Annotated in this window: 56 protein-coding genes (2 of these 56 only partly in view); 29 read left to right on the top strand and 27 right to left on the bottom strand. The window is 62.8% G+C overall.

Annotated elements, in window-relative coordinates; genetic code table 11:
* Both V6765_RS16965 and V6765_RS16960 read right to left on the bottom strand, forming a co-directional pair.
* Positions 1 to 298: the 5' portion of a GAF domain-containing protein gene (locus V6765_RS16965; RefSeq protein ID WP_448430870.1), read on the bottom strand. It extends 1,049 nt beyond the left edge of the window; only the first 298 of its 1,347 coding nucleotides appear in the window; the start codon lies at positions 296 to 298; its stop codon lies beyond the left edge, outside the window.
* Positions 292 to 765 carry a hypothetical protein gene (locus V6765_RS16960; RefSeq protein ID WP_448430868.1) on the bottom strand — a complete coding sequence of 158 codons (474 nt, stop codon included), beginning with the start codon at positions 763 to 765 and terminating at the stop codon, positions 292 to 294. The genes V6765_RS16965 and V6765_RS16960 overlap by 7 nt, the downstream gene beginning before the upstream one ends.
* A 205-nt stretch (positions 766 to 970) precedes the next feature.
* Here V6765_RS16960 and V6765_RS16955 point away from each other — a divergent pair, with 205 nt between their 5' ends.
* Positions 971 to 1,678 carry a hemerythrin domain-containing protein gene (locus V6765_RS16955; protein ID WP_448430866.1) on the top strand — a complete coding sequence of 236 codons (708 nt, stop codon included), beginning with the start codon at positions 971 to 973 and terminating at the stop codon, positions 1,676 to 1,678.
* 102 nt (positions 1,679 to 1,780) lie between these two features.
* Positions 1,781 to 2,383 carry a YceI family protein gene (locus V6765_RS16950; protein WP_448430864.1) on the top strand — a complete coding sequence of 201 codons (603 nt, stop codon included), beginning with the start codon at positions 1,781 to 1,783 and terminating at the stop codon, positions 2,381 to 2,383.
* A 16-nt stretch (positions 2,384 to 2,399) separates the two neighbouring features.
* Here the strand turns inward: V6765_RS16950 and der are convergent, their stop codons facing one another.
* From der to V6765_RS16920, 6 genes are all read right to left on the bottom strand, one after another.
* Entirely contained in the window at positions 2,400 to 3,827 is a 1,428-nt protein-coding gene (gene der / locus V6765_RS16945; RefSeq protein ID WP_448430862.1) for a ribosome biogenesis GTPase Der, read from the bottom strand.
* 24 nt (positions 3,828 to 3,851) lie between these two features.
* Positions 3,852 to 4,538: a tetratricopeptide repeat protein gene (locus tag V6765_RS16940; protein ID WP_448430860.1), complete on the bottom strand. Its 687-nt coding sequence runs from the start codon at positions 4,536 to 4,538 to the stop codon at positions 3,852 to 3,854.
* A 92-nt stretch (positions 4,539 to 4,630) separates the two neighbouring features.
* Positions 4,631 to 5,218, bottom strand: coding sequence for an NnrU family protein (locus V6765_RS16935; RefSeq protein WP_448430858.1), 588 nt, complete (start codon positions 5,216 to 5,218; stop codon positions 4,631 to 4,633).
* A gap of 136 nt (positions 5,219 to 5,354) precedes the next feature.
* Positions 5,355 to 6,629, bottom strand: a complete 1,275-nt coding sequence (gene sbmA, locus V6765_RS16930; protein WP_448430855.1) for a peptide antibiotic transporter SbmA — start codon at positions 6,627 to 6,629, stop codon at positions 5,355 to 5,357.
* Between the two features lie 118 nt (positions 6,630 to 6,747).
* Positions 6,748 to 7,509 carry a type I methionyl aminopeptidase gene (gene map, locus V6765_RS16925; RefSeq protein WP_448430853.1) on the bottom strand — a complete coding sequence of 254 codons (762 nt, stop codon included), beginning with the start codon at positions 7,507 to 7,509 and terminating at the stop codon, positions 6,748 to 6,750.
* Positions 7,510 to 7,522: 13 nt separating this feature from the next.
* Positions 7,523 to 8,569 (bottom strand): LLM class flavin-dependent oxidoreductase, encoded by a 1,047-nt coding sequence (locus V6765_RS16920; RefSeq protein WP_448430851.1) that lies wholly within the window; start codon positions 8,567 to 8,569, stop codon positions 7,523 to 7,525.
* A 207-nt stretch (positions 8,570 to 8,776) separates the two neighbouring features.
* On the opposite strand from V6765_RS16920, the gene V6765_RS16915 reads away from it, so the two are divergent.
* From V6765_RS16915 to V6765_RS16875, 9 genes are all read left to right on the top strand, one after another.
* Positions 8,777 to 9,295 carry a hypothetical protein gene (locus V6765_RS16915; RefSeq protein ID WP_448430849.1) on the top strand — a complete coding sequence of 173 codons (519 nt, stop codon included), beginning with the start codon at positions 8,777 to 8,779 and terminating at the stop codon, positions 9,293 to 9,295.
* A gap of 189 nt (positions 9,296 to 9,484) precedes the next feature.
* Positions 9,485 to 10,261 carry a 3-hydroxybutyrate dehydrogenase gene (locus V6765_RS16910; protein WP_448430847.1) on the top strand — a complete coding sequence of 259 codons (777 nt, stop codon included), beginning with the start codon at positions 9,485 to 9,487 and terminating at the stop codon, positions 10,259 to 10,261.
* A gap of 30 nt (positions 10,262 to 10,291) precedes the next feature.
* A complete protein-coding gene (gene xdhA / locus V6765_RS16905) occupies positions 10,292 to 11,755 on the top strand; it encodes a xanthine dehydrogenase small subunit (protein ID WP_448430845.1) in 1,464 nt (487 codons plus the stop codon).
* A 3-nt stretch (positions 11,756 to 11,758) separates the two neighbouring features.
* On the top strand, positions 11,759 to 14,104 hold the full coding sequence (xdhB, locus tag V6765_RS16900; protein WP_448430843.1) for a xanthine dehydrogenase molybdopterin binding subunit: 2,346 nt from the start codon (positions 11,759 to 11,761) through the stop codon (positions 14,102 to 14,104).
* Between the two features lie 3 nt (positions 14,105 to 14,107).
* Positions 14,108 to 14,947, top strand: a complete 840-nt coding sequence (xdhC, locus tag V6765_RS16895) for a xanthine dehydrogenase accessory protein XdhC (protein WP_448430841.1) — start codon at positions 14,108 to 14,110, stop codon at positions 14,945 to 14,947.
* Positions 14,948 to 15,044: 97 nt separating this feature from the next.
* A complete protein-coding gene (locus V6765_RS16890) occupies positions 15,045 to 16,283 on the top strand; it encodes a urate hydroxylase PuuD (protein ID WP_448430838.1) in 1,239 nt (412 codons plus the stop codon).
* Positions 16,280 to 17,578, top strand: coding sequence for a guanine deaminase (gene guaD / locus V6765_RS16885; protein WP_448430836.1), 1,299 nt, complete (start codon positions 16,280 to 16,282; stop codon positions 17,576 to 17,578). Before V6765_RS16890 ends, guaD begins: the two co-directional genes overlap by 4 nt.
* 98 nt (positions 17,579 to 17,676) lie before the next feature.
* Complete coding sequence (locus tag V6765_RS16880; protein WP_448430834.1) at positions 17,677 to 18,825, top strand: alpha-hydroxy acid oxidase; 1,149 nt, start codon at positions 17,677 to 17,679, stop codon at positions 18,823 to 18,825.
* A 31-nt stretch (positions 18,826 to 18,856) separates the two neighbouring features.
* The gene (locus tag V6765_RS16875; protein WP_448430832.1) at positions 18,857 to 19,249 is read left to right on the top strand and encodes a hypothetical protein; all 393 of its coding nucleotides are present in this window, start codon (positions 18,857 to 18,859) and stop codon (positions 19,247 to 19,249) included.
* Positions 19,250 to 19,262: 13 nt separating this feature from the next.
* On the opposite strand, the gene V6765_RS16870 is transcribed toward V6765_RS16875, so the two are convergent.
* From V6765_RS16870 to V6765_RS16840, 7 genes are all read right to left on the bottom strand, one after another.
* Positions 19,263 to 20,000 carry a metallophosphoesterase family protein gene (locus tag V6765_RS16870; RefSeq protein ID WP_448430830.1) on the bottom strand — a complete coding sequence of 246 codons (738 nt, stop codon included), beginning with the start codon at positions 19,998 to 20,000 and terminating at the stop codon, positions 19,263 to 19,265.
* Positions 20,000 to 20,356, bottom strand: a complete 357-nt coding sequence (uraH, locus tag V6765_RS16865) for a hydroxyisourate hydrolase (protein WP_448430827.1) — start codon at positions 20,354 to 20,356, stop codon at positions 20,000 to 20,002. Before uraH ends, V6765_RS16870 begins: the two co-directional genes overlap by 1 nt.
* Positions 20,353 to 20,850 carry an ureidoglycolate lyase gene (locus V6765_RS16860; protein ID WP_448430825.1) on the bottom strand — a complete coding sequence of 166 codons (498 nt, stop codon included), beginning with the start codon at positions 20,848 to 20,850 and terminating at the stop codon, positions 20,353 to 20,355. Before V6765_RS16860 ends, uraH begins: the two co-directional genes overlap by 4 nt.
* A complete protein-coding gene (alc, locus tag V6765_RS16855; protein ID WP_448430823.1) occupies positions 20,847 to 21,878 on the bottom strand; it encodes an allantoicase in 1,032 nt (343 codons plus the stop codon). The genes V6765_RS16860 and alc overlap by 4 nt, the downstream gene beginning before the upstream one ends.
* A 3-nt stretch (positions 21,879 to 21,881) precedes the next feature.
* Positions 21,882 to 22,376, bottom strand: coding sequence for a 2-oxo-4-hydroxy-4-carboxy-5-ureidoimidazoline decarboxylase (gene uraD, locus V6765_RS16850; protein WP_448430821.1), 495 nt, complete (start codon positions 22,374 to 22,376; stop codon positions 21,882 to 21,884).
* A complete protein-coding gene (gene puuE, locus V6765_RS16845) occupies positions 22,373 to 23,308 on the bottom strand; it encodes an allantoinase PuuE (RefSeq protein ID WP_448430819.1) in 936 nt (311 codons plus the stop codon). Before puuE ends, uraD begins: the two co-directional genes overlap by 4 nt.
* Before the next feature lie 125 nt (positions 23,309 to 23,433).
* Complete coding sequence (locus V6765_RS16840) at positions 23,434 to 24,150, bottom strand: DUF1045 domain-containing protein (RefSeq protein ID WP_448430816.1); 717 nt, start codon at positions 24,148 to 24,150, stop codon at positions 23,434 to 23,436.
* 448 nt (positions 24,151 to 24,598) lie between these two features.
* Between V6765_RS16840 and adhP the strand changes: the two genes are divergently transcribed.
* Entirely contained in the window at positions 24,599 to 25,624 is a 1,026-nt protein-coding gene (adhP, locus tag V6765_RS16835) for an alcohol dehydrogenase AdhP (RefSeq protein ID WP_448430814.1), read from the top strand.
* Positions 25,625 to 25,723: 99 nt separating this feature from the next.
* On the opposite strand, the gene V6765_RS16830 is transcribed toward adhP, so the two are convergent.
* Positions 25,724 to 26,896 carry an NAD(P)/FAD-dependent oxidoreductase gene (locus V6765_RS16830; RefSeq protein ID WP_448430812.1) on the bottom strand — a complete coding sequence of 391 codons (1,173 nt, stop codon included), beginning with the start codon at positions 26,894 to 26,896 and terminating at the stop codon, positions 25,724 to 25,726.
* Between the two features lie 29 nt (positions 26,897 to 26,925).
* On the opposite strand from V6765_RS16830, the gene mnmD reads away from it, so the two are divergent.
* The 5 genes from mnmD to V6765_RS16805 all read left to right on the top strand — a co-directional run bounded on the left by mnmD (position 26,926) and on the right by V6765_RS16805 (position 32,710).
* Positions 26,926 to 27,630, top strand: coding sequence for a tRNA (5-methylaminomethyl-2-thiouridine)(34)-methyltransferase MnmD (gene mnmD, locus V6765_RS16825; protein ID WP_448430810.1), 705 nt, complete (start codon positions 26,926 to 26,928; stop codon positions 27,628 to 27,630).
* Between the two features lie 276 nt (positions 27,631 to 27,906).
* Positions 27,907 to 29,271: a DEAD/DEAH box helicase gene (locus tag V6765_RS16820; protein ID WP_448430808.1), complete on the top strand. Its 1,365-nt coding sequence runs from the start codon at positions 27,907 to 27,909 to the stop codon at positions 29,269 to 29,271.
* A 237-nt stretch (positions 29,272 to 29,508) separates the two neighbouring features.
* On the top strand, positions 29,509 to 30,930 hold the full coding sequence (locus tag V6765_RS16815; RefSeq protein WP_448430806.1) for a circularly permuted type 2 ATP-grasp protein: 1,422 nt from the start codon (positions 29,509 to 29,511) through the stop codon (positions 30,928 to 30,930).
* A gap of 2 nt (positions 30,931 to 30,932) precedes the next feature.
* Complete coding sequence (locus V6765_RS16810) at positions 30,933 to 31,871, top strand: alpha-E domain-containing protein (RefSeq protein WP_448430804.1); 939 nt, start codon at positions 30,933 to 30,935, stop codon at positions 31,869 to 31,871.
* 20 nt (positions 31,872 to 31,891) lie between these two features.
* Entirely contained in the window at positions 31,892 to 32,710 is an 819-nt protein-coding gene (locus V6765_RS16805; RefSeq protein WP_448430802.1) for a transglutaminase family protein, read from the top strand.
* 5 nt (positions 32,711 to 32,715) lie between these two features.
* Here V6765_RS16805 and V6765_RS16800 read toward each other — a convergent pair whose 3' ends face one another.
* From V6765_RS16800 to V6765_RS16785, 4 genes are all read right to left on the bottom strand, one after another.
* A complete protein-coding gene (locus V6765_RS16800) occupies positions 32,716 to 33,036 on the bottom strand; it encodes an addiction module antidote protein (protein WP_448430800.1) in 321 nt (106 codons plus the stop codon).
* Positions 33,033 to 33,326, bottom strand: coding sequence for a type II toxin-antitoxin system RelE/ParE family toxin (locus tag V6765_RS16795; protein WP_448430798.1), 294 nt, complete (start codon positions 33,324 to 33,326; stop codon positions 33,033 to 33,035). The genes V6765_RS16800 and V6765_RS16795 overlap by 4 nt, the downstream gene beginning before the upstream one ends.
* 93 nt (positions 33,327 to 33,419) lie before the next feature.
* Positions 33,420 to 34,922 carry an IMP dehydrogenase gene (guaB, locus tag V6765_RS16790; protein ID WP_448430796.1) on the bottom strand — a complete coding sequence of 501 codons (1,503 nt, stop codon included), beginning with the start codon at positions 34,920 to 34,922 and terminating at the stop codon, positions 33,420 to 33,422.
* Positions 34,923 to 35,104: 182 nt separating this feature from the next.
* Entirely contained in the window at positions 35,105 to 36,094 is a 990-nt protein-coding gene (locus V6765_RS16785) for an MBL fold metallo-hydrolase (RefSeq protein WP_448430794.1), read from the bottom strand.
* Between the two features lie 188 nt (positions 36,095 to 36,282).
* Between V6765_RS16785 and V6765_RS16780 the strand changes: the two genes are divergently transcribed.
* The 3 genes from V6765_RS16780 (at position 36,283) to glpK (ending at position 40,804) form a co-directional block, all read left to right on the top strand.
* Positions 36,283 to 37,692, top strand: a complete 1,410-nt coding sequence (locus V6765_RS16780) for an MFS transporter (RefSeq protein WP_448430792.1) — start codon at positions 36,283 to 36,285, stop codon at positions 37,690 to 37,692.
* A 94-nt stretch (positions 37,693 to 37,786) separates the two neighbouring features.
* A complete protein-coding gene (gene glpD, locus V6765_RS16775) occupies positions 37,787 to 39,289 on the top strand; it encodes a glycerol-3-phosphate dehydrogenase (RefSeq protein WP_448430790.1) in 1,503 nt (500 codons plus the stop codon).
* A 24-nt stretch (positions 39,290 to 39,313) separates the two neighbouring features.
* On the top strand, positions 39,314 to 40,804 hold the full coding sequence (gene glpK / locus V6765_RS16770) for a glycerol kinase GlpK (RefSeq protein WP_448430788.1): 1,491 nt from the start codon (positions 39,314 to 39,316) through the stop codon (positions 40,802 to 40,804).
* Between the two features lie 358 nt (positions 40,805 to 41,162).
* Here the strand turns inward: glpK and V6765_RS16765 are convergent, their stop codons facing one another.
* Positions 41,163 to 41,657 carry an N-acetyltransferase family protein gene (locus tag V6765_RS16765; protein ID WP_448430785.1) on the bottom strand — a complete coding sequence of 165 codons (495 nt, stop codon included), beginning with the start codon at positions 41,655 to 41,657 and terminating at the stop codon, positions 41,163 to 41,165.
* A 332-nt stretch (positions 41,658 to 41,989) separates the two neighbouring features.
* Complete coding sequence (locus V6765_RS16760; RefSeq protein WP_448430783.1) at positions 41,990 to 42,502, bottom strand: lysozyme inhibitor LprI family protein; 513 nt, start codon at positions 42,500 to 42,502, stop codon at positions 41,990 to 41,992.
* Positions 42,503 to 42,725: 223 nt separating this feature from the next.
* Here V6765_RS16760 and V6765_RS16755 point away from each other — a divergent pair, with 223 nt between their 5' ends.
* A complete protein-coding gene (locus tag V6765_RS16755) occupies positions 42,726 to 43,622 on the top strand; it encodes a hypothetical protein (protein ID WP_448430781.1) in 897 nt (298 codons plus the stop codon).
* A 13-nt stretch (positions 43,623 to 43,635) separates the two neighbouring features.
* Here the strand turns inward: V6765_RS16755 and V6765_RS16750 are convergent, their stop codons facing one another.
* The 4 genes from V6765_RS16750 to V6765_RS16735 all read right to left on the bottom strand — a co-directional run bounded on the left by V6765_RS16750 (position 43,636) and on the right by V6765_RS16735 (position 46,005).
* A complete protein-coding gene (locus V6765_RS16750; protein ID WP_448430779.1) occupies positions 43,636 to 44,064 on the bottom strand; it encodes a VOC family protein in 429 nt (142 codons plus the stop codon).
* A 70-nt stretch (positions 44,065 to 44,134) separates the two neighbouring features.
* Positions 44,135 to 44,455: a TraR/DksA family transcriptional regulator gene (locus V6765_RS16745; protein WP_448430777.1), complete on the bottom strand. Its 321-nt coding sequence runs from the start codon at positions 44,453 to 44,455 to the stop codon at positions 44,135 to 44,137.
* Positions 44,456 to 44,508: 53 nt separating this feature from the next.
* Positions 44,509 to 44,919: a universal stress protein gene (locus V6765_RS16740; protein ID WP_448430775.1), complete on the bottom strand. Its 411-nt coding sequence runs from the start codon at positions 44,917 to 44,919 to the stop codon at positions 44,509 to 44,511.
* A gap of 72 nt (positions 44,920 to 44,991) precedes the next feature.
* Positions 44,992 to 46,005: a LysR substrate-binding domain-containing protein gene (locus V6765_RS16735; RefSeq protein ID WP_448430773.1), complete on the bottom strand. Its 1,014-nt coding sequence runs from the start codon at positions 46,003 to 46,005 to the stop codon at positions 44,992 to 44,994.
* Positions 46,006 to 46,264: 259 nt separating this feature from the next.
* Between V6765_RS16735 and ytfQ the strand changes: the two genes are divergently transcribed.
* The 8 genes from ytfQ (at position 46,265) to V6765_RS16695 (ending at position 55,807) form a co-directional block, all read left to right on the top strand.
* Positions 46,265 to 47,215, top strand: a complete 951-nt coding sequence (gene ytfQ / locus V6765_RS16730; protein WP_448430770.1) for a galactofuranose ABC transporter, galactofuranose-binding protein YtfQ — start codon at positions 46,265 to 46,267, stop codon at positions 47,213 to 47,215.
* A gap of 140 nt (positions 47,216 to 47,355) precedes the next feature.
* Positions 47,356 to 48,867, top strand: a complete 1,512-nt coding sequence (locus V6765_RS16725) for a sugar ABC transporter ATP-binding protein (protein ID WP_448430768.1) — start codon at positions 47,356 to 47,358, stop codon at positions 48,865 to 48,867.
* Positions 48,867 to 49,880, top strand: coding sequence for an ABC transporter permease (locus tag V6765_RS16720; protein ID WP_448430766.1), 1,014 nt, complete (start codon positions 48,867 to 48,869; stop codon positions 49,878 to 49,880). The genes V6765_RS16725 and V6765_RS16720 overlap by 1 nt, the downstream gene beginning before the upstream one ends.
* Positions 49,877 to 50,848, top strand: coding sequence for a galactofuranose ABC transporter, permease protein YjfF (yjfF, locus tag V6765_RS16715; protein ID WP_448430764.1), 972 nt, complete (start codon positions 49,877 to 49,879; stop codon positions 50,846 to 50,848). The genes V6765_RS16720 and yjfF overlap by 4 nt, the downstream gene beginning before the upstream one ends.
* A 67-nt stretch (positions 50,849 to 50,915) precedes the next feature.
* Positions 50,916 to 52,577 carry a ribulokinase gene (locus V6765_RS16710; RefSeq protein WP_448430762.1) on the top strand — a complete coding sequence of 554 codons (1,662 nt, stop codon included), beginning with the start codon at positions 50,916 to 50,918 and terminating at the stop codon, positions 52,575 to 52,577.
* An 89-nt stretch (positions 52,578 to 52,666) separates the two neighbouring features.
* Positions 52,667 to 54,175, top strand: a complete 1,509-nt coding sequence (gene araA, locus V6765_RS16705) for an L-arabinose isomerase (RefSeq protein WP_448430760.1) — start codon at positions 52,667 to 52,669, stop codon at positions 54,173 to 54,175.
* 11 nt (positions 54,176 to 54,186) lie between these two features.
* Complete coding sequence (gene araD / locus V6765_RS16700; protein ID WP_448430758.1) at positions 54,187 to 54,879, top strand: L-ribulose-5-phosphate 4-epimerase AraD; 693 nt, start codon at positions 54,187 to 54,189, stop codon at positions 54,877 to 54,879.
* A gap of 133 nt (positions 54,880 to 55,012) precedes the next feature.
* The gene (locus V6765_RS16695) at positions 55,013 to 55,807 is read left to right on the top strand and encodes a metallophosphoesterase family protein (RefSeq protein WP_448430756.1); all 795 of its coding nucleotides are present in this window, start codon (positions 55,013 to 55,015) and stop codon (positions 55,805 to 55,807) included.
* 10 nt (positions 55,808 to 55,817) lie between these two features.
* Here the strand turns inward: V6765_RS16695 and V6765_RS16690 are convergent, their stop codons facing one another.
* Positions 55,818 to 56,624, bottom strand: the 3' portion of a protein-coding gene (locus V6765_RS16690; RefSeq protein ID WP_448430754.1) for a surface lipoprotein assembly modifier. The gene runs 504 nt beyond the window's last position; only the last 807 of its 1,311 coding nucleotides appear in the window; the start codon falls outside the window, past its right edge; it ends in the stop codon at positions 55,818 to 55,820.

Raw genomic sequence — 56,624 nt, 5'->3', positions numbered from 1 at the left:
CGGCGAGGCGATCGAATATGTCGCCGGAGCGATCGGCGCGCTCGAACACGAGGTCGAGGACATGCTGCAGGCCCATGCGTCCGTCCAGCACGACCAGGGTAGCCCTGCCCGTGAGCGCGACATTGGCCGCCGTCTTCGAGAAAAACTGATTGGAAAGGCCGACATGTTCGCTGTCGACGTAATGAACCTGCGAAAGATAGGAGATATTGGGCATGCCGGCGGCATCGCTGGTGGCGATAACGGAGGGCATAATGCCCTCGAAACTGTCGCGGATCGCCTCCAGCGGAACGCTCAGCATTTCTCGCTCCATATCCGCGCGCCGGCGCCAGGGCCCGGGGTCTGCACGAAAAGATCGGCCGGCCAGAACCGGACCGCCGCAAGATCCGCATCGCAGAACACCGAGGAAAGCTGAAGACGGCTGACGCCGAGGCCGGCCAGCAGGTCGAGCATCTCTTCCACATAGCGGCTCGCCCGTTCCGTCTGTTTGCGGTTCGCCGGCGCGATCGAGCCTATAGAACCCTTTACCTGCACAGCGCGATACGTGCCCGGATTGGCAAAGGTCACGGCGATCAACCCGCCCTTTCTCGCATTGGCGTGGAAGCCCGGCCACTGGCTCGAAGAGGCCAGGAGGACGATATCGCCCTGATCCGCATCGAAATAGGCGCCGCATCCGCGGCCGACATGGGGCCGCAGCGCCGCGTCGGTGGTCGCTGCAACAATCATCACGTTGCCGGACAGAAATGCCGCGACGTCGCCTTCAAGCACCTTGTTCCCCAGAGCAGGCGCGATTGCCGTGACACTATTCTACCCGCGACCGTCGGATCGGCATAGCCACAACCCGCAGATAGGAAAGATTTAGGAAAGCGGAAAAGCGCTTAGCAAGCTTTTAGGAAGCGCGGCGCGAGGCGTGTCGCTAATGCAAGTGCCGCCGCCGGATTGCCGGCATTTGCAACAAACCAGCGAGACCGAAATGAGCCATAACGACTTCATGATCAACACGCCTATCCTTGCGCACCGCTATGACCTCTATGGCAGCGTTCACAAGGGCCTGCGCCGCATGCAATGCCTGCTTCTTGCGCGCCTCGGCGCAAATGACTTCACCGATGCCGCCACGACCGAGAAGCTTCTTTCCGATATGAAGCGCCTGCTTTCGATGGCCGCCGCCCATGTCGAACACGAGGACAGGGAGATCCATGCAGCCCTCCACGAAAGGGGGATCGGCACCGGCCTCGTCGACGAGCAGCACGATGATCACCGCGAGGCCTTCACCATCATCGCCAACAAGATCGCCGCAGTCGAGAATGCCAGCGGCGCTGCGCGCGTCGAGGCCGGGCGCGGGCTCTACCTCACCTTCGCCGCCTATATCGCCGATGACTTCGCCCATATGCATGAAGAGGAGACCGTGCTCTGCCCGATCCTGTGGCAGAATTTCTCCGATGCGGAACTGCAGGCAATCGAGATGCGCATCATCGCCTCGATCCCGCCGGAGGAGAACATGGCGTTTACCCGCATGATGCTACCGGCGATGAACCCGGCCGAGCGCAATGCGATGGTCGGCGGCATGTATCGCGCCATGCCCGCGGAGGTCTTCAACGCGGTCGTCGAATTCGCGATCCGCCCCAGCCTCACGGAGACGGAGTTCGCCGCCGTACAGACCGGTATCGGACTGGCGGCATGACAGCCGCCGAAAACAGCAGCGGCTGCAGCCCGGAAGACTGCGCCGCCTGCGCCGGACGCTTCTGCACGACAATCACAAAGCTCTACATTCTGGAGAACGACAATGCGTATCACCGCCCTTCTGCTCGCCCTGATGATCGCCGGCCCCGCCATGGCGGACGGTCCGCAGCCAGCGCCGAGCGGCCTTTATGAACAGGACAGCCCGCACACCAGCGTAACCTGGAAGATCGACCATTTCGGCCTGTCGCACTTCACAGCCCGCTTCATCGGCGCAAGCGCCCGGCTCGACTGGAACGCCGACAAACCGGAACTGTCGACGCTGACGGTGGAAATCGATCCCGCCAATGTCAGGACCGATTTTCCCTTCCCGGAAGTCGAGGATTTCGACGGCAAGATCGGCGACGATCCGGCATTCCTTGCTGCAAGCCCGATCACCTTCGTCTCGGACAGCATCACGATCACCGGCGAGAATACCGGCCGGATCGAGGGCAACCTCACCATGCGCGGAGAAACCCATCCGGCCGTGATGGATGTCGTCTTCAACGGCTCGCTCGCCGAGCACCCGATCGAGAAGATCGCCAAGCTCGGCTTTTCCGGCCACATGACGGTCAAACGCTCGCTCTGGGGCCTGACATTCGCGACGCCGGCGCTCAGTGACGATGTGGATGTGGCGATCGAGATCGAATTCAAGCCGGCCGGGGCCTGACCCCGGCTGAGATTGCCTACCGCTTCTTCTTGCGCTTGTGCTCGAACGGGTTCTCGCCGGCGCGGAAGTGGATGCGGATCGGGACGCCCGGCATTTCGAAATCATTGCGCAGGCCGTTGGTCAGGTAGCGGATATAGCTTTCCGGCACCGCATCAGGCCGCGTGCAGGAAATCATGAAGCCCGGCGGGCGGGTCTTCACCTGGGTCATGTATTTCATCTTCAGCCGCCTGCCGGAAACGGCGGGCGGGGGATGGCTGATGGTCTGATGGTCGAGCCAGCGGTTGAGGCGCGCGGTGGAGATGCGCCGGTTCCAGACCTTGTCGGTGTCGGCGATCGCCTGCATCAGCTTGTCGAGGCCGGTGCCGCGCTCGCCGGAGATCGGCACGGCGCGGATGCCGCGCGCCTGCGGCAAGAGCCGCTCGGTCTTCTCGCGCAGATCGGCGAGCACGGCCTGGCGATCCTCGATCATGTCCCATTTGTTGAAGGCGAGCACGGCGGCGCGGCCCTCGCGCAGCACCAGATCGACGATCTGGAGGTCCTGCTTCTCGAACGGGATCGTCGCGTCGAAGACGATCACCACGCATTCGGCAAAGCGGATCGCCCGCAGCGCATCGGAGACCGAGAGCTTTTCGAGCTTTTCGACCACCCGCGCCTTGCGGCGCATGCCGGCGGTATCGAACAGCTTGATCGGCCGGCCGCGCCATTCCCATTCGACAGAGATCGAATCGCGGGTGATGCCGGCCTCGGGGCCGGTCAACAACCGCTCCTCGCCAAGATAGCGGTTGATCAGCGTCGACTTGCCCGCGTTCGGCCGCCCGACGATCGCGACCCGAAGCGGCTTGCTGTCGTCATAGGGGGCCGCCTCGTCCGGGTTGTCGGCCTCTTCCCTGGTCAGCATCACATCGGTCAGCGCTTCCTCGGCGGGCTCTTCCTTCGGGAAGGCCCGCTCCTCGCCGACCGCCTCGACGATCGCGTCGCGCAGATCGTGCATGCCCTGGCCGTGCTCGGCGGAAATCGGGCAGGGCTCGCCGAGGCCAAGCGTGAAGGCATCATAGAAACCGGCATCGGAACCGCGCGCCTCGGCCTTGTTGGCGACCAGCACCACCGGCTTGCCGCGGCGGCGCACCATTTCGGCGAGCGTATTGTCGGCCGGCGTCAGCCCGGCCTTGGCGTCGATGACGAACAGCGACAGGTCGGCCTCGTCGATCGCCGCTTCGGTCTGGGCGCGCATGCGGCCCGGCAGGGTGTCGGCGGCGGCCTCTTCAAGGCCGGCCGTGTCGATGATGGTGAAACGCAGGTCCGCAAGCCGCGCCTCGCCCGGGCGGCGGTCGCGGGTCACGCCCGGCGTGTCGTCGACAAGCGCCAGCTTCTGCCCGACCAGACGGTTGAACAGCGTCGACTTGCCGACATTGGGTCTTCCGACGATCGCGACCTTGAAACTCATGAAATGTTTCTCCTGACCGGCCCGTCAGCCGGCCGCGCTTTCGCTGACATTGCCGTCGGCGGTCATTACCTCGAGCATGATCTGGGCACGGTTCAGCACATTGCGCGGGGCTTCCGGATCGTTGGCAATCGCCTCGAACCATTCCTGAGCGCGGGCGTAATCCTTCAGCCGATAGGCGGAAAGGCCCAGGATCTCGCGCGCGGAAAAGCGGAACGGGTTACCGTCGCTCGACAGTTCCTCGACCTCGGCGGACACCTGTTCATAGGTGCCGGTATCGACCAGCAGCCAGCCAGCGCGCAGCTTCGCCGCATCGCGGATCGCCTCCGGCACGGAACGGTCCTTGCCGATCGACGAGAAGGCCGAGATCGCGGCAGCCGTATCACCCGCTTCGGAAAGCAGGGTGGCGGCGCGCAGTTGCGCCAGCACCGGATAGGAGCCGTGGCCTTCCTGCTCGAGCTGGGCCAGCGTCTGTTCCGCGGCATCGAGATTGCCGGCCTCGATCTGGTTCAGCGCGGTGAGGAATACGTCGCCGGATTTCGCCGCCTCGCGGGCCTGCCAGTATTCGTAACCGCGCCAGCCGGCCGTGCCGACCACGAGAATGACGGCAGCCGCGATCAGGACCTTGCCATAGCGCCGCCAGGCATCCTTCATCCTGTCGGAACGCAGTTCCTCATTCACCTCGCGGATAAAGCTGTCGTCCTGATTTGCCATTCCGTCACTCCGGCATGCATTTTGTTACGTGCCGGGCCTTCTAACCGTTTTTTTGCTCTGTTGTAAGGGCAAAAGGCGCTTCGCCGCACCGATTATGCGGCGAACTGGATCGGCACGCCGATCAGCCAGACATGCAGCTTCCAGATGAACAGCCCCCACAGCACAATGCCGAGGATAAAGGCATAGGCGTCATAGCGCGCCGAGACGAAGGGCTTGCGCGTCAAAAGCCCCGCCCGCTCGCGGCGCGCCAGCGAGATGCGCAGGATCACCGCCCAGATCAGGATGCCGGCAAACAGGATCACCGAGGCCGCCTCGCCATTGGCCAGAAGATGGGCGAGCGCCCAGATCTTGACCGACAGCACCATCGGATGCTTGGCGATCGCCGCGATCTTGCCCGGCGGGAAGAAGCTCGCCGAAAGACAGATCATCGCGATCAGCATCAGCAGGATAGTGATATGCGCCATCCATAATGGCGGCGTGTAGAGAACGATGCCGCTTTGGCGGGCCTGGCCGAAGGCGAACACGAGAAAGACGAATTCGGCGAGCGCCGCGAGTGAAAACAAGCCCTTCCACGGGTTCTCGCCGATGCGGTCGATGATCGACTGGCGGAACCCTGGCGCGAAGGTGTGAATGAGATGCGTTCCGGTGAACAGCAGAACCGCAATGATAAGCATGACCATGAAGCAAACCCCGAAAGAACAATCCACCCGGCGCCACCATAATCCGGAAGCGCGGAGTTTAGAAGTGTTCCAGTGGAAGCTGCGATAGGCCAATGTGATGGAAGGGATTGCGTGACAACCCCGTCCATTTCCGGTGTCAGCCCTCGGGATGCGGCTCCACAACGTCGCCGCCGGGCTCCTGATAGTCTTCTTGGTCGATCTCGGGCAATTTCTGGCCGAAGATCGCAGCCTCGAAGGCGGCAAGACGCTTGTAGATCGAGATCAGCTCGATGATCGTCGACCATGACATCACGAGGTACTGGAACGAGCTTGCGACCTGCCCGAAGGCCGTCACGATCTGCTGCACGAGACCATAGGTCACAGCCCCCGCCACGATCGCCGGAACGAGGATGAAATAGGCGAAGATATTGTCGGCCTGCAGGTAGAGCGAGCGGGCGAGGTTGAAATAGGTGTAGTGCAGATAGAGCCGGAAATAGTTGCGCCGCACATTGTCGAACAGCTCGACCAGGGTCTCCGGCTGCGCGCGGTCGGCATGGTCCTCGCCATAGACGAGTTCCTTACGATAGGCGGCTTCCACGCGCTGGTTGCGGAACTCGAGCCCCGGCAGCTTGACGCCGACCACCACCATCAGGATCGTGCCGAACAGCGACCAGAAGATCGCGGCGGTGAAAAGCGGCGCCGGGATCGCACCGACGATCGGCAGTTCGGTGACGTATTGAGACAGCGAGAACAGCACCGGCAGGAAGGCGATCAGCGTCATCACCGAATCGATCATCGAAACGCCGAGGCCTTCCATGATCGAGGCGAAGCGCATCGTGTCTTCCTGCACGCGCTGGGAAGCACCCTCGATGTGGCGGACGCGATCCCACATGCCGGTGTAGTAATCGTTCATCGCCGTGCGCCAGCGGAAGATATAGTGGCTGACGAAGAAGCGCGTGACGATGAACAGCGTGACGGACAGGAAGGCGATCTGCAGGAAGATCAGCATCAGCGTGTAGAAATCCTGCGCGGTAATGCCGGCCTCGCCCTGCAGCGCTGCCTGCAGCGTATCGCCGAAGGGCCGGCGCCAGTTGTTGATCGCGACCGAAATCTGCACCGAGAAATAGGTGATGAAGATGATCAGCTGCGAGCCCCAGACCGACCAGAGCTGCCATTTGCGATTATCGCCGACAATCCACCAGAACACGCCGAAGATGACCGAGAACACGGCGTAGTAGAGATAGAACCAGAGAAAATCCGGCGTGAAGAAGTGCGCAAGCCCGATCGGTTGGTCGCCCTCGGGAAACGGCTTGAACCCGATGCTGACGCCGAGTTCGCGAACCACGCCGTACCAGCCGGCGATGGCGACCAGGGTCCATATCAGAGCGGAGAGGAAAAACCATTTCGGCCGGGGAAAGAATGACTGAAACAAGAGCAGGCCTTCCGGAAATGTTTGCGCTTTCGCAAGTCTTACGGCATTTGGCTTAACAAAGAGAAATTAAAGATAATTAAGGTGCCTCACATTCCCGTGGGCAGTTGCCGCAGCTAATTTACCCCCCGGCGCCCTCGCCCAGGGTCAGCACCAGCGGCCCGTTGCGGGTGGCGACGATCGTGTGTTCGAACTGGACGGTAAGCGCGCGCGGCTGGGAGTAGAGCACCCATTCGCGGTCTTCCTCCTCCGCCCATTCGCCGCCGAGCGAGAGGAACGGCTCGACCGTGAAAACCTGGCCTTCCGCTATGATCCGCCGCTCGGCCTTGTCCGGCCATGTGGAAAGCTCGGCGGGCTCCTCGTGCAGCGACCGGCCAATGCCGTGGCTGGCGAGATTCTGGATCAGCGAATAGCGGTTCTTGCGGGCAAAATCGCCGATCGCATTGCCGATCGCGGAAAAGCCGCTTCCGGGTTTGACCTGATTGATGCCGGTCCACATTGCCCGCTTGCCGTCGCGGCACAGGCGCTTGACCTTGGAGCTAACCGGCGGCACGGCGAAGGACGCGCCGGTATCGGAAAAGAAACCGTCCTTTTCCGCCGAGACGTCGATATTGACGAGGTCACCCGCGGCAATCACCCGGTCGCCGGGAATGCCGTGGGCCACTTCCTCGTTAACCGAAATGCAGGTGGCGCCGGGAAAGCGGTAGGTCACTTCCGGCGCCGATTGCGCGCCATTTTCCTCCAGGAAAGCGCGGCCGATATTGTCGAGTTCCAGCGTGGTGATGCCTGGCTCAAGCGCCGCCGCCATTTTTTCAATCGCGGTGGCGCAGATCCGGCCGATATCCTTCAGCGCGGCCAGTTCTTCTTCAGTCTCGACAATCATGGGACGCTTTCTTTCAGACCGGCTCTCCCTGAGCCAGCATTTCCTTCACCATCGGCGCGACTTTCGTGCCGTAAAGTTCGATGGCATGCAACACTTCGTCATGCGGCACAAGCCCGACGGCGAACTGAATCATGAACCGGTCGAGCCCCATGATGCGCTGATGGGCGACGATCTTCTTTGCGAGTTCCTCCGGCCCGCCAACGAAAAGCGCGCCTTCCGGCCCGCGCGTCGCATCATATTGCGCCCGGCTTTGCGGGCCCCAGCCACGCTCGCGCCCGATCCGGTCCATCACCGCCTTTTGCGGCTCGTAGAAGATGTCTGCGGCCTTTTCGGTGGTATCGGCGAGAAATCCGTGGACGGAGATCGCGCGCTTCAGCTTCGATACGTCATGCCCCGCCTGCTCGCCGGCCTTCTTGTGAAGATCGAACAGCGGCGCGAACCGGCGCGGCTGGCCGCCGAGAATGGCGATGATCAGCGGCAGGCCGAGAAAGCCGGCGCGCGCCATCGACTGCGGCGTGCCGCCAGCCGCGATCCATACCGGCAGCGGGTCCTGCACCGGACGGGGATAGACCGGCAGGTTGTTGATCGGCGCGCGGGTCTTGCCCGACCACGTCACCGTCTCGTTGTCGCGGAGCTTCAGCAGCAGATCGAGCTTTTCCTCGAACAGCTGGTCATAGGCTTCCAGAGGATAGCCGAACAGCGGAAAGCTCTCGATGAAGGAGCCGCGCCCGGCCATGATCTCGGCGCGGCCGCCCGAAAGCAGATCGACGGAGGAGAATTGCTGGAACACCCGCACCGGATCATCCGAAGAGAGGATCGAGACCGCGCTGGTGAGGCGGATATTCTCGGTGATCGTCGCGGCCCCCGCCAGAACCGTCGCCGGCGAGGATACGAGGTAATCGACCCGGTGGTGCTCGCCAACGCCGAAGACATCGAGCCCGACGCTGTCGGCGAGCTTGATCTCCTCCATCAGGTTCTTCATCCGCTTTTCGGCCTCGCGGCCGCGATCGACGCCATCGGCGGGATCGACATCGGCAAAGGTGAAAACGCCCAGTTCCATACTCATCCTTTCAAGCGCGTCGTGTCGCTTTAGCTTGGTTTACCCAGCATATGGAGCAATCATGGACGAATGTCATGGCCCTGCCCGGGGTGACGGATTGTTCAGGCTTTGTGACCGCATTGTCTCGTGACGCCTCTTCAGGTTGCACCGCCTGCATTTCCATCACAAGATGCGTCAAGGAAAACGGCCAGGGGGAAGCAGGTCGGCATGGAGTATTCGGAGTGCCAGGCATCGCTGGGCTGCATCAGCCTGATGGCGCCTATTTTGGGTTTGATGATGGGAACCCTCTATATTTTCCTGGTCGTCGTCATCGACATCGGCCAGGCCAATCTGCGCTCTTATTACCGGGCCGTCATCGCCGTGCTATTGCCGTGGGTCGAAGCGCCCAAGGATACTTCCGAAAAGAACGGCCATCTTCGTTACGCTCTTCGCCCCGTCTTGGGCGCGATTGCAATGATGGCAACGACCATGACATTTCTGTTTTTAGTTGGTTCGGTTTCCGACAGGATATTCTTCTCGGCCGCACTGGCAACCAGCCTGCTTGCCGTTGGCACATTGGCCAGTAAAAGGGCACATACAAGCTTCTCGGTTAAGCTGAAATGGCCGTCGCGCGGCTTCGAGTGGCGCATCTATCCAATAGCGTCCCTGGTCTGGCATTTACGGGCGGGACTGTGGTGCGCACTCTTTTACTGGTTCATGCGGTTCGCTCAGCAGGTCGATCTCTAGGAGACGGACCAGCGACGACGAGCATTATCCGAGCGCGGACTTCGGGTCAGACATCTCGAACGCATTTTCGAACCGTTTGGTCAATTTTTTCCAAACCGGCTGCATTCACGCCTCTTCAGGCGATTGCATGGATTGCTGATTGCGCATAACCTTTCCGGCAAAACACCAAGAACGGGAATGGACTGAAGAATGGCGCGGACTGTCGTGATTACCGGCTCCACCAGCGGCATCGGGCTCGGCATCGCCGAAGGCTTTGCGGCCGCCGGCGACAATATCGTGTTGAACGGCTTCGGCAGCCAGGCGGAGATCGACGCGGCGGTCGAGCGCATCGGCGCGCTCGGCAGCGGATCGGTGATCTACCACCCCGCCGACATGACGAAGCCGGACGAGATCGAGGCGATGATCGCATCGGCCGCCGATACGTTCGGCGGCATCGATGTGCTGGTCAACAATGCCGGTATCCAGCATGTCAGCCCGATCGAGGATTTTCCGCCGGAACAATGGGACCGGATCATCGCGATCAACCTGACGAGTTCGTTTCATACCATCCGTCACGCCGTGCCGCTGATGAAGAAGGCGGGCTCGGGCCGCATCATCAATCTGGTTTCCGCCCATGGCCTCGTCGCCTCGCCGTTCAAGGCCGCCTATGTCTCGGCCAAGCACGGCATGATGGGGCTGACCAAGACCGTGGCGCTGGAGCTTGCCGAACACAGGATCACGGTCAACGCGATCTGTCCCGGCTATGTGCTGACGCCCCTTGTGGAGGCGCAGATACCCGACACCGCCAAGGCGCGCGGCATGACCGAGGAACAGGTGAAATCGGAGGTGCTGCTGGCAGCCCAGCCGACCAAGGAATTCGTGACCGTCGAGCAGATCGCCGCGACCGCGCTCTATCTGGCAAGCGATGCCGCGGCCCAGGTGACCGGCACCCATATTTCGATCGATGGCGGCTGGACGGCCAAGTGACGCTCGAACGAGCGGTATGAAGGACAATGGATGACGATACGGTTCATACTGAACGATGAGGAAATTGCGCTCGATGCGCTGTCGCCATCGGAGACGCTGCTTGACTATCTGCGCATCAGGAAGCGGCTGACTGGCTCCAAGGAAGGCTGCGCTGAGGGCGATTGCGGGGCCTGCACCGTGCTTGTCGGCCGGCTGACGCGCGGCAGGCTGGTCTACGAGACCGTCAACGCGTGCATCCGCTTCGTGGCCTCGCTCAACGCCACTCATGTGGTGACGATCGAGCATCTGGCGACAAAGGACGGCGCACTGCACCCGGTTCAGCAGGCCATGGTGGACCTCAACGGCTCGCAATGCGGCTTCTGCACGCCGGGTATCGTGATGTCGCTTTATGCGCTGTGGATGGAAAACGAGAAGCCGTCGCGCTTCGCCATCGAAAAGGCGTTGCAGGGCAATCTCTGTCGCTGCACCGGCTACGAGCCGATCGTGAAGGCCGCCGAGAAGGCCTCGGCCATCCGCCCCGACGCCGCCTTCGACGCGATCGCCCGTGAACGCGACAGCGTGATGGCAAGGCTTGCCGGCATGAAGACGGACGCCACGATCACTGTCGGTGACGAGACCGGCCGCGCCATCATTCCAGGCTCGATCGCAGCGCTTGCCGAGACGCTGAAGGAATACCGCGACGCCACCATCGTCGCCGGCTCCACCGATGTCGGGCTGTGGGTCACCAAGCAGATGCGCAGGCTGAACCCGATGGTGTTCATCAACCAGCTTGAAGAGCTGCAGACCATCACCGAGACGGATACGAGCTTCATCATCGGCGCGTGTGTCACCTATTCCGAGGCGCTGCCGGCGCTCGCGGAAAAAATCCCGGCCTTTTCCCGGCTGATCTTCAGGATCGGCGGCGAGCAGGTGCGCAATATGGGCACGATCGGCGGCAATGTCGCCAATGGCTCGCCGATCGGCGACACCCCGCCCGCCCTGATCGCGCTCGGCGCCACGCTGACGCTGCAATCGACGGACGGCACCCGCACCATCGCGCTGCAGGACTATTTCCGCGACTATGGCAAGCAGGACCGCAAGCCCGGCGAATTCGTGCTGTCGCTCACCGTGCCGAAGCCCGCGACGGCCAGCCATTTCTCGGTCTACAAGGTTGCCAAGCGCCGCGAGGAGGATATCTCCGCCGTCTGCGGCGCGTTCTACCTGGAGCTCGCCGGTGACGGCACGGTCGCGACCATCCGCATCGCCTATGGCGGCATGGCGGGCATTCCCAAGCGCGCTTCCAAAGTGGAGGCGGCGCTCTCCGGCAAACCGTGGAACAGCGAGACTGTCGAGACGGCGCGCGTGGCCTTCGAGGACGATTACCAGCCGATGACCGATATGCGCGCCACCGCCGCCTACCGCATGCTGACGGCGAAGAACCTTTTGACGCGGTTCCTGCTCGAGACCGGCGGCGACGCGCAGGAACTGCGCCGTTTTGCCGAAGAGGAGGCGTAAGCGATGGACAAGGCAATCCACGACACCGCCAAGCTGAAGGCCGAGATCTCCGGCGGCATCCACAAATCCCGGGTCCATGATTCCGCCCACAAGCATGTTGCCGGCACGGCCGAATATATCGACGACATGCCGGAACCCGCGGGCCTGCTCCATGCCGGCGTCGGCCTTTCCGACCGGCCCCATGCGAAGATCGTCGCCATGGACCTCTCCAAGGTCGAGGCGGCCCCCGGCGTGGTCTGCGTTCTCACCGGCAAGGATGTGCCGGGCGTCAACGACATCTCCTCGGGCGGCCACCATGACGAGCCGCTGTTTGCCGACGAAATCGTCGAATATCACGGCCAGCTCATCTTCGCCGTGATCGCCGAGACCCGCCATCAGGCGCGCGCGGCGGCGAAACTGGCCGAGATCACCTATGAGGATCTGCCATTCTGGACCAGCGTACGTGACGCGTTGGCCCATAACGCGCCGGACGTGATCACGCCGTTGAAGCTCCAGCGCGGCGATGCGAAGGCGGCGCTTGAGACGGCGAAAAACCGGATCACCGCCGAAATGGAAATCGGCGGACAAGAGCATTTCTATCTCGAAGGCCAGATCGCGCTGGCGATCCCCGGCGAGGATGACGAGGTGGCCGTCTGGTCCTCCACCCAGCACCCGAGCGAGATCCAGCATATCGTCGGGCATGTCCTCGACATCCCCTCCAACGCCGTCACCGTCTACCAGCGCCGCATGGGCGGCGGCTTCGGCGGCAAGGAAACGCAGGGCAACGGCTTTGCGGCGGTGGCGGCCCTTGCGGCGAAGAAGCTGAACCGGGCGGTGAAATTCCGCCCCGACCGCGACGAAGACATGATCATGACCGGCAAACGGCATGACTTCGTCGCCTTCTACGACATCGGCTATGACGATGACGGCGTGATCGAGGCGGTGGACGCCACCTTCGCCGCCCGCTGCGGCTTTTCCGCTGATCTTTCCGGCCCGGTGACCGACCGCACGTTGTTTCACGCCGACAGTTCCTACTACTATCCGAACGTCCATCTGGTGACGCGACCGCTCAAGACCCACACCTGCTCCAACACCGCCTATCGCGGTTTCGGCGGGCCGCAGGGCATGCTGGCGGGCGAGCGCTTCATCGAGGAAATCGCCTATGCGCTGGGCAAGGACCCGCTCGATATCCGCAAGGCCAATTTCTACGGGCCCAACGGCTCCGGCCGCGATGTCACGCCCTATCACCAGACGGTGGAGGACAATATCATCCTGCGCGTGGTCGAGGAGCTGGAGGAAAGCGCCGATTACCGCGCCCGACGGCAGGCGATCATCGACTTCAACGCGAAGAGCCCGATCATCAGGAAGGGCATCGCGCTGACGCCGGTGAAATTCGGCATCTCCTTCACCATGACCGCCTTCAATCAGGCCGGCGCGCTCGTCCATGTCTATCAGGACGGGTCGGTGCAGCTGAATCATGGCGGCACGGAGATGGGACAGGGGCTCTACATCAAGGTGGCGCAGGTGGTCGCCGACGTGTTCCAGATCGATCTGGAGCGGGTGAAGATCACCGCCACCACCACCGGCAAGGTGCCCAATACCTCCGCCACCGCCGCCTCCTCCGGCTCCGACCTCAACGGCATGGCGGCCTATAATGCGGCGAAGGAGATCAAGCACCGGCTGGTGGCCTTTGCGGCCAGCCACTATCAGGTCGCGGCCGAGGATATCGAATTCCTGCCCAATCGCGTCAGGATCGGAGCCGAGGAAATCCCCTTCCCCGATCTGGTGAAGGCCGCCTATTTCGGCCGGATCCAGCTTTCGGCGGCGGGCTTCTACAAGACCCCAAAGATCCATTGGGACCGGGCGGCGGGCAAGGGCAGGCCGTTCTACTATTTCGCCTATGGCGCGGCCTGCACCGAGGTTTCGATCGATACGCTGACGGGCGAATACATTTTCGAGCGCACCGATATCCTCCACGATGCCGGGCGCTCGCTGAACCCGACAATCGATATCGGCCAGATCGAGGGCGGCTTCATTCAGGGCATGGGCTGGCTGACGACCGAGGAGCTGTGGTGGAACGACAAGGGGCATCTCAGAACCCACGCGCCCTCGACCTACAAGATTCCGCTCGCCTCCGACCGGCCGAAGATCTTCAATGTCAGGCTCACGGATTTCTCCGAAAACCGGGAGCCCACCATCGGCCGTTCCAAGGCCGTCGGCGAGCCGCCCTTCATGCTGGCGATCTCCGCGCTGGAGGCGATCTCGATGGCGGTGGCGAGCGTTGCCGATTACCGCGTCTGCCCGCGTCTCGACGCGCCGGCCACGCCGGAGCGCGTGCTGATGGCGGTCGAGCGGATGAGAACGGTGTGAGCCATGGGCGAGGCGGAGACATATCGGCGGTTCTTCGCGACGCACGGTCCATCCGTCATCGTCACCGTCGCCGCGATCAAGGGCTCGACCCCGCGCGAGGCTGGAGCCGCGATCGCCGTCTCGGCTGATGCCACCTCAGGCACGATCGGCGGCGGCCAGCTTGAATATATCGCCATCGACCACGCCCGCGCGCTGCTTGCGGGCCGCACGACGAAAACCCGGCTCGATATCGCGCTCGGCCCGGATATCGGCCAGTGCTGCGGCGGGCGCGCGGAGCTGGCATTCCAGATCGCCGACGCGGCGACCATCGCAACCTTTCTCGCGCGGCTTGAGACAGAGACCGCCCGCCAGCCCTCGGTGTTCATCTTCGGCGGCGGCCATGTCGGCTCGGCGCTGGCGGCAGCGCTCGCGCCGCTGCCCTTCAACACCGCTATCGTCGAGACCCGGCCGGACATGGTCGAGGCGTTGCCCGATGACGTGGAGCTTCGGCTCTCCCCCCTGCCGGAGGCCGAGGTCGCCAACATTCCCGCCGGCGGGGCCGCCGTGATCCTCACCCACGACCACGCACTCGATTTCCTGATCGCCACCGAGGCGCTGAAGCGCGATGACCTCGCCTATTGCGGCATGATCGGCTCGAAGACCAAACGCGCCACCTTTCTGAGCTACGCCCGAAAACAGGAGCTCTCCGAGGCCGCGCTTTCCCGCCTTGTGATGCCGATCGGCGGCACGGCGGTTTCCGACAAGCGCCCGGCGGTGATTGCCGCTCTGGTTGCAGCTGAACTGATTTCGGTCATTCATGCCGCAAAAGCGGGCAGGCTGCACACTGCGGATGCAGCCCGGTAGCGCCTTCCTATCTATTTGCGATCATTTGCAAAACATCTCTTTTTTTTCGCGCAGAAATTGCGCATCATCGGGATGATCTTAGTTTTGGGGACACTTTATGTTTGAACTCGCCATCATGTGGGAGTGGGCGCAATTCGCCGTGCGCTGGCTGCATGTCATCACCGCCATCGCCTGGATCGGCTCATCCTTCTACTTCATCGCGCTCGATCTCGGCCTCGTCGCCCGTCCCGGATTGCCCGAAGGCGTTTCCGGCGAGGAATGGCAGGTCCATGGCGGCGGCTTCTACAATATCCAGAAGTATATGGTGGCACCGGCGCACATGCCGGAGCACCTGATCTGGTTCAAGTGGGAATCCTACTTCACCTGGATGTCCGGCTTCCTGATGCTGGCGCTGGTCTATTATGGCGGCGCGGACCTGTTCCTGGTCAACCGCAGCGTGCTCGACGTCTCGGCCCCGGTCGCGATCCTGATCTCGCTGGCGTCGCTGTCGATCGGCTGGCTGTTCTATCATTATCTGTGCAAATCGCCGCTCGGCAAGCACACGATCGGCTTGATGCTGCTGCTCTATGTGCTGCTGGTGTTCATGGCCTGGGGCTACTCGCACCTGTTCACCGGCCGCGCCGCCTTCCTGCATATGGGCGCGTTTACGGCGACGATCATGACCGCCAACGTGTTCTTCGTGATCATCCCGAACCAGAAGATCGTGGTTGCCGACCTGAAGGCGGGCAAGACGCCCGACCCCAAGCTCGGCAAGGAGGCCAAGCAGCGTTCGCTCCACAACAACTACCTGACGCTGCCGGTCATCTTCTTCATGCTGTCGAACCACTATCCGCTGGCATTCGCGACCACATACAGCTGGATCATCGCCTCGCTGGTGTTCCTGATGGGCGTCACCATCCGGCACTATTTCAACACCGCGCATGCCCGCAAGGGTGAGCCGAACTGGACCTGGCTGCTGACCGCGCTCATCTTCATCGTGATCATGTGGCTTTCCACCTCGCCGCAATTCTTCAAGGCGGAAAACCCCGACATGGCTGTCGCCCCCGCCTTCGAGAAATTTGCCGCTGACCCGCATTTCGCCGAAGCCAAGCAGGTGGTTTCGACGCGCTGTTCGATGTGCCACATGGCCGAGCCCGTCTATGAGGGCATTCACCGCCCGCCGCTCAATGTGCGCTTCGAGACCGACGCCGAAATCGCATCGCGCGCCAACCAGATTTACTTGCAGGCTGGGCGCAGCCATGCCATGCCTCCGGGTAACGTGACCGGCATGACGCCGGACGAACGGGCAAAGCTGGTGGCATGGTACAGGTCGAGCACGCAGGCAAAGAGCGAATGATCCTCAGGGGGCGGTTGCTGTCGTTTCACCGCCGCCCCGAGGACCTGTCGGATGCGGGAAGCTATCTCTACGAGGAGGATGGCGGCCTGCTGATCGAAGACGGCCGCATTGCCGCCTGCGGCGCGTTTGGCGATGTCAGGGCGCAGGCGCCGGAGGACGTCGCCGTCATCGATCACCGCCCGCATCTGATCCTGCCGGGCCTGATCGACACCCATCTCCATTTCCCGCAGATGCAGGTGATCGGATCCTATGCCGCGAACCTGCTGGAATGGCTCAACACCTACACCTTTGTCGAGGAACAGCGCTTTTCCGATCCCGCCCACGGCGCGCGGATAGCTGTTTCCTTCTTCGACGAGATGATCCGCCAGGGCACTACCACATCCGTTGCCTATTGCTCCGTCCACAAGGCCTCCGCCGACGCCTATTTCGCCGAGGCCGAGCGCCGCAACATGCTGATGCTCGGCGGCAAGGTGATGATGGACCGCAACGCGCCGGACGCGCTGACGGACACGCCTCAGTCAAGCTATGATGACACCAAGGCCGTGATTGCCGACTGGCACGGCAGGGGCCGCAACCACGTCGTCATCTCGCCGCGCTTCGCCATCACCTCCACGCCGGAACAGATGGAAATGGCGTCGGCGCTTGCCCGCGAACATCCCGACCTCCACATCCAGACCCATCTGTCGGAAAACCTGGCCGAGATCGAATTCGCCTGCTCGCTCTACCCGCAAGCGAAGGACTACACCGATATCTACGCGCATTACGGCCTGCTGCGCCCCAACATGCTGCTCGGCCACGCGATCCACCTTTCGGAGCGCGAACGCGACGCGCTGTCGGAAACCGGCGCCGTCGCCGTCCATTGCCCGACATCGAACCTGTTCCTCGGTTCCGGCCTGTTTCCGCTGAAGGAATTCGAGCGCCGGGACAGGCCGGTGCGCATCGCGGTCGCCACCGATATCGGCGGCGGCACCAGCTATTCGATGCTGAAGACCATGGACGAAGCCTACAAGATCCAGCAATTGCGCGGCGAAAGGCTGACGCCCCTGGAGAGCGTCTTCCACATGACCCGCGGCAATGCCGAGGCGCTCGGACTTCAAGACCGGATCGGCACGCTGGAACCGGGCAGCGATGCCGATATCGTCGTGCTGGATGCGCGCGCGACCCCCGCCATGGCGCTGAAGATGGAGGTCGTCACCACGCTTGCCGAGGAGCTGTTCCTGCTGCAGACGCTCGGCGACGACCGGGCGATCGCCGAGACCTATATCGCCGGCAGACCGGCCAAATCGGCGCTCTGACATCGCTTGCCCGGCTGCGTACCGCCTCCGTGTTTGCAGGCTTGGCGCGGCACGCCGGATTTGCCATAAGCGATATGCGGCGTTTACCGGAGAGACCGATGTTTTCTGAACCATTGACGATTGCCGACCTGAAGAAGCGGGCGAAGCGGCGCGTGCCGAAAATGTTCTACGACTATGCCGACAGCGGCGCGTGGACGGAAAGCACCTACCGCGCCAATGAGACGGATTTTGCCAAAATACACCTGCGCCAGCGGGTTCTGGTCGACATGTCGGATCGCTCTCTCGCAACCACGATGGTGGGCGAGAAGGCCTCGATGCCGGTCGCGCTCGCGCCCACCGGGCTTTGCGGCATGCAGCATGCCGATGGCGAAATCCTCGCAGCTCAAGCCGCCGAGGAGGCGGGCGTGCCCTTCACCCTGTCGACCATGAGCGTCTGCTCGATCGAAGACGTCGCCGAGCACACGACAAAGCCGTTCTGGTTTCAGCTCTATGTGATGAAGGATCGCGGCTTCGTCGAAAGCCTGATCGGCCGGGCAAAGGCCGCCGACTGCAGCGCGCTGGTGCTGACGCTCGACCTGCAGATCCTCGGACAGCGCCACAAGGATATCGTCAACGGCCTCTCGACCCCGCCGAAATTCACGCCGAAACATGTCTGGCAGGTCGGCACCCGCCCGTTCTGGGCGCTGGAAATGCTGCAGACCAAGCGCCGCTCGTTCCGCAATATCGTCGGCCACGCGCCGGCCTCCTCCGACCTCTCCTCGCTTGCCGTCTGGACCGCGGAACAGTTCGACACAAGGCTTTCATGGTCCGATGTCGAATGGATCCGCGAGCGCTGGGGCGGCAAGCTGATCCTCAAGGGCGTGCTCGATACCGAGGACGCCGCAATGGCGGCAAAGACCGGCGCCGACGCCATCATCGTATCCAACCATGGCGGCCGCCAGCTCGACGGCGCGCTGTCCTCGATCTCGATGCTGCCGAAGATCGTCGATGAAGTCGGCGGCGATATCGAAATCCACATGGATGGCGGCATCCGCTCCGGACAGGATATCCTGAAAGCCCGCGCGCTCGGCGCGAAAGGCACCTATATCGGCCGCCCGTATCTCTACGGCCTCGGCGCCATGGGCAAAAAAGGCGTCACCCGCGCCCTCGAAATCCTGCGCAAGGAACTCGACGTGACGATGGCGCTCTGCGGCAAGCGCGATATCGAGGAGATCGACCGCAGCATCATCGCGAAGGTGGATTTTTGAGTTGACGTTGATTCGCCGAACCGCAGTTTTGATGACGCTGACAATATCAGGCACCGGCCTTCTGGCCTCTTGCAGTCAGACATTGCCTGCTTTCAGCCAATGGAACGAAGCCGACTTCACGATACAAAGTGGCCCTGCCGCGCTATCCGCACCCCGGTTCAAGTTTCGAAATGGCGTCGTGACAGTCTACGAGAAAGATTTCAGTTGTTCCGGGAAGCTGAAGGAAATTTTGGCAGAATCGGAACCGGTCCGTATTGCAATAGATTGCGGAGAAATGGGCGAAGGATCTGCAACGTTTAAGGTCACTCATTTGCCAAACGGGACAAGCCGGTTGGTTGGGATATTTGCGTATCCCAATCGAACCGCGCGGCCGCTTATCGTCAAACAATTGGCTCAAGTTTCCGCGTTGGATCAGCCCCTATGACTGGCCCTTGGCATCATACTCGCCCTGTGGCCAATACCCGCGCCCAATCCTCGTAACCGCGCTCCCGCGCCAGTCCTACCATCTGCGCGGTGTCATAGCGCACCTGCCGAAAGTTCGGCGTCCAGCCGGCATCCGTTTTCTCGATGAGCGCGTAGCAGGCCATGGGGCTGGCGGTTTCGAGTTTGTGGTCGACGGGGATGTGGTAGGTAAAGCCCGGGCAGCCGACGGAGCCGGGATTGACGATCAGGCGGCCATCGGCGAGCATCGCCGAGCGGGCGACGTGACTGTGGCCGCACAGGATCAGCGGATAGGTGATGCCCGCCGCGAAGGCCTCGATCTCCTCCTGGCCGCGCAGCGTGAAGCGGCCATTGTCGAGCAGTTCCTCCAGCCACATGATATCGTCGTTCTTCGGAGTGGCGTGGCAGAGATACACCTCCTGCGCCACCACGGCGGCGCTCGGCATGTCCCGGATCCATTGCAGATGGGCGTCGGCAAGTTCGCCGAAGATCGGCTGCTCCCAGTCGCCCATTTCCTCGAAGGGACGATCGACAAGGGCGCGATCGTGGTTGCCGCGCACCGTGGTCAGGCCGAGCGGCAGCAGGCGGGCGGCGGTTTCGCCGGCGGCGAGCGGGCCGGAAAGGCTGTCGCCGAGATTGACGATCAGATCCGGCTGATGCTGCTCGATATCGGCAAGCACCGCCTCGAGCGCATCGATATTGCCGTGAATGTCGGCGATCGCGGCAATCTTCATCAACTGCCCCGATAGGTGGAATAGGCGTGCGCGGAGACCAGCAGCGGCACGTGGTAATGGGCGGTCACATCCGCGATCGCGAACCGCAGCGGAATATCTTCCAGAAAGGCGGGCTCGGTCAGCGTCGCGCCGGTGCGTCTGAGATAGTCGCCGGCATGGAACACGAGTTCGTACTGGCCCGGCTCGACTTCCTCCGATGTCAGCATCGCGCCGCCATCGATCCGGCCGTCATCATTGGTGTAGACGGTCTTGAGAAACGTGCGCTCGCCGCCCTTTATGCGGTAGAGATCGATCTTCATCTCCGAAGCGGGCTGGCCAAGGGCGGTGTCGAGAACATGGGTGGTCAGGCCGGTCATGGGGTTGGCTCCTCGATGATGAACGGGTCGGAATAAAAATACTCCTCCAGATTGTCGCCCGGACCGGCGCGATCGACAACCAGAAAATCGCTGGCCTCTCCGAGCGCCATCAGCGGATGGTGCCAGACATTGGCGCGGTAGTTCACGCCCTGCCCGCCTTCCGCCAGAAAGACGCGCGGCGTCGAGGGCTTGCCGCCTTCATCTTCGGCCACCACCACCAGAAAGGGACGCGGCGACAGCGGCGAGAAGCTCTGGGTTCCCAGCGGATGGCGCTCCATCATGTCGACCTTATAGGGAAAGCGGCGCGCCTCCCCCCGGAAGATACTGATGATCACCGCAGCGCCTTCGCCCAAAGCCTCGGCGCGGGCAAGTTCGTGAAACCGCGTGGTCGTGCCGCCATTGATCATCCTGGCTTTCGCCGGGTCCGGCGAAATCACGCTCCCGAACGGCGCAAACGCCTCCGGCGTCAGCCGCTCGAGCGTCAGCCGCGTCACGCCTTCACTCCGTAGAGCCTCAGCCGGCTGATGCCGCCATCGGGGAAGATCGCCAGCCGCACATGGGTGACCGGTCCGATATCGGCGACGGCGCTGCCGCTGAATTCATGGATATGGTCGGCCTGAAGCTTGGTCTGTGGCAGGATCGGCTGCCAGTTTTCGGAGGCTTCGATCTCCTCCATGCTGAAGACGTCGTTCTGCTCCGGCAGGTTGGCGCCGAGCAGCATGCAGGTATCGGGATAATTGCCCTTGAAATGGGCGGTGTCGACAACCGCGCGGCGGATGATGCCGGGATGGCCGAGCTTGAAAATCACCCAGTCATGCCCCGGTCCGCGCCGGCGCGCGGTTTCCCAGCCATCGCCCATATTGACGCCGCGGCCGGGCGCCAGCATGCGGTCGGGATGGCCGTAATGGGCATCCGACCAGTGCAGCGCATGGGTGCCGCCGAAGATATAGGCAAGATCGATCTCCTCGTTCTCGCCGACCTTTTCCCAGTTGAAATAGGCCGAGCCATAGACCCTGAGCCGCGCAATGCCGCCATCGGGGAAGATATGGATTCGGAGATGGGTGAACACCTTCTGGCGGGTCTCCTGATCCATCTCGTAATAATGGTGGCGGTCGGGGCCGAGATCAGATCGGGAGAGCACCTCCTGCCAGTCGGCATTCTCGTCCGGCTCGCCGCTTTCCATGAAGCAGCCCTCGATCGAACATTGCGGCGGGTAGTTGCCGGTGAAATAGCTGGTGTCGACATCGAAACCGCGGATGCGGCCGGGCATGGCAAGCCGGATGATCGCCCAGTCATGGCCGGGCACGCGCTTGCGGCGGCTTTCCCAGCCATCCATCCACTTGCCGTGCTCGTCATATTCACCGGGCAGGAACACCGCGGCATCATCCTTCAGCATGCGGGCAAGCGGGGCGAAGAACTGGTCCGTGGCGTAGATCGCCCGCGCGCCGAGCCGGGCGGAGGCAAGGTTGATGGCGCCGACCGCGAAATCGGGCAGGGCAACGGACGTTTCTTGTTCTGACATAGTTTACTCCGCGAGCATGTGGCGCAGCCTGAGACCGGCGATCTTCTCGACCTCAGCACAGGCTGTTTCAAGCTCGACGGCTTCGGAACTGTCGATCCGTCGCCGGAAGGCGGAGAGAATATCGTCCTTATTGAGGCCGCTGACCGCAATAATGAAAGGGAACTTGAACTTGTCTATATAGGCGGAATTGAGCTCCGTAAACTCCGCATGCTCTTCCGGCGACAGTCGGTCGAGACCCGCGCCCGCCTGTTCGCGGCGGCTTTCCTCGGTCAGTTCGCCGGCAATCGCAAGCTTGCCCGCAAGGTCCGGGTGGGCGCGTAGCACACCGAGCCGTTCATCCTCGGGCGCCGCGCGAAACACCGTCGCAAGCGCTTCGGCAACGCCGTTAGCCGTCAGCGGTTCGCGGATCAGGCCCCGGTCATAGGCCCGCTCGGCGATGAACGGAGAGTGCTCATAAACGCCGCCGAAATGGCTGACGAATTCTTCGCGGGCAATCATGACACATTCTCCTGCGGCAGGTGGTTTTCATACCAGTGGCGCGCGATCTCGATCCGCTTCGCCAGCCAGACCTTGTCGTGGTTCTGGACGTAATCGAGAAAACGCTTCAGCCCCGCCAGCCGCCCCGGCTTGCCGACGAGCCGGCAGTGCAGCCCGATCGACATCATCTTCGGCGCGCCCTCGCGTCCCTCGTCATAAAGCGTGTCGAAGGCATCCTTGAGATAGGTGAAGAACTGTTCGCCGGAGTTGAACCCCTGGGGCGTGGCGAAGCGCATGTCGTTATTGTCGAGCGTATAGGGAATGCGCAGGAACGGTTTGCCATCGGGCGTGCGCACCCAATAGGGCAGATCGTCGGCATAGGTATCGGAGGAATAGAGGAAGCCGCCCTCCTCCATCACGAGGTCGAGCGTATTGATCGAGGGCTTGCCCTGATAGAGGCCATAGGGCCGCTCGCCGGTGATTTCGGTGTGCAGCCGCACCGCCTCGCGGATATGGGCGCGCTCGGTCTCGATATCGAAATCCTTGTATTCGAGCCATCTAAGCCCGTGGCTGGCGATTTCCCAGTTCGCCTCCTTCATGGCGGCGACGGCTTCCGGGTTGCGCGCCATCGCCTGGGTCACGCCATAGACGGTGACCGGGATTTCCATGCGCGTGAACAGCCGCCACAGCCGCCAGAAACCGGCGCGCGCGCCATATTCGTAGAGCGATTCCATGTTCATGTTGCGCTGGCCGGGCCAGGCCTCGGCGCCGACGATTTCCGACAGCAGGCATTCCGACGCCGGGTCGCCATCGAGAATGCAACTCTCGCCGCCTTCCTCGTAATTGATCACGAACTGCACGGCGATATTGGCCTCGCCCGGCCATTTCGGGTCCGGCGGATTGCGGCCATAGCCCACAAGATCACGCGGATATGCGTTCGTTTCAGCGTCCATCATGCCCTCAATTCCATTCCTTGCCGACGGTAGACGACCGTCGTCATTGCCGGAAGAGATAAGGCGAAAAGGCCGGAAGGAATCAAGGGGAAAAGCCAGATCGGGCGGAAAGCGGCCGCTTGGGTCTAAGCCGACTGCCGGGCCCTGACCGCGCCCATCGGATGGAGCGAATGGACGCAGAACGGCGCGCCGGGCTCCTCCTCGATGAACAGCGCGATATGATCGACCTCGACCGGCTCCAGCAGGATCGGCCCGAAAAACGCCGCCACCGAGCGCTCCATCCGGGCCATTTCGCTTGGAGAAAGAGGGCCGGTCAGCGGCATGTGGAAGGAGAAGGCTGCAAGCACATCCGGCTCGCCCCAGCGGTGCAGGTTGTCAAACTGAACCGGCGTCAGCCCGCCCGACGCCCGCCGCTCGATCTCGGCCTCGGAAAGCGGCGCGCGGAAGGCGTCGAACTCGGTAACGATGCTGGCGGCAAGCGTATCGAGCGCGGGCACCGCCGTCATCGGCGCGAGCGCCAGAATATCGCGGCGATGCACGACCGTGAACGGCGGCAGGGTGAAGGGCTGAAAACGCATGGCAAAGCGCATCATCGCCTTCAGCAGCATGGATTCATTCATGCCTTCGGCCAGATGGAACGGCGATTTCAGCATGCCCTGAAAGCCGTAGCGGCGCGGCAACGCCGTATGATAGGCGATTTCGGCAAGCGGCAGGCCGGTAATCATCGGCGGCTCGACCACCTCGCCAGAAAACGCGCTCCGCCCGATCCAGTTCGCGCCCACGATGGCGAGCCCGTCATGCGGCGATGGCGTAAAGCAGATGGCATAGCGTTCGGCAGGCATCGCGGATCACATGAGGAAGCGGTTTCTCGCCTCTGAGATAGCTGATTCCAATGACACTGATACGACGGGCTTACCGTTTGCGGCGCGGCCAGGTGCGGCAAACTACACCATGGACAATCCGGCACCACGTTCTATTCTGTTTATGCGCAATGCCTGTGCATGACATCAAGGTGTCGGCCATCCCGGACCGCGCAGACGATCTGCGGTGCAGAATTGCCGGCATCGGTTGAAATGGCAGGCGCATGCCAACCGGGAAAGGAAGCGTCGTGCACTTCGGTTGCAAATATTCCCGATCAGAGAACAGTCGCCTCCGCTGCGCCCTGATGCAGGCTCTAGCAGGTGTTGGTCGACCTCTCGAAAACGATCGGTCGCCCCGAAGACCGCCTTCCCCGGCCAAACCCTTTTTGCGGAAGCTCCATTCCGCATTTTCTCAAGACAGGATGTTCCGATGGATAAGACCATGAAAGCCGCCGTTGTCCGGCAATTCGGCAAACCTTTGGTAATGGAGGAGGTTGCGGTCCCCTCGGTCGGACCGGGCCAGATTCTCGTCGAGATGGCCGCAAGCGGCGTCTGCCATACAGACCTGCACGCGGCGGAAGGCGATTGGCCGATCAAGCCCGAGCCGCCCTTCATTCCGGGCCATGAGGGCGTGGGCCACGTCGTCGCGGTGGGCGCCGGGGTAACCCATGTCAAGGAAGGCGACCGGGTCGGGGTTCCGTGGCTCTACACCGCCTGCGGCTGCTGCAAGCATTGCCTCGGCGGGTGGGAGACGCTGTGCGAATCGCAGCAGAACACCGGTTATTCGGTCAATGGCAGTTTCGCCGAATATGTTCTGGCCGATCCGAACTATGTCGGACACCTGCCTGACAATGTCAGTTTCACAGAGATTGCGCCGATTCTCTGCGCAGGCGTCACCGTCTACAAGGGCCTCAAGGTGACGGATACGAAGCCCGGCGACTGGGTCGTGATCTCGGGCATTGGCGGGCTCGGCCATCTGGCCGTGCAATATGCAAAGGCGATGGGCCTGAACGTGCTTGCCGTGGATATCGACGACGCGAAACTCGACTTGGCGAAGCGACTTGGCGCAAGCCTTGCCGTCAACGCGCGCAACACCGATCCGGTGGCCTACGTGAAAAAGGAAATCGGCGGCGCGGAAGGGGTTCTGGTCACCGCCGTCTCGCCCAAGGCCTTCGAACAGGCGCAGGGCATGGTCCAGCGCGGCGGTACCGTATCGCTGAATGGCCTGCCGCCCGGCGACTTTCCGCTGCCGATCTTCGATACCGTGCTGAACGGCATCACGGTGCGCGGATCGATCGTCGGAACCCGGCTTGACCTGCAGGAAGCGCTGGACTTCGCCGGCGCCGGAAAGGTCAAGGCGACGATCAAGACCGACAAGCTCGAAAACATCAACGAGATCTTCGCCAAGATGCATCACGGCGAAATCGAGGGCCGCATCGTCATCGACTACCAGTGATCGCCGAGCCCGACAAAGCAAACAGCCGCATTCCGTCCGGATGCGGCTGACGACAGGCAGACAGAGCCGTTTTGCGTTTCGAAGGAAAGCAGAATGGCTCTATCGCTTTTCGCCATGGGCGCGCCTGCGATAGATCGAAAGATCGTAGATATCGGGCAGCGCGTCCACCGGCTGGCCCGCGGCAAGCCGCACGGCATGCCCCGCCAGACGATGGGCAATGCCGAAGCTGGTCTTGAAACCGCCGCCGAGCGCAATGACGGCGGGATAGTCTTCCGTTGCGCCGATCATCGGTTCGCGGTGAACGCCGCGCGGCCGCAGGCCCGCCCAGCGCTCGATCACCGGTGCATCGGCAAGAGCGGGGACGATCTTGCGGGCCGTCTCTATCAGACCTTCAATCTGGTGATCGGCGCCGAAGGGGTCATCGAAATCGTCTTCGGTGGTCGAGCCGATGGCGACATGACCGCCCTGGTGCGCGACGACATAGAGCCCGTTATCGAAGATCACCGGCCATGCGGGATCGCAGTCGGCAGCCAAGAGCGCCGCCTGCCCCTTCACCGGCCGGCCAAGCGGCTTTCCCTCCGGCGCAAGCAGCGGCTGGAGCAGCGGGAAAGCGCCGACGCCGGCGGACACGATGACATGGCCGAAGCCGACCCGCCCGCCATCGGCAAGCGCAAGGCTCGAGGCGGCGGCATCGATTTCCGCAACGCTTGCGGTCAGCCGCTTCACATGGCGCGCGCCGCTCAGGAAGGCGCCGATCGCTTTCACCATGCCGCGCGGGAAAACATGGGCAGCGAAATCTTCATGGACATAGCCAAGCGCCGCTGGATCGGCAGGCGGCCAACCCGCAAGCGGCGGTCGGTCGACCACGGACCACGTGAAGCGCCGAGCGCCATCGCGCCAGTTCTGCTCTGCCGCCTCGGCGCGCAGGCGCGCGGTTTCCACCTGCTGTTCGCCATAAAGCGGCATCACCCGGCCGGCGCGGCGATAGCCGGTCGCAATGCCGGTTTCATCCTCGAGCGTGCGGATTTGCCCCTCGAGCGCCGCAAGCGCCGCAAACTGGAACTGCTTCTTTTCGTCCCACTGGTCGGGCATATAGGCAATCAGCGCGCCGAGAAGGCCATTGCTGGTGGCCGGCGCGCCGCTATCGATCAGCATCGTTTCGATGCCGGCCTTTTCGGCATGATAGGCCGCCCACAACCCCATGATGCCGCCGCCGATGATGGCGAGATCGGCATTCAGGATTTGACGAGAGGTTTCGGTCGAGTCATTCATCCCCGCGATGGATCACAAACGGCGCGCCCATGCAACAGCTTCCCACATCCGAGGTCACCTGGCACGACGACGACCGGCCGTTTTCAGAGGCGTTTCAGGACCACTACTTCTCCAAGGCGGACGGGCGGGCCGAATGCGGCCATGTGTTCATCGACGCCAATCGGCTCGGCAAACGCTGGCAGCCGGGCGGGACTTTCCGCATCGGCGAACTCGGCTTCGGCACGGGGCTGAATTTCTGCGAAACCTTTCGACGCTGGAAGACGCTCAGGCGACCGGACGGACATCTTGCCTTCACCTCGTTTGAACTGTTCCCGATGGGAAAGGCCGATATCGACCGCGCCCTGTCGCACTGGCCCGAGATCAAGGCGGAGCGCGAAACCCTCACCGCCCATTGGCCGGAGCGCCCTGAAGGCGTCATCACGATCGACGCCGACCCGCAGACCCGCCTCACCGTCATCTGCGCCGACGCGCTGGCGTCGCTCTCTACCCTCTCCGACCGATTCGATGCCTGGTATCTCGATGGCTTCGCCCCCTCTCGCAATCCCGATATGTGGTCGCAAGAGCTGATGCGCGCCGTTTTCGACCACACCGCGCCCGGCGGCACGTTCGGCACCTATGCCGCCGCCGGCTTCGTGCGCCGCAACCTTCAGGCCGCCGGCTTCACCGTCGAACGCCGCCCAGGCTTTGCCGGAAAGCGCGAAATGCTGGCGGGCTTTCGCCCCGCCGACAGGTAAAGCTTGACTTTTGCCGGCCCGGGCATCATATCGGGCCCAGCTTTCCACCTGTTCGCATGCCGCGTGAGCATGCCTGGCGCAGATGACCCAAGACGGTCGCGTCAAGTCCGGGTCAAGCGCATCACAAAGTCCGGCACTCCCAGCCGGCGCGCGGAAGGCATTTTCCACCGATAAGCTCCCACTTCACGCGGGGCGCTTGAAACCGAAACCACCGGCATTTGCGTTTGGTCGCAATGCGCGGAGGGCTTTCGGCATGCCTTGAAAGGCGCTTTTGAATTGACTGAATTTAATACACTTGGACTTTCCGACCAGCTCGTGGCCCGTATCGCGGCCGAAGGGTACAAGACCCCGACGCCGATCCAGGAAAAGGCGATCCCGCTGGTGCTCGAAGGCCGCGACCTGATGGGCCTTGCCCAGACCGGCACCGGCAAGACGGCCGCTTTCGGCCTGCCGATCATCGACATGCTGCTGGCAAACGGCGGCAAACCCGCGCCGAAGACCGTCAAGACGCTGATCCTTGCGCCGACGCGCGAACTGGTGAACCAGATCGCCGAAAACCTGCGCATCTTCGCCCGTAAGACGCCGCTCAAGGTCAATATCGTGGTCGGCGGCGCATCGATCAACCGTCAGCAGCACCAGCTTGCCGGCGGCACCGATATTCTCGTGGCCACCCCCGGCCGGCTGCTCGACCTTCTCGACCGCAGGGCGCTGAACCTTGCCGCCGTACGCTACCTGGTGCTGGACGAGGCCGACCAGATGCTCGATCTCGGCTTCATCCACGACCTGAAGAAGATTTCGGCGCTGGTGCCGGACGAGCGCCAGACCATGCTGTTTTCGGCCACCATGCCGAAATCGATCGCCGAGCTTTCCAAGCGCTTCCTGACCAATCCGGAACGCGTTGAAGTGTCGCCCCCCGGCAAGACCGCCGACCGGGTCGAACAGGCCGTGCATTTCGTTGCCGGCAAGAACGACAAGGTCGAGATCCTGCGTCAGGAGCTTTCCAATAACCCGGATGGCCGCGCGATCGTGTTCCTGCGCACCAAGCACGGCGCGGAGAAGCTGATGAAGCATCTCGACAGCCGCGGCTTCGCCACCGCCTCGATCCATGGCAACAAGAGCCAGGGTCAGCGCGAGCGGGCGCTGAAAGCGTTCAAGACCGGCGAGATCAACGTTCTGGTTGCTACCGACGTTGCAGCCCGCGGCATCGATGTGCCCGGCGTCACCCATGTCTATAATTACGACCTGCCGGAAGTCGCCGACGCCTATGTCCACCGCATTGGCCGCACCGCGCGCGCCGGCAAGGAAGGCAAGGCGATCGCGTTCTGCACGCCCGAGGAATCCGCCCTGCTGCGCGATATCCAGAAGCTGACCGGCATCGAGATCACGATCGCCAGCGGCGAACCCCATGCCATGGCTGAACGACCCGACCGCGGTCGCGGCAATGGCCGTGGTCGCGGCGGCGCCGGTAATGGCAAGCCTGCCCGCCGGGCGCGGCCTTCCGCCAATGGCGGCCAGCGCCAGGGCGAGGCCCGCAACGGCGCTCCGCGTGACGGCGCGCCCCGCGAGGGCGCCAACCGCAACCGCCCGGCAAAGAACCGCCGCCCCCGCAACCGCCAGGGCGACCGTCGCCAGAGCGCCTGAGCGACGCGAATATACCGAAACTGCAGAACCCGCCGCATCGCCGGCGGGTTTTGTTTTGCGCGGAAAGCGCCCGCGGCAGGCAGAAGCTGCACACTAAATCGGCGAAGTATTACGGAACTGCCTGTTTTTCGACGCGTTTCATAAAAATGGGACTTTAAAAATGGTTGTCGCGCGGCAAGGCATGGTCCTTGCATTGCTGACGATGTTGTATTGATATGGAAGAAGAACAATCGGGGGATGAACGCTTTGGCATTCGATGAAATGATGACCGCGGACAACCAGCCGCGCGCGCCCTACCAGGATTATTACGACTGGTACAGTCAGCAAAATCCCGCATCATTGATCGCAAAGTCCCGAGATGCCGAGAATATTTTTCGAAAGACAGGCATCACCTTTGCCGTTTACGGCCATGCCGACAGTTCGGAGAAGCTGATCCCCTTCGATATCGTGCCGCGCATCATCGCCGGGCGCGAATGGCGCAAGCTGGCCGCCGGCATCGAGCAGCGGGTGATTGCGCTCAACGCCTTCCTGAAGGACATCTACCACAAGCAGGAGATCATCAAGGCTGGTCGCCTGCCGCGGCGGCTGATCGAGGAGAACGACGCCTTCCTGCCGCAGATGATCGGCTTCGAGCCGCCCGGCGGCGTCTACACCCATATTGTCGGCACCGACATCGTGCGCACCGGCGAGGACCAGTTCTACGTGCTGGAGGACAATGCCCGCACGCCGTCCGGCGTCTCCTACATGCTGGAGAACCGGGAAACCATGATGCAGATGTTTCCCGAGCTGTTCTACAAGAACCGGGTGCGCCGGGTCGAGGACTATCCGCAGCTTCTGCGCCAGAGCCTTGCCACACTCGCCCCGCCCGGCTTTTCCGGCACCCGCCCGCGCGTGGCGGTGCTGACCCCCGGCATCTACAATTCCGCCTATTACGAGCACTCCTTCCTCGCCGACATGATGGGCGTGGAACTGGTCGAGGGCCAGGATCTGCGCGTCATCGACGGCAAGGTGCAGATGCGCACCACGCGCGGCTATCAGGCGATCGACGTGATCTACCGCCGGGTCGATGACGACTTCCTCGATCCGCTGACCTTCCGCCCGGATTCCGCGCTCGGCATTCCCGGCATCATGGATGTCTATCGCGCCGGCAACATCACCATCGCCAATGCGCCCGGCACCGGCATCGCCGATGACAAGGCCATCTATTCCTACATGCCGGAAATCGTCGAGTTCTACACCGGCCAGAAACCGCTTCTGGAAAACGTGCCGACATGGCGCTGTTCGGAGCCGGAAAGCCTCGCCTATGTGCTCGACAACATCGCCGATCTGGTGGTCAAGGAGGTTCATGGCTCCGGCGGCTACGGCATGCTGGTCGGCCCGACGGCGAGCAAGAAGGAGCTTGAGGATTTCACCGCCAAGCTGCGCGCCCGGCCGGCCAACTACATCGCCCAGCCGACGCTGTCGCTGTCGACCGTGCCAATCCTGGTGAAGAAAGGCATCGCGCCGCGCCATGTCGACCTTCGTCCCTATGTTCTGGTGTCCGATCGCGTGCGCATCATGCCCGGCGGGCTGACGCGCGTGGCGCTGAAGGAAGGCTCGCTGGTGGTCAATTCCAGCCAGGGCGGCGGAACCAAGGACACCTGGGTGCTGGAGGACTGATTATGCTTGGAAAAACCGCAAACGGCCTCTACTGGATGTTCCGCTATATCGAGCGCGCCGAAAACATTGCCCGCCTTATCGATGCCGGCCAGCGGGTGTCGCTGACCCGCTCCAAGGGCGCCGACGACTGGGACGGCATCCTGCAGAGCGCAGGCGTGCAGGAGGCCTATTTCGAGGTCTACGACAAGCTGACGGCGGACAATGCCATCGACTTTCTGCTGCGTGACCGCCGCAACCCGTCCAGCGTCGTCTCCTGCATCGATTCCGGTCGCCAGAACGCGCGCATGGTGCGCACCGCGCTGACCCGGGAAACCTGGGAGGCGACCAACGAGTGCTGGATCGATACGCGCAGCCTGCTGGGCGCGAAGGTGAAGCCCGCGGACCTGCCCAAGGCGATCGACGTGATCAAGCACCGCACTGCGCTGATCCGCGGGGCCTTTCATGGCTCCATGCTCAGGAACGAAATCTACAATTTCGCCCATATCGGCACCTTCATCGAGCGCGCCGACAACACCAGCCGCATTCTGGACGTGAAATATTACGTGCTGCTGCCTTCGGTGCACCATGTCGGCACCTCGCTCGACAATCTGCAGTGGGAGTCGATCCTGCGTTCGGTCTCCGCCCACCGCGCCTATGGCTGGGTGCATAACGGCGAATACCGGCCGAGCGAGATCGCCGAGTTTCTGCTTCTGGATGTGCAGCTTCCGCGTTCGCTTGCCTATTGCTACGAGAAGATCGTGCTGAACCTCGACTACCTGGCCGCCGATTACGGCGCCCGGGTCCAGGCGCATGAAACCGCCCATGCGATCCGCAACACGCTGAGAACGCAGAAGATCAAGACCATCATGGATAACGGCCTGCATGAATTTCTGGAGGATTTCGTCAGCCGCAACAATACCGTGAGCCAGCAGATCAGCGAGGGCTATCGCTTCTACGCCTGAAGCGAAGAGAGGGATCGACGATGCTTTTGAACATCCATCATGTGACTGAATACAGCTATGACGCGCCGGTTCAGTTCTCGCTGCAGCGGCTGCGACTGACCCCGGTGGACGGCAACGGCCAGACCGTGCGCGACTGGGCGGTCTCGATCGAGGGGGCAAAAAGCGAGGTTGCCTATACCGACCAGTACGAAAACCATGTGCGCCTGGTCTCGGTGGAGGGCGACCACAAGACCGTGCGCCTCACGGCAACAGGCACGGTGGAAACCCGCGACACCGACGGCATTTTCGGCCCCGCCTCGCCGGATATTCCGCTGTGGCTGTTCCTGCGGCCCACGCCGCTGACGCTTGCCGAGGAGCCGATCAAGGCGCTGGTCGCGCGGCTGGAAGGCGATTCCGATCTCGCCCGGCTGCACGATCTGATGGCGGTGTTGCACAAAACGATGACCTTCAAGCCCGGCGCCACCTCGACGGCGACCACCGCCGCCGAGGCGCTGGAAAACAAGGAGGGTGTGTGCCAGGACTATGCCCATATCGTGATCGCCGCAGCGCGCGCCATGAAGGTGCCGGCGCGCTATGTCTCAGGCTATCTCTACATGGAGGAAGGCCCCAACCAGACGGCGAGCCACGCCTGGGCGGAATGCTATCTGGAGGGTCTCGGCTGGGTCGGCTTCGACGCCGCCAACAAGGTCTGCCCGGACGAACGTTATGTCCGCATCGCCACCGGCCTCGACTATCGCGACGCCGCTCCCGTCTCCGGCATGACCATAGGCGGCGGCCACGAGACGCTTGAGGTGAAACTCACCGTGGCCGGCCAGAGCCAGTCGCAGAGCCAGAGTTGAGGAGTTCAGGCGGCATCGTCGCGGCGGTTCTCCGGTCTGACGGCAAGCTGGAGACCGAGCGCTTTCAAAACGCCAATGAGCGTGGAGAGCTTGGGATCGCCATTTTCGCTCAGCGCCTTGTAAAGCGCTTCGCGGGTGACGCCCGCTTGCCGCGAGACCGCCGACATGCCTTTTGACCGGGCAACATCGCCGAGAGCCGCAGCAATAAGCGCCGGGTCGCCATCCTCCAGCACCGCCTCCAGATAGAAGGCGATGTCCTCCGGCGTTTCGAGATAGTCCGCAGCGTCGAACGGCGTCAATTCTGTGCGCTTTTCGATTTCGCTCATGACAATCCTTTCAGAAGTTCCCGCGCCTTCGGGATGTCCCGCTCTTGGGCGGACTTGTCGCCGCCGCACAGGAGAATGACGATGGTCTCTCCTCGTCGAGCGAAATAGAGCCGATAGCCCGGTCCGTGGTGGATGCGCACCTCGCCAAGTCCGTTGCCGAGACTTTTGACGTCACCCAGATTCCCCTGCTCGATACGCCGGATACGGGCGATGATGCGCGCTCTCGCCTGCCGGTCGCGCAGCTCCCACAGCCAGGTTGAAAAGGCAGTCGTCTGGAGCACCTCGACCATGTTGTGAATTATAGTTCACGGACAGCAAGGACACAAGAAAAAAGCCGGCAACGCTTCCGCGCCGCCGGCTCGATCACATGAACGCAGAAACGTTCAAACACTACCCGGATAATTCGGGCTTTCGCGGGTGATCGTCACGTCGTGGGCGTGGCTTTCGCGCAGGCCGGCGTTGGAGATCTGGACGAAGGTTGCCTTTTCCTGGAAGTCGGGGATGGTCTTGCCGCCGACATAGCCCATGGCGGCGCGCAGGCCCCCGCCGAGCTGGTGCAGCACCGCGCCGGCAGGACCCTTGTAGGGCACTTGGCCCTCGATGCCTTCCGGCACAAGCTTCAGCGTGTCGCGGACCTCCGCCTGGAAATAGCGGTCGGCGGAGCCGCGCGCCATCGCGCCGACGGAGCCCATGCCGCGATAGGCCTTGAACGAGCGGCCCTGATAGAGAAACACCTCGCCCGGGCTTTCATCCGTACCCGCCAAGAGCGAGCCGACCATGACGGCAGATGCGCCGGCGGCGATCGCCTTTGCCATATCGCCCGAAAACTTGATGCCGCCATCGGCGATCACCGGGATGCCGGCATCGCGCGCGGCCTCGGCAGCGGCCATGACCGCTGCCAGCTGCGGCACGCCGACGCCGGCGACGATACGGGTGGTGCAGATCGAGCCCGGACCGATGCCGACCTTGACGGCATCCGCGCCGACATCGATCAGCGCCTTGGTGCCGTCCGACGTCGCGACATTGCCGGCCATGATGCGCACCGAATTCGACAGCGTCTTCACCCGGCCGACCGCATCCAGAACCTTCTGCGAATGGCCATGGGCGGTGTCGATGACAATCAGGTCAACGCCTGCATCGACCAGCATCTCGGCGCGCTGATAGCCGTCATCGCCGACCGAGATCGCGGCAGCCGCTCTCAGACGTCCCTGCGCATCCTTCGAGGCATTGGGGTTGAGCTGCGATTTCTCGATATCCTTGACGGTGATCAGGCCGACGCAGTGGCCGCGATCGTCCACCACCAGCAGCTTTTCGATGCGGTGGTGATGCAGCAGGCGCTTGGCCTCCTGCTGCTCGACCGTCTCGCGCACGGTGATCAGGTTTTCGCGCGTCATCAGCTCGTAGATGCGCTGTTCGGGGTTGGATGCGAAACGGACATCGCGATTGGTGAGGATGCCGACAAGCCGGCCCGAGGTGTGGCCGTCGCTGGTGCCCTGCTCGACCACCGGAATGCCGGAGATGTGATGAGCCTTCATCAGCGCCAGCGCTTCCGCCAGCGTAGCATCCGGGCCGATCGTCACCGGATTGACGACCATGCCGCTTTCGAACTTCTTGACCTGACGAACCTGTTCGGCCTGCTCATGGGGCGAGAGGTTGCGGTGGATGACGCCGATGCCACCGGCCTGCGCCATGGCGATGGCAAGCCGGGCCTCGGTCACGGTATCCATGGCGGAAGAGAGGATCGGCAGGTTGAGATGGATGTCCTGAGCGATCGTGGTCGAAACATCGACTTCGCCCGGCATGACCTCGGAATGACCCGGCTGCAGCAGCACATCGTCGAAGGTGAGCGCCTGCATGCCGGTTGCGGCCTGAATGATTTGCGCCATGGCCAATTTCCTTTTCAAAATACGAAATGGCCCGGAAGGATTTCCCCGTCCGGTCCCTTGCAAGATAATCCTGGAAGTTGGCGAGTGCTCGTAACACGAAGATGACGGCTTGGAAATAGCAATCCGCAGCCTTGACTGCGGATTGCAGGGTTTTCCAGCAAAGCCGTGGCGCTATTGAGGTCTCAAAGCGCGAACTGGTAGGTTTTCGGCATGAACATATAGCCCTGATCGGTCTTTTCGACATAGCCGACAGAGGGGAACGGCATGTGATAGCCGAGGAACGGAATTTTCTCGGCCGCGACCATGTCGAAGACCTGTTTCCGAGTCGCGGCCGCCATCTCCTTGTCCATGTCGAAGCGCACCTGCCAGTCCGGCCGCTGCAGCGAAAGCACGTAGTGATTGGCGGTGTCAGCCGTCAGCAGCAATTGCCTTCCGCCCGATTCGAGCATGAAGATCATGTGGCCCGGCGTATGGCCGAAGGCCTCCATGGCGGTGATGCCGGACGCGACCTCATCGCCGCCCTTGATGAAGCGCGCCTGATCGGCGAGCGGCACAACCAGCTTCTTGACGCTTTCATGTCCGCCTTCCGCCGGCGTGCCGACGCGCGCCTCGTCGCTCCAGAAGGCGTATTCCTTTTCGCCGAACACATAGCTTGCATTGGGAAAGGCAGGCCCATCCTCTTCCATCAGCCCGTTGATGTGGTCGCCATGCATGTGAGTGATCACCACGACATCGATATCGCCGGGCTGATAGCCATTGGCTTTCAGCCCGGCCATGAGCTGGCCCGCGCCCCAGGAGCGGCCGGCCGGGCCCATGCCGGTGTCGAACAGGATCGTCTGCTCGCCGGTATCGACCAGCACCGGCGCGAAGCCGTTGACCATCTTGTCCTCGGGCAGGAAGTTTTCTTCCAGAAGTGCTGCAACATCGGCGGGATCCTGCCCCGTGCCGAAGGTGTCGCCCGGATTTTCCATCACGCGGGTGCCGTCCTCGACAACGACCAGCTTGAAATCGCCGAGATTGAAGCTGTCGGTCCGGGGACCCTGCGCCGTTTCCATCGTCTCTCCGTCGGCGGCGATCGCGCTGCCGCCTCTTGCAATAAAGGGCGCGGCAAGTGCGGTAATGCCGGCTGTCGCCATCAGGCGGCGGCGGTGAATGCCATTGTCTTCTGCCATCATCGTCCTCCTTGAAATGAAACCATTGAGTTTGGGGAGAAAACCACGGTTTCAAGACAATCGGCCGATTTCGGCCGCGCGCCGGCCTCACTTTTGCGTGAAACGCCGCGAGATTATCATTTGGCGTTTCGGGCGGCGGGGTCTAATAAGTATGCCTTTCGCATATTTTTGACAGAGAAGCCCCGCCAATGAATCCCGTCGTTCCGCTCATCATGGCTGTTGCCCTGTTCATGGAGAACATGGATTCGACGGTGATTTCCACGGCGCTACCGGCAATCGCCGCCGATCTCAATGTCGGGCCGATCACGCTGAAACTGGCGCTGACGACCTATATGGTGGCGCTGGCGATCTTCATTCCGGTCTCGGGCTGGATGGCCGACCGGTTCGGCGCGGCCCGGGTGTTCCGCTCCGCGATCCTCGTGTTCCTGCTCGGCTCGGTCGCCTGCGCCGTCTCCGGCAATCTGCTGGAATTCGTCGGCGCGCGTTTCCTGCAGGGCATGGGCGGGGCGATGATGACGCCGGTCGGCCGTCTCGTGATCCTGCGCACCACCGACCGCTCCGAACTTGTGCGCGCCATGGCGCTGCTGACAATCCCGGCGCTGGTCGGGCCGATGGCGGGCCCGCCGGTCGGCGGCTTCATCACCACCTATTTCTCCTGGCACTGGATCTTCCTGATCAATGTGCCGATCGGCATTATCGGTCTCATCATGTCGGCCATCTTCCTGCCGACAATCAAGGATGAGCCGGTGTCTAACCTCGACTGGATGGGGTTTTTCCTGGTGGCGACCGCCGCTTCCGGCATCGTCTTCGGCATGTCGGTGATCTCGCTACCGGCCCTGCCGCCGGCAACCGGGATCATCACCACCCTGATCGGCATCGCGGCAGCCCTTGCCTATCTCTGGCATGCAAGGCGCAAGTCCAGTCCGCTCCTGAACCTGAAACTGTTCCAAACGCCGACCTATCGCGCGGCGGTCGGCGCCTCGGCCTTCTTCCGGATGGCGACCGGCGCGTTTCCGTTCCTGATGCCGCTGATGCTGCAGCTCGGCTTCGGGCTCAACCCGTTCCAGTCCGGCATGATCACCTTTGTCGGCGCGGTCGGCGCGCTGGTGATGAAGTTCGTCGCGCCGCGCGTCTTTGCCGCTTACGGTTTCCGCACCGTGCTGATGACCGCGGCGCTGGGCGCCTCGCTGCTGACGATGAGCTTCGCCTTCTTCGAGGCGACGACGCCCTACATCATCATCGTCACGCTGCTGTTTGCCACCGGGCTCTGCCGCTCCTTCTTCTTCACCGGCGTCAACGCGCTCGGCTATGCCGATATCGAACCGGCGCAGGCGAGCCAGGCAACCGCCTCCACATCGATGTTCCAGCAGGTCAGCCTCGCGCTCGGCGTCGCCTTCGCCGCAACCATCCTTGAGGCCACGGCGTGGTTCACCGGCGAAGGGCTCACCGTGCAGCATTTCCATATCGCCTTCCTGGTGGTCTCCTTCATTTCGCTGGCCGCAATTATTCCGCTGTTGCGGCTTGACGCCGACAGCGGCTCGGCCGTTTCCGGACACAGACGGCTGAAGCCGGAGACGAGCAGCGAGGCGGCGGAATAGGCGCGAAACTGCCAAAACGAATATTTACGAACATTTTCTTTGACAAAACGAACCTGTCCACGCATGCTTGCACCGTTCAGAAGCGGGAGCATGCATGTCGGAACCTGTCGACATTTTCGTTATCGGCGGCGGCGTCAACGGCGTCGGCGTGGCGCGTGATGCGAGCGGCCGCGGCCTGACGGTCGCGCTCGCGGAGATGAACGATCTGGCCTCTGCCACCTCCTCCGCCTCGACAAAGCTCTATCATGGCGGGCTGCGCTATCTCGAATATTACGAATTCCGGCTGGTGCGCGAGGCGCTGATCGAGCGCGAGGCGTTGCTGAAGGCGATGCCGCACATCTCGTGGCCAATGCGTTTCGTGCTGCCGCATCACAAGGGCCTGCGCCCATGGTGGTTGGTGCGGCTCGGCCTGTTTCTCTACGACCATCTCGGCGGCCGCAAGATCCTGCCAGCCACCAAGGCGCTCGATCTTTCGCGCGATGAGGCCGGCAAACCGCTCAAAAGCGAATATCGGCGCGCATTCGAATATTCCGACTGCTGGGTGCAGGATGCCCGCCTCGTGTCGCTGATGGCCCGCGATGCGGCGACGCGCGGCGCGAAGATCATGACCCGCACGCGGGTGACCGGGGCCGAGCAGGTGCAGGGCTCTGACGGCAAGACGCTGTGGAAGGTCTCTCTTGAAAACGCCGAAGGCCCGCTGCCGCCCATCCATGCCCGCGCGCTGGTGAATGCCGGCGGGCCCTGGGTCGCCGATCTGCTGAAGGGCACGCTCGGCATCGACACGAAGGAAAAGGTCCGGCTTGTGCGCGGCAGCCATATCGTTACCCGCAAGCTCTTTGACCACGACCGCTGCTACTTCTTCCAGGGCTCCGACGGCCGGATCATCTTCGCCATTCCCTACGAGCAGGATTTCACCCTGATCGGCACCACCGACCAGGACCATCACGGCCCGGCAAGCGAGGCCAAATGTACGCCCGAGGAAGCGGACTATCTCTGCCGCTTCGCCTCGGAGTATTTTGAGAAGCCGGTGACAACCGACGATATCGTCTGGACCTATTCCGGTGTGCGGCCGCTTTATGACGACGGCGCTTCTTCCGCCACAGCAGCGACCCGTGACTATGTCCTTTCGCTACGCAAGGAAGGCGCGCCGCTGTTGAGCGTCTTCGGCGGCAAGATCACCACGCATCGCAAACTTGCCGAGGCGGTTATCCACAAACTGTCCCATTATTTTCCACAGGCTGGCGGTGACTGGACGGCGAGCTCGACATTGCCCGGCGGCGACTTTCCAGTTGCCGATACGGCGGCTATGCCGGACAGGCTCGTGCGCGATTACCCCTTCCTCGATCACGCCGCGGCGCTCCGCCTGATCCGCAGCTATGGCAGGGAGTGCTGGGATCTTCTCGGCGACGCAAAAACGAGCGCCGATCTCGGACGCGATTTCGGCGGCGGGCTTTACGAGGCGGAGGCGCGCTGGCTGGTGGAAAAGGAATTCGCGCAGACGGCGGAGGATATCGTCTATCGCCGCACCAAATGCGGCCTTAGGATGAGCGCGGACGAGATCGCCGCGCTGGACGACTGGCTGCAGGCGGCGCACTGAAAAAAAGACGGGGAGGAGAAACCCATGGGCCATATTCTGGCGATCGACCAGGGCACGACATCGAGCCGCGCCATCATCTTTGACAATCAGATGAAGATCGTGGCTTCCGCCCAGGAGGAATTCCCCCAGCATTATCCGGCCTCCGGCCATGTCGAGCATAATCCCGCCGACATCTGGTCGACGGTCGCCGCAACCTGCCGCGAGGCAGTCGAGCGCGCCGAGGTTTCAACATCCGATATCGCCGCGATCGGCATCGCCAACCAGCGCGAGACTGTGATCGTCTGGGACCGCGAAACCGGGCGGCCGATCCACAACGCCATCGTCTGGCAGGATCGGCGCACAGCCGACCGCTGCGCGAAACTGCGCGAGGACGGCCACGAGCAGTTCATCACAGCGGCCACCGGCCTGCTGCTCGACCCCTATTTCTCCGCCACCAAGCTCTCCTGGCTGCTCGACAATGTCGAGGGCGCGCGGCAGCAGGCGCAAGACGGCAAGCTCGCCTTCGGCACGGTCGACACCTATCTGATCTGGCGGCTCACCGGCGGGCGCTCCCATGTGACGGACGCCACCAACGCGGCGCGCACCATGCTCTACAATATCGAAAAAGGGGAATGGGACGCCGATATCTGCAAGCTCCTTGACATTCCGCAGGCGATCCTGCCCGAGGTGAAGGACTGCGCCGCCGATTTCGGCATGACGCGGGCCGATCTTTTCGGTCGCGAAATTCCGATCTACGGCGTTGCCGGCGACCAGCAGGCGGCAACCATCGGCCAGGCCTGCTTCGAACCCGGCATGCTGAAATCCACTTATGGCACCGGCTGTTTCGCGCTGCTCAACACCGGCGAGCGGATGGTTGCCAGCAAGAACCGCATGCTGTCCACGATCGCCTACCAGTTCGACGGCAAGCCCACCTATGCGCTGGAAGGCTCGATCTTCATCGCCGGCGCGGTGGTGCAGTGGCTGCGCGACGGGCTGAAGGTGATCCGCCATGCCCGAGAAACCGATGCCCTGGCGAAATCCGCCGATGCGAAACAGACGCTCTACATGGTGCCGGCCTTCACCGGCCTTGGCGCGCCCTATTGGGATGCCGAAAGCCGCGGCGCGATCTTCGGGCTGACCCGCAATTCCGGGCCAGCCGAATTCGCCCGCGCCGCGCTTCAGAGTGTGGGCTACCAGACCCGAGATCTGCTGGAAGCGATGCAGGATGACTGGGGCAGCGCCGACAGCGCCAATATCCTGCGAGTCGATGGCGGCATGAGCGCCAATGACTGGACCATGCAGTTCCTCTCCGACATTCTGGGCGTTCCCGTCGACCGGCCCAAGGTGGTCGAAACCACCACGCTCGGCGCCGCCTGGCTCGCCGGCAGCCGCGCCGGGCTCTATCCCGACCGCAACGAATTCGCGAAGATCTGGGCCCTCGACCGCCAGTTCACCCCGTCCATGGACGAGGCCACCCGCGAGCGCCTCTACAAGGGCTGGAAAAACGCCGTCAGCAGGACGCTTGGGGCGATTTGACGCCCTGCGCAACGCACGGGACTTTTCAATAAACCACCTGCCTCTCCCGCATCATCCTCGGCTTGCCCCCTGTTGGGGCAAGCGTATCGCATATGACTTTTTCGCATAGCCCCCCAATCTTCTCGCCCCGGAGGGGAGAGATGTCGCGAAAGCGACAGTGAGGGGGGAGTCTATCACCGCGAACGCCGCCCATTTGGAAATGCTGCATTACCCTCACTGCCCCTTTCGGGGCATCTCTCCCGCAAGCGGGAGAGAGTATCGGGAGCAAGCTGCCACGCCATATGCGGTACCCCTGCCTCTCGGGAGGGCTCTGTGAGACAAGGCGCTGAAGCCGCGGCTTTGTCGGCAGCCTGATGCCCTACTGCGCAAACAGATACTGCATGGTGACGAGGTCGAGCCAGCGGTCGAACTTGGTGCCGACCTCAGGGTAGCGGCCGGTGTGGAAAAAGCCGAGCTTTTCATGCAGCGCGATGGAGCCGGTGTTGCCAGCCTCGATGGCGGCGATCATCGCATGAACGCCCGCCTCTTTGGCATAGGCAAGCAGGGCCTCCATCAGCGCCCGGCCGATGCCGCCGCCGCGCATATCGGCGCGGACATAGACGGAATGTTCCACGGTGTGGCGATAGCCGTCAAAGGCCCGCCAGTCGCCATAGCTTGCATAGCCGAGGACCGCGCCGTCGCGTTCGGCCACCAGCACCGGAAAGCCCTTGGCCCGGCGCGCGGCCAGCCAGGCCTTGCGGTTGTCGAGATCGACCACGATCTCGTTCCAGATCGCGGTCGAATTGATGACGGCGTCGTTGTAAATCTCGAGAATGGCCGGAAGATCGGCCTCCACGGCATCGCGTATCAGCATGGCTTCACCTGAATTGGGTCTTATACCAAGGACCGATGATTAGAACCCATATGACCGGAGCGATTTTGAAAGCGGGCTAGGCGAAAACCGCAGTCGTAGCCATAGCTACGGCGAGGATTTTCAACGACGCAAGCTTTCAAAAGCGCCCGGCCCTGAAAGGGTGCGGCTGGAATGGCCCCCGAGGGCGTCAAAATCCTCGCGCGATGCTCAAGCATCGCTCTGCGGTGTTTTCCTACTCGGATAGCCATTCCAGCGCGCATCATATGGGTCCTAATCATCGGCCCTTGGTATTTCCCGGCTTTACAACGCCGCGCCGTCGCCGTCCATGCGGTTCAGTTCTCCTGCCACGCGGTCGCGAGATAGATATACTGCTCCGCCGTCATCTCCAGCTGGCAGTTCGAAGACAGCGTCGAGGCGATCGTGCCGCCCATGCCGAGCGCATACTGAAAGGTGCAGGATGCGTCGCGGAAGGGAATCCAGGCGCGCTGCATGTCGCGCAGGCTGTCGGCGATCTTGTACATGATGCGCGGATCGTCCGCGTTCATCTTGTCGAATTTTTCGGCGCGCGCCATCAACTCCTTGTAGGTCGCGTTCAGCTTCGCGTCCCAGAAGTCAGTTTCCTTGCCCGTACATTCCATCATGCCGACGGTGGTCGAGCCATAGTCCGAGGCATCAACGCATTTTGCCGTCGCAAGCCCGATGCACGCGCGCATCGCATCCGCCGTATCGGCCGCCGCAAGGCAATCCGCCGTCGGCGCGTCGGAATACTTGACCTGTTCGTCCTGAGCGAAAGCCGATCCGGCGACCATCAATGCCGCCGCCAAACTCAAACCCAACGTCTTCATGATCGCCGCTCCTCATGTTCGCAATGCGCGTCATATTGAGCGAGAGGCGGGTCCGTGTCAAAACGATCATTCAGCCGGCGACCGCGCTTTCCGCAGTTATGTGCCCCCAATGCGGTTGCCCGGTCTTGAAGTCCTGTTGACGGAGCGTGCAAGGCGCCACATTCCTGCCGCACTCGGCACTGAAAGCCGACATCAACCTTATCGTTGTTATGGAGACGAAACGATGCGAGCGCTCGGCCTCTTCGCTTTAGCTTTCCCGCTGCTTTCGCAGCCGAGTCTGGCCGAGCTTGCGGACAAGACCGCGCCTCTCGCCGATTGTGCTGCGCTTTTCGCATCCATTCCGGACGTCGAAACCACACAGGACACCGATATCGAAGATGTCGATGGCGGCTGCCGCGCCACCCACCTGTCCTGGGCCGAGAGTTCATATATTCATTACAGAATTGATGAAGTCGTTCTGCTCAGTCCCGACCTCCTGCAAACTTTTGAGGCCGGGAAACTTTCCGCGGGAGCAGATTTGACGCTAAAGGGTCTGAATATCGTGCCGCAAACGGGATCGCCGCTCCAGGATTACATCATCAGCCTCTCCAGCACCGGCATTGACCTTCACCTTGCCTACACGACGGATCCGGCCGAACGGACCGGCGACGTCGATTTCGAGCTCAGCGCCGGAAAGCTCGGCCGCCTCTCGCTATCAGCCGGTCTCTCGGACTTCGACAACAGCGATGTGCCGATATCAAGCCTGACCGAGCTCACCGGCACGCTCGATCATTTCGAGGCTTTTCTGGAAGACAACGGTCTCTTCGCCAGGCTCTTCGCCCCGCCCATCCTGAGCACCCTGCCTCCCGACCAGGATCCCCGCCCCGCAATCGCGGCAGCTCAGGAGGCTGCGATTGCGATGCTTGCAAGCTGGCCTGAGACAACGATGCCTCCCGAATCGTTGGCCGCACTCAGCGCGCTGATCCGGGCCTTCCCCAAACCGGAAGGCAACTGGACCCTGAGCATCGACAGCGAACCCGGCCTCTCCCTGGAAAGCCTTTCCAGCGGAGACCTTTCCGCTCTCTCAGCCGCCATCGCGGGAACCAGGATCACGGCCACCGGAACGCCTGCAGCGCCCTAAGAACGTGGCTACTCTAGAAATCAATTGTAACAGAGGGAGCGCTGCGTTTCGCCTCTCCCTGATACACGGCTTCGATATTGTTGCCATCGGGATCGAGCACGAAGGCGGCGTAATATGACGGATGATAGGCCCGCAGGCCGGGCGCGCCATTGTCACGCCCTCCATGCGCCAGCGCAGCGCTGTAGAAAGCGTCAACGGTCGCACGATCTTTCGCCTGAAAAGCGAGATGATGACGCCCGGTCAGTTGACCCGAAGCGGTCGCGCTGCCAACGGACGATACGACCAGTTCGTCTGCCATGAGGTAATCATCGCCCATGACGAAAACCGGGATATCGAGCACCGACATGACCGCCTTGTAGAAGGTTTCGCTGGCCTTGAAATCGCGAACCACGAGCTGAACGTGGTCAATCAGACGGCCGCGATGAAGCCGATTAGTTGCCATGACCGACCTTCCTTTGAAGCGGGCAGGAGGCTGGGCCTTCAGGCCAATCAGCCTCCGCCCATCTGCCAGATCAAAGCGTGGCGGCGCATTTCTTGCAGAACGGCGTCTGCGGCAGAACCTCCAGCCGCTCTTCCGAAATCGGTTTGCCGCATTTCACGCATTTGCCATAGGTGCCGGCCTCGATGCGCTTCAGGGCGGCGTCCAGCGCCTTCAACTCGTCCGAGCCGACATGGCCGAATTCTTCGAGCACCTCGTCGTTTTCGGCTTCGGTCGCCCGGTCCGCGCTGTCGGGATTGCGGGTGCGGCCGAGATCGTCGTCGATCCGGTGCAACCGTTTCAGGATTTCGGCCTGGCGCGTTTCCAGCACGGCCTTGTAATGTGCAACGTCCATGATTGTTCTCCTCGGCTGTCCAGTCTTACGGCCGGACGCCCTCATTGATACTGTTATCTGCGCACCAGCACCGAGCAGACGGCATGGCGCACGACCCTGTCGGCGGTCGATCCCAACAGATAGTTCGAGAAATCGGGCCGATGCGAGGCGATGATGATCAGGTCCGCGCCCTGCTCCTTGGCGCAGGCAAGAATTTCGCGCGCCGGCGGGCCGCTGCGCAATTCGATCTCAGCATCAATGCCGGTGTCGTCGCGCAGCTTCACGAGCTTGTCCTGCGCCTCGTCGGTGGCGTTTTCGATGAGATCGGCCGGCACATCGATCGCGAGGTAAGAGGGCACTTCCTCCACCACGTGGAGGAGAATGATTTTCCCGCCTTCGTCCAGAAGGCTGGCGGCTTTCCTGAAGATATCGGCGCCCTTGTCGAGGGTCGAAATATCGACAGGAACGATGATCTTCGTAAACATGGCTATGTGCTCCCTTGTGCAGGATTGATGCCCTCAATCTGCCCCTCCCACAGGAGCGCGCATTGACTAAGATCAATTCTGCGGGCGCCGCGCGCCGCTTTCGGGAAACTGGTCGGGATGGAGCGCGATCTCGCGTTCAATCAATGCCAGCACGCGCTTGACCGGCGGCGGCTGCAGCGCCGAAACGCGCTGGATGATCGAATAGGCGCTGACATCGATGCCCTCGCGCACGGGCAGTTGGCAGATCGCCGCGCCGAGCTTGCCGCCGGCGTGAAAGAAGTCCGCCACCGGTCGGGCCACCGGCGTCACTGCGTCTGTCTCCGCGATCATGGCGAGCGAGAGCAGTGGCGACGTGGTGACCAGGACATGGCGGGGAAGCTGAAAGCCGTTCGCCATCAGATGCGCCTCGACCGAGCGCCGCAGCGGCGTGCCGACCGGCTGCATCACCCAGTCATAGTCCAGGCACTCGCCGATCGAGATCGACTCCCGGCCGGCGAGCGGATGGTGCACGCCCGCGATCATGGTCACCGGCTCGACGCCCAGCGGCCGCATGGTCACGGATTTCGCGTCCATATCCTCCGGCAGGCGACCGATGTAGAAATCGACGGCGTGGGAGAACAGCGCCTCGGCGAGCTTGTCCGAGGTATCCACCTGCACCGAAACCTCGATCTCGGGAAAATCTCTCCTGAGCTGCCGGATCACCGGCATGATCAGTTGCAGCGAGGGGCCGGTCACCGCGCCCATGCGCACCAGCCCGCGCGCGCCCTCGACGATCTGCGCGATCTCGCGATGGGCGTAATCGAGCTGGTTGAGGATCACCAGCGCCTGCTCAGCCATCGCCTGGCCCGCCTCGGTCAGTTCGACGCCGCGGCCGTGGCGTTCATAGAGCTTGGCGCCCACCGTGTGCTCCAGTTCCGACAGAAGCCGCGAGGCCGCCGACTGGGTCATGCCGAGCTGGGCGGCGGCCGATGATATCTGGCCCTTGCGGTCGAGCAGCGCGATCAGACGCATCTGCGAAAACCGCAGTCCGCGCCGGATGAATTCGTCCTGTCCGCTGTAGCGCTCGCCGTCTGACGTCATATCCATACCATTTCTGCTATATCAGAAACACGATTATTCATTTGTCCCTATAGCGGTAAATTGCAACACTCCCCTCATCGCAAGGACATTTTTTGCGGGAAGCCGGGCCGGGAAACCTGCCGGTTGCCGCAAGACGAACGGTCGTGGCGGGAGGACATGCCCCCGACCGTGCGGAATGTCTCGGCGTATTGCCGGGCGGCTCATAGGCGCCGCCCGCATCTGCGGCAAAACCTTGCCGCGTTCTGTTAACGGGAGGACATAACAGATGAAGTCTCTATTGCTTACAACCGTCGCCGCCATCACCATGACGGCTGCCGCCGCCTCGGCCCAGACCGTCGGCTTCTCGCAGATCGGCTCGGAATCGGGCTGGCGCGCAGCGGAAACCACGCTCACCAAGCAGCAGGCCGAAGAGCGCGGCATCGACCTGAAATTCTCCGATGCCCAGCAGAAGCAGGAAAACCAGATCGCCGCCATCCGCGCCTTCGTGGCCCAGGGCGTCGACGCCATCCTGCTCGCGCCGGTCGTCGCCACCGGCTGGGACAGCGCGCTGGAAGAAGCCAAGGATGCCGAGATTCCGGTCGTCCTGCTCGACCGCCAGGTCGACAGCTCCGACGATCTCTATCTGACGGCGGTCGGCTCCAACCTCGTGCATGAGGGCGAAGTGGCCGGCGGCTGGCTGGTCGACGAGGTCGGCGACAAGGATTGCCGCGTTGTCGAACTCCAGGGCACGACCGGCTCCTCGCCGGCGATCGACCGCGCCACCGGCTTCCGCAATGCGATCGATGGCCATTCCAACATCGAGATCGTCCGCAGCCAGACTGGCGACTTCACCCGTTCGCAGGGCAAGGAAGTCATGGAAAGCTTCCTGCAGGCCGAAAACGGCGGCGCCGACATCTGCGCGCTCTATGCGCACAACGATGATATGGCCGTGGGCGCCATCCAGGCGATCAAGGAAGCCGGCCTGAAGCCCGGTTCCGATATCCTGATCGTCGCGATCGACGCGGTTCCGGACTATTTCCAGGCCATGGCCGCCGGCGAGGCGAATGCCACCGTGGAGCTGACGCCGAACATGGCGGGCCCCGCCTTCGATGCTCTGGAAGCATACTGGGCCGACGGCACCATGCCGCCGAAATTCATCCAGACGGAATCGAAGCTCTACACCCAGGCAGACGATCCCGCGGGTGAGGCGGAGCGCCGCAAGAGCCTCGGCTACTAAGCCATCCTCCCGGGCGCGGTCGGGTCATCGGGGTCCCGGCCGCCTCGGCACGCCTGGAGCATATTTCGGTCGGGCGCCTCGCCCGCCGAAAATGCTTGCAAGACAAAAGGCGCCGCGCGATCGATCCAGGGTGCTCGAAAATGCTTCTGACAATTCAAAACCTCACCAAGAGCTTCGTCGGCATGAAGGCGCTCGACGATGTCGGCTTCGAGCTTGCCGCCGGCGAAGTGCACGCCCTGCTCGGCGAAAACGGCGCTGGCAAATCCACGCTGATCAAATGCCTGACCGGCGCCTATAGCCGCGACGAAGGCACGATCACGCTGGAGGGCCAGACCATTTCACCGCGCTCGACGCTGGAGGCGCAGGATCTCGGCATCGGCACGGTCTATCAGGAGGTGAACCTGCTTTCGAACCTCACGGTCGCGCAGAACCTCACCTTCGGCCGCGAACCACGCCGCTTCGGCATCATCGACGGCGGCGCGATGCGCCGCGAGGCCGAAGCGATGATCGCCGGCTACGGCCTCGACATCGACGTCAACCGCGATCTCGGCAGCTATTCGGTCGCCGTCCAGCAGATCGTCGCCATCGCCCGCGCGGTGGCGCTTTCCGGCAAGGTGCTGATCCTCGACGAGCCGACCGCCAGCCTCGACGCTCGCGAGGTCGAGATGTTGTTCGATGTCGTGCGCAAGCTGCGCGACGAGGGCCTCGGCATCATCTTCGTTTCCCACTTCCTCGATCAGGTCTTCGCGCTCACAGACCGCGTGACCGTGCTGCGCAATGGCTGCAAGATCACCACCGAGAAGACCGCCGAGCTCGACCGCGTGCGGCTGATTTCCCACATGCTCGGCCGCGAGCTGGACGAGAGCGAAGCCGACGCCCAGCGCCGCGGCACCGAAGGCCGGGTCGGCAGCGAGCCGCTGATCAAGGTCCGCGATTTCGGCAAGCGCAATTTCATCGAGCCCTTCGATCTCGACATCCATCGCGGCGAGGTGGTCGGGCTGGCCGGGCTGCTCGGTTCCGGCCGCACCGAAACCGCGGAGCTGATGTTCGGCGTTCGCAGCGCCCAGTCCGGCTCGATTTCCGATGACAACGGCAAGATTTCGATCGCCAATCCGCGCGATGCGATCGCGGCCGGCTTCGGCTTTGCGCCCGAGGACCGCAAGACCGACGGCATCATCGCCGATCTGTCGGTGCGCGAGAACATCGCGCTGGCGCTGCAGGCGCGGCGCGGCTGGGCGCGCCCGATCAGCCGCGCCGAGCAGGACCGGCTGGCCGCGGAATATATCGAAAAGCTCGATATCCGCACCTCCAGCGCGGAAAAGCCGATCGGCGAACTCTCCGGCGGCAATCAGCAGAAGGTCGTGCTTGCCCGCTGGCTGGCGATGAACCCGCGCTTCCTGATCCTCGATGAGCCGACGCGCGGCATCGATGTCGGAGCCCACGCGGAAATCCTGCACCTGATCCAGACCATTACCGAGGAGGGCATGGCGATCCTGATCATCTCATCCGAGCTTGACGAACTGATTGCGGTTTCCGACCGCGTCATCGTCGTGCGCGACCGCCGCCATGTGGCCGAACTGACAGGCGCGGAGATCGCCACCGACAACATCGTCAAGACGATCGCCTCCTCCAAGAAGACGGAGGCCGTGTGATGCCCGCCGGACTGAAACGCGTTATCCCGCAACTGATCACGCTCGCGGTTCTGGTGGCCCTCGTCAGCCTGTTCTTCCCGAGCTTCCTGCAGATCGAATATTCGTCCGGCCGCTTCGTCGGGCCGGTGATAGACGTTCTGAAGCGCGGCGCGCCGGTGGCGCTGCTCGCGATCGGCATGACGCTGGTGGTCGCCACCCGCGGCATCGACCTTTCTGTCGGCACGGTGATCGCGATTACCGGCGCGATGGCGGCCGCCACCATCGGCGCGGGCTACGGACTTGCCGCGGCGATCGCCATGGCCGTTATCGCCGGCCTCGCTGCTGGCCTCTTCAACGGCGTTCTGGTCGCCTTCATCGGCATCCAGCCGATCGTCGCCACGCTGATCCTGATGATCTCCGGACGCGGCATCGCCCAGTTGATCACCGAGGGGCGGATACTGACCTTCAACCTGCCGGGCTTTGCCTTTCTCGGCTCCGGTTCCTTGCTCGGCATTCCGGTGCCCGTGTGGATCTGGGTGCTGACGGCGGCGCTTGCGATCCTGCTGGTGCGGCGCACGGCGCTCGGACTTCTGATCGAGGCGATCGGCGTCAACCGGCGGGCAAGCGCGCTGGCCGGCATCAATGCCCGCGTCCTGCTGATCGCCGTCTACATGGCCTCCGGCTTCTGCGCGGCGCTTGCGGGCATCATCATCACCGCCGATATCCGCGGCGCGGACGCCAACAATGCCGGGCTCTGGCTGGAGCTTGACGCGGTACTCGCCACCGTCGTCGGCGGCAACTCGCTGATGGGCGGACGGTTCTCAATCTCGGCGGCGGTGATCGGCGCGATGATCATCCAGACCATCGACACCGGCATTCTGCTCGCCGGCTTCCCCTCGGAATATAATCTGGTGATCAAGGCTGTGCTGGTGATCTTCATCCTGGTCCTGCAATCGCCCAACATTACCGGCGACCTGAAATATCTGCGGCAGAAAATGCTTGCCCGCAAAACCGCACAGGAGGCGGGAGAATGAGAAATCCGCGCCTCTATCCGCTCTACGCCACGATCGCGATCTTCATCGTCGCCTATGCGATCTGCTACATCCAGTTCCCGTTCATGCTGTCGACCCGTGTGGCGGGCAATTTGCTCACCGACAACGCCTATCTCGGCATCGTCGCCGTCGGCATGACGGTGGTGATCCTGTCGGGCGGCATCGATCTTTCGGTCGGCTCGGTGATCGCGTTTTCGGGCGTGTTCATCTCGGTTCTGCTGCGCGATACCGGGCTGCATCCGCTCGTCGTGTTCGCGCTGCTTCTCGCCATTACCACGGCCTTCGGCGCGGCGATGGGCTGGCTGATCTACACGCTCGGCATGCCGGCCTTCATCGTCACGCTTGCCGGCATGTTCCTGGCGCGCGGCGTCGCCTATATGCTGACCATCGATTCCGTGCCGATCGACAATGAATTCTTCAACATGCTGCAGAAGACCTACTGGGTGATGCCCGGCAAGGGCCGGCTGACGCTGATCGGCATCGTCATGCTGCTGTCCTTTGTCGCCGGCCACCTGGTCGCGCACAAGACCCGCTTCGGCGCCAATGTGTTCGCGCTCGGCGGCGGCGAGCAGACGGCGCGGCTGATGGGTTCGCGGATCGGACGCACGACGGTCTCGATCTATGCCTTTTCCGGCTTCATGGCGGGACTTTCCGGCATCGTGTTCGCGATCTACACCGGCTCCGGCTATCCGCTGGCAACCGTCGGAACGGAGCTGACGGCGATTGCGACGGTGGTCATCGGCGGCACGCTGCTGACGGGCGGCGCCGGCTATGTGTTCGGCACGCTGTTCGGCGTGCTGACCATGGGCCTGATCCAGACCTACATCGTCTTCGACGGGACGTTGTCGAGCTGGTGGACCAAGATCGCCATCGGTATTCTTCTGCTCCTGTTCATCCTGCTGCAGAAAGGCTTGCTGCGCTTGACCACGGAGCGGGCAACAGCACAATGAAAACAACAGCACAGTCTCCGGCCTGCCGGGGACCCGCGAATAAGTGAATAGTTTAGGCGAGGCACCCATGTTCTCCATCGGTATCGATTACGGCACAAATTCGGTGCGCGCACTGGTCGTCGGCTGCGATGACGGGTTTGAATACGGCACCCATGTCTTCGATTATCCAAGCGGCGATCAAGGCGTAATGCTCGACGCAGATGATCCGCTGCTCGCCCGCCAGAACCCCGCCGATTACCTGCAGGGCCTGGAAGCGAGCATTCGCGGCGCACTGGAACAGGCGGCCCGGCATGAGAAATTCGACGCCTCGAAGGTGATCGGCATCGGCGTGGACACCACCGGCTCCAGCCCGCTTCCGGTCAACGCGCAAAACGGCGCGCTGGCGATGGACCCGGAATTTACCGACAATCTCAACGCCCATTGCTGGCTCTGGAAAGACCATACGAGCTGGCGCGAGGCCGAGAAGATCACCGCGCTCGGCAAGGCCGAACGGCCGCATTATCTCGCCATGGTCGGCGATACCTATTCATCGGAATGGTGGTGGTCGAAGATCTGGCACTGCCTGAATGTCGACCGCGCCGTCTTTGATGCGGCGGCCTCCTGGGTCGAGCTTGCCGACTGGATCCCCTCGGTGCTCGCCGGCGTCAAGGCGCCCGCCGATATCAAGCGCGGCGTCTGCGCGGCCGGCCACAAGGGGCTCTACAATCCCAAATGGGGTGGCCTGCCGGACAAGGAATTCCTGGGCATGCTCGATCCCGCGATCGCCGACCTGCGCGACCGGCTTTACGATACCGCGCAGGACATTTCGGTGCCCGCCGGCACGCTATGCGCCGAATGGGCCGAAAAGCTCGGCCTGCCGGAAGGCATCGCGATCGCCACCGGCGCCTTCGACAACCATCTCGGCTCCATCGGCTGCGGCATCGAGGAAGGCATGCTGGTCAAGGTCATCGGCACGTCCACCTGCGACTGCGCGATCGTCGACATGTCGAAATCGGACGCCATCCCCGGCCTTTGCGGCATTGTCGAAGGCTCGATCCTGCCGGGTTTCTACGGCATCGAGGCGGGGCAGTCCGCCGTCGGCGACATCTTCAAATGGTGGGTCGAACGGGTCTGCCAGGGCGGCCCGGCGCTGCATGAGGAGCTTTCCCGCGAGGCGGCGGGCATGAAGGCCGGCCAAAGCGGGCTTCTGGCGCTCGACTGGAACAATGGCAACCGCACCATTCTGGTCGACCAGCGCCTGACGGGTCTCATTCTTGGCCAGACGCTCTATTCGACCCGCGCCGAGATCTACCGCGCGCTGGTGGAGGCCACCGCCTTCGGCGCGCGCGCCATCGTCGAGCGCATGACCGATTACGGCGTGCCGATCGACAAGGTCGTCTGCGCCGGGGGCATCGCCGAGAAAAACCCGATGCTGATGCAGACCTATGCCGACGTCATGAACCGGACGATGCTTGTGACCCGTTCGGCGCAGACCTGCGCGCTGGGCGCGGCCGTGGCCGCCGCCTCCGTCGCCGGCGCCCATGAGGACATCAAGGCCACCACGCGTGCGATGACCGGGCTGAAGGATATCCGCTACGACCCGATCCCCGAAAACGTCGCGGTCTATGAGGAGCTCTACGGTCTCTACCTGACCCTGCATGACGGTTTCGGCGGGATTACCCGCGATTCCGACCTGTCGAAGATCATGAAGGATCTGATCGACATCCGCGACAGGGTTCGAAACGCATAACAGGGCGCGAAAGCGCCACACACTTGCTTCACGCGCGTCAGGACGGAAAACGGCAATCCATCGACGCGCTCACATTCCGGAGGATAAACATGATCGGCCTCAAACCACTGAAAATCTGGTTCGTCTGCGGCTCGCAGCATCTCTACGGCCCCGAAACGCTCGCCCAGGTCGACGCGCAATTCACCGAGATCGCGACCGCACTGTCGACGGATGGCAATCTGCCGCTCGAAATCGTGCCGCAGCCCGTAGTCAAGAGCCCGGCGGAGGCGACCGAACTGGCGGTCCGCGCCAATTCCGATCCGGAATGCGGCGGGCTGATCCTGTGGATGCACACATTCTCACCGTCGAAAATGTGGATCCGCGGGCTCAATTTGCTCAACAAGCCGTTCCTGCACTTCCATACCCAGTATGCCCGCGAACTGCCGTGGGACACGATCGACATGGACTACATGAACCTGAACCAGGCCGCCCATGGCGACCGCGAGGCGGGCTTCATCCACACCCGCATGCGGCTCGGCCGCAAGGTGGTCGCGGGCCACTGGAGCGACCCGGAAGTGCACGCCCGAATCGACGCCTGGATGCGCGCCGCGCGCGCCTGGGACGACTGGCAGGGCGGCCGGTTCTGCCGCTTCGGCGACAATATGCGCGAGGTTGCCGTCACCGAGGGGGACAAGGTCGCCGCCGAAATGAAGCTCGGCTTCTCGGTCAACGGCTATGGCATCATGGACCTTGTCGATGTCATGAACACGCTTTCCGACGGCGATGTCGCCGATCTCGCGGCAAGCTACGAGAATGAATACAATGTTGCCGATGTTCTGAAAAAGGGCGGCGATCGCCATGACAGCCTGCTGAACGCCGCGCGCCAGGAGCTCGGCCTGAAGACCTTCCTCGAGGCCGGCGGCTTCAAGGGCTTTACCGACACGTTCGAAGACCTGCACGGCATGGAGACGCTGCCGGGCATGGCGACCCAGCGGGTGATGGCGGCCGGCTATGGCTTTGCCGGCGAGGGCGACTGGAAGACCGTGGCGCTGGTGCGCGCGCTGAAGGTGATGGGCCACGGCATGAGCGGGGCGACCTCTTTCATGGAGGACTACACCTACCACATGGCGCCCGGCCACGAGCAGGTACTCGGCTCGCACATGCTGGAAATCTGCCCCTCGATCGCCGACGGCAAGCCGTCGATCGAAATCCATCCGCTCGGCATCGGCGGCAAGGCCGATCCGGTGCGCATGGTCTTCAACGCGAAGCTCGGCCCGGCGCTCAACGCCAGCCTGATGGACATGGGCAACCGCTTCCGTCTTCTGGTCAACGAGGTGACCTCGGTCGAGCACCCCGACCTGCCGAAACTGCCGGTGGCGCGCGCCGTTTGGGAATGCAAGCCGGACTTCAAGACCGCGCTTTCCGCCTGGATTCTGGCCGGCGGCGCCCACCACACCGCCTATTCCAACGATGTAACCACCGAAATGCTGGAGGATTTCGCCACCATGGCCGGCATCGAGCTTGCCGTCATCAATGACGACACCCGGATCGACCGGTTCAAGCAGGATCTCAGGAACAACGAGATCTACTGGCATCTCGGCCTCGGCATCAAGGCTTGAGGAGGCAGGCCATGTACAAGGAAATCCGGCGCGAGGCCTATGAAGCCAATATCGCCCTTCCGAAACAGGGGCTGATCAACCTCACCTTCGGCAATGCCAGCGCGGTCGACCGAGACAGGGCCGTGTTCGCGATCAAGCCGAGCGGGGTCGACTATGCCGATCTCGCGCCGGAAAACATGGTGATCGTCGATTTCGAGGGAAACATCGTGGAAGGCAATATGCGCCCCTCCTCCGATACGCCCACGCACCGCCGCCTGTTTCTGGCCTTCGAGGAGATCGGCGGCGTGGTCCACACCCACTCGACCCGCGCCACCGCCTTCGCCCAGGCCGGTCGCGCCATCCCCAATTTCGGCACCACCCATGCGGATTATTTCTATGGCGAGATACCGGTGACCCGGAAGATGACGCCGGAGGAGATCGCATCCGGCTATGAATGGGAGACCGGCAATGTCATCGTCGAGCGGTTCAGGGACCTCAATCCGCTCGATTTTCCGGCCGTGCTCGTCAACCGCCACGCGCCGTTCACCTGGGGCAAGACGGTCGCCAAGGCCGTCGAGGTTGCCGTGGCGGTGGAATGCATCGCCGATATGGCGCTGTCATCGCTGCAGCTTGAGCCTGGCCTGAAGCCGATCGAGCAGGAACTGCTCGACAAGCACTTCCTGCGCAAGCACGGCGCGACCGCCTATTACGGACAGCCGGAGTAGCCATAGCAAACCCGGCGCGGGCAGGTCTGACATGGGTTTCTTGCGCGGCGGGCCCGCTCTCTGTTAGCGTGAGTGCATATTCGCGGCGCGCCCGCGACCACGCCGTCTGGCCTCTGCAGGAGACGTCCCGACCATGAAATCACTGCGACGCCTCTTCACCCGCCCTGCCCCCGAAAACCGGGCGGAACCCGTGCGGCCGTTTCGCGGCGGCCTGCCGACGCCGGACGAGGGCTTTGCCGCGATCGGTGATATTCACGGCTGCGCCGACGCGCTCGCCGCGCTGTGGGACAAGATCGCCGCCGCCGCGCCCGGTATGAAGATCGTCCATGTCGGCGACTATATCGACCGCGGCGAGAATTCCGCCGGCGTGTTGAGGATGCTCCACGAGCGCCAGAACCGCGACGGCGATATCCTCTGTCTCAGGGGCAATCACGAGGAAATGCTCCTCGACTTCCTGAATGCGCCAGAGGAAAAGGGGGAACGGTGGCTCCGCAATGGCGGGCTGCAGACGCTTCAGAGCTTCAGGGAAATTTCCCTCGGCAACGCGCTGGCGGACCGCAATTTTCCCGTGGTTCGCAACGCCCTGCTCCAGCAGCTCGGCGACATGGCCGGCTTTCTGGAGGCAATGCCCCGGCTCTGGAAAAGCGGCAATGTCGCCGTGGTGCACGCCGGCGCAGACCCCCGCAAGCCGCTGGAGCACCAGCGCCCGGCCAACCTGACCTGGGGGCATCCGGCGTTCGGGCAACTGCCGCGCGAGGACGGCACATGGATCGTCCACGGCCACACCGTGGTCGACAGGCCTGTCATGGCGAACGGGGTGATCTCGATCGATACCGGCGCCTATGCCAAGGGCCGGCTGACCGCCGCGATCATCCGACCGGGGCGCGAGGTCGAGTTCTTGCAGGCGGCCGCGCAGCGCCAAGGTTGAGCCCGATGCGCTAAAACTGCTTGGTCACGAACAGCGAGACCGTGCTCTTGTTGTAATCATAGAGCTCGACATTCGAAAAATTCTGCGAATAGGCGTATTCCAATCGGGGCGCGAAGCCCTTCATCGCCAGCGTGCGGAACGTCGCGCCGACCTCGACGTCAATGCGCCGGTCAAGACGCGACTCGGTCATCAGCGGAAAATCGCCGACATAATCCCTGAGCGTGCCCGAGACCGCGATATCGGTGAGGATGCCGCCCGACCATTCGCGCGCATATTTGGCATTCAGATTATAGCCATCATAGGAATTGATGTCGTTTTCGGCATGGACATAGTTGTAGCCGCCGCCGACGCGGATGCTGCTCGCCGCCGTCAGCGCGTAGCGGTGATTGAGGCTGAAACCGACCTGATAGCCGTCAAAGGCATCGACCTCATCATAATCCAGCCACTGATAGGAAAAATTGGCCGAGGTGACGCCGAAGGCGCCGAAAGACCGGCGCACGGAAAACACCGGGCCATAGCCTGTGCGATAAGGCTCATTGCCCAGGAGCACCCGCTCTGCCGCGATGCCGCCGCTGAAGATCCAGGGATCCATGCGCCAGGAAAGCTGCGAGAAGCCGCCAAACTGGGTCTGGTTATAGACGGTTTCCTTATAGGCGAGGCCGGTGACCGAGCCGCCGAAGGTGAGCGAGAGATCGTCGACAAGTTCGAACGTATAGGTGCCGTTCACGCCATAGTTCAGCCCGACGCCACTTTCGGCCTTTTCGCCGGGCACAAGCGGAATGCCGCCGATATGAACGAGGTCCTCGTCGGTTGAATT

Source organism: Martelella sp. FOR1707 (genome assembly GCF_053484265.1).
This window is presented reverse-complemented; position numbering and strand designations above follow the sequence as displayed.

Bases quoted from the DNA above. Each gene is read 5' to 3' on its own strand.
- guaD (WP_448430836.1), top strand. From the start codon at position 16,280: ATGATCCTCAGGGGGCGGTTGCTGTCGTTTCACCGCCGCCCCGAGGAC.
- V6765_RS16735 (WP_448430773.1), bottom strand. From the start codon at position 46,005: ATGGATATGACGTCAGACGGCGAGCGCTACAGCGGACAGGACGAATTC.
- V6765_RS16785 (WP_448430794.1), bottom strand. From the start codon at position 36,094: ATGGCAGAAGACAATGGCATTCACCGCCGCCGCCTGATGGCGACAGCC.
- V6765_RS16805 (WP_448430802.1), top strand. From the start codon at position 31,892: ATGCTTTTGAACATCCATCATGTGACTGAATACAGCTATGACGCGCCG.
- V6765_RS16740 (WP_448430775.1), bottom strand. From the start codon at position 44,919: ATGTTTACGAAGATCATCGTTCCTGTCGATATTTCGACCCTCGACAAG.
- xdhB (WP_448430843.1), top strand. From the start codon at position 11,759: ATGGACAAGGCAATCCACGACACCGCCAAGCTGAAGGCCGAGATCTCC.
- uraH (WP_448430827.1), bottom strand. From the start codon at position 20,356: ATGACCGGCCTGACCACCCATGTTCTCGACACCGCCCTTGGCCAGCCC.
- V6765_RS16890 (WP_448430838.1), top strand. From the start codon at position 15,045: ATGTTTGAACTCGCCATCATGTGGGAGTGGGCGCAATTCGCCGTGCGC.
- mnmD (WP_448430810.1), top strand. From the start codon at position 26,926: ATGCAACAGCTTCCCACATCCGAGGTCACCTGGCACGACGACGACCGG.
- glpK (WP_448430788.1), top strand. From the start codon at position 39,314: ATGGGCCATATTCTGGCGATCGACCAGGGCACGACATCGAGCCGCGCC.
- V6765_RS16750 (WP_448430779.1), bottom strand. From the start codon at position 44,064: ATGGCAACTAATCGGCTTCATCGCGGCCGTCTGATTGACCACGTTCAG.
- V6765_RS16725 (WP_448430768.1), top strand. From the start codon at position 47,356: ATGCTTCTGACAATTCAAAACCTCACCAAGAGCTTCGTCGGCATGAAG.
- V6765_RS16880 (WP_448430834.1), top strand. From the start codon at position 17,677: ATGTTTTCTGAACCATTGACGATTGCCGACCTGAAGAAGCGGGCGAAG.
- V6765_RS16870 (WP_448430830.1), bottom strand. From the start codon at position 20,000: ATGAAGATTGCCGCGATCGCCGACATTCACGGCAATATCGATGCGCTC.
- V6765_RS16755 (WP_448430781.1), top strand. From the start codon at position 42,726: ATGCGAGCGCTCGGCCTCTTCGCTTTAGCTTTCCCGCTGCTTTCGCAG.
- V6765_RS16795 (WP_448430798.1), bottom strand. From the start codon at position 33,326: ATGGTCGAGGTGCTCCAGACGACTGCCTTTTCAACCTGGCTGTGGGAG.
- V6765_RS16935 (WP_448430858.1), bottom strand. From the start codon at position 5,218: ATGGTCATGCTTATCATTGCGGTTCTGCTGTTCACCGGAACGCATCTC.
- map (WP_448430853.1), bottom strand. From the start codon at position 7,509: ATGATTGTCGAGACTGAAGAAGAACTGGCCGCGCTGAAGGATATCGGC.
- V6765_RS16745 (WP_448430777.1), bottom strand. From the start codon at position 44,455: ATGGACGTTGCACATTACAAGGCCGTGCTGGAAACGCGCCAGGCCGAA.
- guaB (WP_448430796.1), bottom strand. From the start codon at position 34,922: ATGGCGCAAATCATTCAGGCCGCAACCGGCATGCAGGCGCTCACCTTC.
- der (WP_448430862.1), bottom strand. From the start codon at position 3,827: ATGAGTTTCAAGGTCGCGATCGTCGGAAGACCCAATGTCGGCAAGTCG.
- araD (WP_448430758.1), top strand. From the start codon at position 54,187: ATGTACAAGGAAATCCGGCGCGAGGCCTATGAAGCCAATATCGCCCTT.
- V6765_RS16840 (WP_448430816.1), bottom strand. From the start codon at position 24,150: ATGCCTGCCGAACGCTATGCCATCTGCTTTACGCCATCGCCGCATGAC.
- V6765_RS16695 (WP_448430756.1), top strand. From the start codon at position 55,013: ATGAAATCACTGCGACGCCTCTTCACCCGCCCTGCCCCCGAAAACCGG.
- V6765_RS16780 (WP_448430792.1), top strand. From the start codon at position 36,283: ATGAATCCCGTCGTTCCGCTCATCATGGCTGTTGCCCTGTTCATGGAG.
- yjfF (WP_448430764.1), top strand. From the start codon at position 49,877: ATGAGAAATCCGCGCCTCTATCCGCTCTACGCCACGATCGCGATCTTC.
- V6765_RS16800 (WP_448430800.1), bottom strand. From the start codon at position 33,036: ATGAGCGAAATCGAAAAGCGCACAGAATTGACGCCGTTCGACGCTGCG.
- V6765_RS16940 (WP_448430860.1), bottom strand. From the start codon at position 4,538: ATGGCAAATCAGGACGACAGCTTTATCCGCGAGGTGAATGAGGAACTG.
- V6765_RS16710 (WP_448430762.1), top strand. From the start codon at position 50,916: ATGTTCTCCATCGGTATCGATTACGGCACAAATTCGGTGCGCGCACTG.
- V6765_RS16720 (WP_448430766.1), top strand. From the start codon at position 48,867: ATGCCCGCCGGACTGAAACGCGTTATCCCGCAACTGATCACGCTCGCG.
- xdhA (WP_448430845.1), top strand. From the start codon at position 10,292: ATGACGATACGGTTCATACTGAACGATGAGGAAATTGCGCTCGATGCG.
- puuE (WP_448430819.1), bottom strand. From the start codon at position 23,308: ATGGACGCTGAAACGAACGCATATCCGCGTGATCTTGTGGGCTATGGC.
- V6765_RS16875 (WP_448430832.1), top strand. From the start codon at position 18,857: ATGACGCTGACAATATCAGGCACCGGCCTTCTGGCCTCTTGCAGTCAG.
- alc (WP_448430823.1), bottom strand. From the start codon at position 21,878: ATGTCAGAACAAGAAACGTCCGTTGCCCTGCCCGATTTCGCGGTCGGC.
- glpD (WP_448430790.1), top strand. From the start codon at position 37,787: ATGTCGGAACCTGTCGACATTTTCGTTATCGGCGGCGGCGTCAACGGC.
- araA (WP_448430760.1), top strand. From the start codon at position 52,667: ATGATCGGCCTCAAACCACTGAAAATCTGGTTCGTCTGCGGCTCGCAG.
- V6765_RS16955 (WP_448430866.1), top strand. From the start codon at position 971: ATGAGCCATAACGACTTCATGATCAACACGCCTATCCTTGCGCACCGC.
- xdhC (WP_448430841.1), top strand. From the start codon at position 14,108: ATGGGCGAGGCGGAGACATATCGGCGGTTCTTCGCGACGCACGGTCCA.
- adhP (WP_448430814.1), top strand. From the start codon at position 24,599: ATGGATAAGACCATGAAAGCCGCCGTTGTCCGGCAATTCGGCAAACCT.
- V6765_RS16830 (WP_448430812.1), bottom strand. From the start codon at position 26,896: ATGAATGACTCGACCGAAACCTCTCGTCAAATCCTGAATGCCGATCTC.
- V6765_RS16950 (WP_448430864.1), top strand. From the start codon at position 1,781: ATGCGTATCACCGCCCTTCTGCTCGCCCTGATGATCGCCGGCCCCGCC.
- V6765_RS16760 (WP_448430783.1), bottom strand. From the start codon at position 42,502: ATGAAGACGTTGGGTTTGAGTTTGGCGGCGGCATTGATGGTCGCCGGA.
- V6765_RS16910 (WP_448430847.1), top strand. From the start codon at position 9,485: ATGGCGCGGACTGTCGTGATTACCGGCTCCACCAGCGGCATCGGGCTC.
- uraD (WP_448430821.1), bottom strand. From the start codon at position 22,376: ATGATTGCCCGCGAAGAATTCGTCAGCCATTTCGGCGGCGTTTATGAG.
- V6765_RS16810 (WP_448430804.1), top strand. From the start codon at position 30,933: ATGCTTGGAAAAACCGCAAACGGCCTCTACTGGATGTTCCGCTATATC.
- V6765_RS16920 (WP_448430851.1), bottom strand. From the start codon at position 8,569: ATGGAACTGGGCGTTTTCACCTTTGCCGATGTCGATCCCGCCGATGGC.
- V6765_RS16815 (WP_448430806.1), top strand. From the start codon at position 29,509: ATGAACGCTTTGGCATTCGATGAAATGATGACCGCGGACAACCAGCCG.
- V6765_RS16765 (WP_448430785.1), bottom strand. From the start codon at position 41,657: ATGCTGATACGCGATGCCGTGGAGGCCGATCTTCCGGCCATTCTCGAG.
- V6765_RS16915 (WP_448430849.1), top strand. From the start codon at position 8,777: ATGGAGTATTCGGAGTGCCAGGCATCGCTGGGCTGCATCAGCCTGATG.
- ytfQ (WP_448430770.1), top strand. From the start codon at position 46,265: ATGAAGTCTCTATTGCTTACAACCGTCGCCGCCATCACCATGACGGCT.